63 protein-coding genes, 2 tRNA genes and 2 pseudogenes (1 of these 67 running past the window's edge) are annotated in these 53387 nt (G+C 69.6%); 36 read left to right on the top strand and 31 right to left on the bottom strand.

Features of this window, described 5'->3' with window-relative positions:
• Positions 1-166: 166 nt before the first annotated feature.
• Positions 167-883: a Clp protease N-terminal domain-containing protein gene (locus tag BKA15_RS14385; RefSeq protein ID WP_179751831.1), complete on the bottom strand. Its 717-nt coding sequence runs from the start codon at positions 881-883 to the stop codon at positions 167-169.
• A 145-nt stretch (positions 884-1028) separates the two neighbouring features.
• Between BKA15_RS14385 and BKA15_RS14380 the strand changes: the two genes are divergently transcribed.
• The 3 genes from BKA15_RS14380 to BKA15_RS14370 all read left to right on the top strand — a co-directional run bounded on the left by BKA15_RS14380 (position 1029) and on the right by BKA15_RS14370 (position 3534).
• Entirely contained in the window at positions 1029-2366 is a 1338-nt protein-coding gene (locus BKA15_RS14380; protein ID WP_179751829.1) for an MFS transporter, read from the top strand.
• Positions 2367-2394: 28 nt separating this feature from the next.
• The gene (locus BKA15_RS14375) at positions 2395-2850 is read left to right on the top strand and encodes a pyridoxamine 5'-phosphate oxidase family protein (protein WP_179751827.1); all 456 of its coding nucleotides are present in this window, start codon (positions 2395-2397) and stop codon (positions 2848-2850) included.
• A gap of 141 nt (positions 2851-2991) precedes the next feature.
• Entirely contained in the window at positions 2992-3534 is a 543-nt protein-coding gene (locus BKA15_RS14370; protein ID WP_179751825.1) for a dihydrofolate reductase family protein, read from the top strand.
• Between the two features lie 26 nt (positions 3535-3560).
• Here the strand turns inward: BKA15_RS14370 and BKA15_RS14365 are convergent, their stop codons facing one another.
• Positions 3561-3920, bottom strand: coding sequence for an MmcQ/YjbR family DNA-binding protein (locus BKA15_RS14365; protein ID WP_179751823.1), 360 nt, complete (start codon positions 3918-3920; stop codon positions 3561-3563).
• Positions 3921-4047: 127 nt separating this feature from the next.
• Between BKA15_RS14365 and BKA15_RS14360 the strand changes: the two genes are divergently transcribed.
• Positions 4048-4878: an endonuclease/exonuclease/phosphatase family protein gene (locus BKA15_RS14360; RefSeq protein ID WP_179751821.1), complete on the top strand. Its 831-nt coding sequence runs from the start codon at positions 4048-4050 to the stop codon at positions 4876-4878.
• A 51-nt stretch (positions 4879-4929) separates the two neighbouring features.
• On the opposite strand, the gene BKA15_RS14355 is transcribed toward BKA15_RS14360, so the two are convergent.
• A tRNA-Thr gene (locus BKA15_RS14355) sits at positions 4930-5005 on the bottom strand.
• Positions 5006-5222: 217 nt separating this feature from the next.
• On the opposite strand from BKA15_RS14355, the gene BKA15_RS14350 reads away from it, so the two are divergent.
• Positions 5223-5450 (top strand): hypothetical protein, encoded by a 228-nt coding sequence (locus BKA15_RS14350; RefSeq protein WP_179751820.1) that lies wholly within the window; start codon positions 5223-5225, stop codon positions 5448-5450.
• 10 nt (positions 5451-5460) lie between these two features.
• A complete protein-coding gene (locus BKA15_RS14345) occupies positions 5461-5877 on the top strand; it encodes a VOC family protein (protein ID WP_179758463.1) in 417 nt (138 codons plus the stop codon).
• Here the strand turns inward: BKA15_RS14345 and BKA15_RS34875 are convergent.
• The 5 genes and pseudogenes from BKA15_RS34875 to BKA15_RS14330 form a co-directional block, all read right to left on the bottom strand.
• Complete coding sequence (locus tag BKA15_RS34875; RefSeq protein ID WP_218871319.1) at positions 5868-6083, bottom strand: hypothetical protein; 216 nt, start codon at positions 6081-6083, stop codon at positions 5868-5870. The two genes, BKA15_RS14345 and BKA15_RS34875, sit on opposite strands and share 10 nt — an antisense overlap.
• 70 nt (positions 6084-6153) lie before the next feature.
• A pseudogene (locus BKA15_RS37280) lies at positions 6154-6270 on the bottom strand (hypothetical protein); the annotation flags it as partial.
• Positions 6271-6328: 58 nt separating this feature from the next.
• A pseudogene (locus BKA15_RS37275) lies at positions 6329-6775 on the bottom strand (amino acid permease); the annotation flags it as partial.
• Between the two features lie 81 nt (positions 6776-6856).
• The gene (locus BKA15_RS14335; RefSeq protein WP_179758462.1) at positions 6857-8503 is read right to left on the bottom strand and encodes an alpha-amylase family protein; all 1647 of its coding nucleotides are present in this window, start codon (positions 8501-8503) and stop codon (positions 6857-6859) included.
• Between the two features lie 129 nt (positions 8504-8632).
• Positions 8633-9055 carry a DUF6098 family protein gene (locus tag BKA15_RS14330; protein ID WP_179751818.1) on the bottom strand — a complete coding sequence of 141 codons (423 nt, stop codon included), beginning with the start codon at positions 9053-9055 and terminating at the stop codon, positions 8633-8635.
• A 273-nt stretch (positions 9056-9328) separates the two neighbouring features.
• Here BKA15_RS14330 and BKA15_RS14325 point away from each other — a divergent pair, with 273 nt between their 5' ends.
• The 3 genes from BKA15_RS14325 (at position 9329) to BKA15_RS14315 (ending at position 10979) form a co-directional block, all read left to right on the top strand.
• Complete coding sequence (locus BKA15_RS14325) at positions 9329-9742, top strand: hypothetical protein (protein ID WP_179751816.1); 414 nt, start codon at positions 9329-9331, stop codon at positions 9740-9742.
• A gap of 99 nt (positions 9743-9841) precedes the next feature.
• The gene (locus BKA15_RS14320) at positions 9842-10561 is read left to right on the top strand and encodes a hypothetical protein (RefSeq protein ID WP_179751814.1); all 720 of its coding nucleotides are present in this window, start codon (positions 9842-9844) and stop codon (positions 10559-10561) included.
• A 160-nt stretch (positions 10562-10721) separates the two neighbouring features.
• Positions 10722-10979 carry a DUF2188 domain-containing protein gene (locus BKA15_RS14315; RefSeq protein ID WP_179751812.1) on the top strand — a complete coding sequence of 86 codons (258 nt, stop codon included), beginning with the start codon at positions 10722-10724 and terminating at the stop codon, positions 10977-10979.
• An 18-nt stretch (positions 10980-10997) separates the two neighbouring features.
• Here the strand turns inward: BKA15_RS14315 and BKA15_RS14310 are convergent, their stop codons facing one another.
• Entirely contained in the window at positions 10998-11171 is a 174-nt protein-coding gene (locus BKA15_RS14310; protein ID WP_179751810.1) for a hypothetical protein, read from the bottom strand.
• Positions 11172-11364: 193 nt separating this feature from the next.
• Between BKA15_RS14310 and BKA15_RS14305 the strand changes: the two genes are divergently transcribed.
• Positions 11365-11829, top strand: coding sequence for a DUF5994 family protein (locus BKA15_RS14305; RefSeq protein ID WP_179751808.1), 465 nt, complete (start codon positions 11365-11367; stop codon positions 11827-11829).
• 3 nt (positions 11830-11832) lie between these two features.
• On the opposite strand, the gene purF is transcribed toward BKA15_RS14305, so the two are convergent.
• Positions 11833-13287, bottom strand: a complete 1455-nt coding sequence (purF, locus tag BKA15_RS14300) for an amidophosphoribosyltransferase (protein ID WP_179751806.1) — start codon at positions 13285-13287, stop codon at positions 11833-11835.
• A gap of 24 nt (positions 13288-13311) precedes the next feature.
• Positions 13312-13935 carry a stage II sporulation protein M gene (locus BKA15_RS14295; protein WP_218871309.1) on the bottom strand — a complete coding sequence of 208 codons (624 nt, stop codon included), beginning with the start codon at positions 13933-13935 and terminating at the stop codon, positions 13312-13314.
• Between the two features lie 84 nt (positions 13936-14019).
• Here BKA15_RS14295 and BKA15_RS14290 point away from each other — a divergent pair, with 84 nt between their 5' ends.
• The 3 genes from BKA15_RS14290 (at position 14020) to BKA15_RS14280 (ending at position 16993) form a co-directional block, all read left to right on the top strand.
• Positions 14020-14742 (top strand): helix-turn-helix domain-containing protein, encoded by a 723-nt coding sequence (locus tag BKA15_RS14290; protein WP_179751805.1) that lies wholly within the window; start codon positions 14020-14022, stop codon positions 14740-14742.
• A gap of 257 nt (positions 14743-14999) precedes the next feature.
• Positions 15000-15188, top strand: coding sequence for a hypothetical protein (locus BKA15_RS14285; protein WP_179751803.1), 189 nt, complete (start codon positions 15000-15002; stop codon positions 15186-15188).
• Between the two features lie 122 nt (positions 15189-15310).
• Positions 15311-16993: a hypothetical protein gene (locus BKA15_RS14280; protein WP_179751801.1), complete on the top strand. Its 1683-nt coding sequence runs from the start codon at positions 15311-15313 to the stop codon at positions 16991-16993.
• A gap of 4 nt (positions 16994-16997) precedes the next feature.
• Here the strand turns inward: BKA15_RS14280 and BKA15_RS14275 are convergent, their stop codons facing one another.
• Positions 16998-17510: a mycothiol transferase gene (locus BKA15_RS14275; protein ID WP_179751799.1), complete on the bottom strand. Its 513-nt coding sequence runs from the start codon at positions 17508-17510 to the stop codon at positions 16998-17000.
• A 90-nt stretch (positions 17511-17600) separates the two neighbouring features.
• On the opposite strand from BKA15_RS14275, the gene BKA15_RS14270 reads away from it, so the two are divergent.
• Complete coding sequence (locus BKA15_RS14270; RefSeq protein ID WP_179751797.1) at positions 17601-18431, top strand: phosphotransferase; 831 nt, start codon at positions 17601-17603, stop codon at positions 18429-18431.
• On the opposite strand, the gene BKA15_RS14265 is transcribed toward BKA15_RS14270, so the two are convergent.
• The 3 genes from BKA15_RS14265 to BKA15_RS14255 all read right to left on the bottom strand — a co-directional run bounded on the left by BKA15_RS14265 (position 18428) and on the right by BKA15_RS14255 (position 20949).
• Positions 18428-19660: an RNA polymerase sigma factor gene (locus BKA15_RS14265; RefSeq protein ID WP_179751795.1), complete on the bottom strand. Its 1233-nt coding sequence runs from the start codon at positions 19658-19660 to the stop codon at positions 18428-18430. The genes BKA15_RS14270 and BKA15_RS14265 overlap by 4 nt on opposite strands.
• Entirely contained in the window at positions 19657-19986 is a 330-nt protein-coding gene (locus BKA15_RS14260) for a YciI family protein (RefSeq protein ID WP_179751793.1), read from the bottom strand. Before BKA15_RS14260 ends, BKA15_RS14265 begins: the two co-directional genes overlap by 4 nt.
• Before the next feature lie 99 nt (positions 19987-20085).
• Positions 20086-20949, bottom strand: a complete 864-nt coding sequence (locus BKA15_RS14255; protein ID WP_179751791.1) for a carbon-nitrogen hydrolase family protein — start codon at positions 20947-20949, stop codon at positions 20086-20088.
• 344 nt (positions 20950-21293) lie between these two features.
• Between BKA15_RS14255 and BKA15_RS14250 the strand changes: the two genes are divergently transcribed.
• Positions 21294-22154 (top strand): phosphotransferase, encoded by an 861-nt coding sequence (locus tag BKA15_RS14250; RefSeq protein WP_179751789.1) that lies wholly within the window; start codon positions 21294-21296, stop codon positions 22152-22154.
• Here BKA15_RS14250 and BKA15_RS14245 read toward each other — a convergent pair whose 3' ends face one another.
• On the bottom strand, positions 22155-22598 hold the full coding sequence (locus BKA15_RS14245; protein ID WP_179751787.1) for a VOC family protein: 444 nt from the start codon (positions 22596-22598) through the stop codon (positions 22155-22157).
• A 47-nt stretch (positions 22599-22645) separates the two neighbouring features.
• Here BKA15_RS14245 and BKA15_RS14240 point away from each other — a divergent pair, with 47 nt between their 5' ends.
• Together BKA15_RS14240 and BKA15_RS36865 are read left to right on the top strand one after the other, a co-directional pair.
• On the top strand, positions 22646-23014 hold the full coding sequence (locus BKA15_RS14240) for an ArsR/SmtB family transcription factor (protein ID WP_179751785.1): 369 nt from the start codon (positions 22646-22648) through the stop codon (positions 23012-23014).
• A complete protein-coding gene (locus BKA15_RS36865; protein ID WP_179751784.1) occupies positions 23011-23835 on the top strand; it encodes a VOC family protein in 825 nt (274 codons plus the stop codon). Before BKA15_RS14240 ends, BKA15_RS36865 begins: the two co-directional genes overlap by 4 nt.
• Here the strand turns inward: BKA15_RS36865 and BKA15_RS14230 are convergent, their stop codons facing one another.
• Both BKA15_RS14230 and BKA15_RS14225 read right to left on the bottom strand, forming a co-directional pair.
• On the bottom strand, positions 23836-24288 hold the full coding sequence (locus BKA15_RS14230; RefSeq protein ID WP_179751782.1) for a hypothetical protein: 453 nt from the start codon (positions 24286-24288) through the stop codon (positions 23836-23838).
• A complete protein-coding gene (locus tag BKA15_RS14225) occupies positions 24263-25315 on the bottom strand; it encodes an aminoglycoside phosphotransferase family protein (RefSeq protein ID WP_179751780.1) in 1053 nt (350 codons plus the stop codon). Before BKA15_RS14225 ends, BKA15_RS14230 begins: the two co-directional genes overlap by 26 nt.
• Positions 25316-25421: 106 nt before the next feature.
• Here BKA15_RS14225 and BKA15_RS14220 point away from each other — a divergent pair, with 106 nt between their 5' ends.
• Positions 25422-25988 carry a mycothiol transferase gene (locus BKA15_RS14220; RefSeq protein ID WP_246322342.1) on the top strand — a complete coding sequence of 189 codons (567 nt, stop codon included), beginning with the start codon at positions 25422-25424 and terminating at the stop codon, positions 25986-25988.
• Between the two features lie 79 nt (positions 25989-26067).
• Here the strand turns inward: BKA15_RS14220 and BKA15_RS14215 are convergent, their stop codons facing one another.
• The 3 genes from BKA15_RS14215 to BKA15_RS14205 are packed head-to-tail and all read right to left on the bottom strand — an operon-like array spanning position 26068 to position 28806.
• The gene (locus BKA15_RS14215) at positions 26068-27111 is read right to left on the bottom strand and encodes an alpha/beta fold hydrolase (RefSeq protein ID WP_179751778.1); all 1044 of its coding nucleotides are present in this window, start codon (positions 27109-27111) and stop codon (positions 26068-26070) included.
• 6 nt (positions 27112-27117) lie between these two features.
• A complete protein-coding gene (locus tag BKA15_RS14210) occupies positions 27118-27990 on the bottom strand; it encodes an aminoglycoside phosphotransferase family protein (protein WP_179751775.1) in 873 nt (290 codons plus the stop codon).
• A gap of 51 nt (positions 27991-28041) precedes the next feature.
• Positions 28042-28806 (bottom strand): class I SAM-dependent methyltransferase, encoded by a 765-nt coding sequence (locus tag BKA15_RS14205; protein ID WP_179751774.1) that lies wholly within the window; start codon positions 28804-28806, stop codon positions 28042-28044.
• A gap of 136 nt (positions 28807-28942) precedes the next feature.
• Between BKA15_RS14205 and BKA15_RS14200 the strand changes: the two genes are divergently transcribed.
• From BKA15_RS14200 to BKA15_RS14180, 5 genes are all read left to right on the top strand, one after another.
• Positions 28943-29566 (top strand): pyridoxal 5'-phosphate synthase, encoded by a 624-nt coding sequence (locus BKA15_RS14200; RefSeq protein WP_179751772.1) that lies wholly within the window; start codon positions 28943-28945, stop codon positions 29564-29566.
• 109 nt (positions 29567-29675) lie between these two features.
• Positions 29676-30269 carry a dihydrofolate reductase family protein gene (locus BKA15_RS14195; protein WP_179751770.1) on the top strand — a complete coding sequence of 198 codons (594 nt, stop codon included), beginning with the start codon at positions 29676-29678 and terminating at the stop codon, positions 30267-30269.
• 29 nt (positions 30270-30298) lie between these two features.
• A complete protein-coding gene (locus BKA15_RS14190; RefSeq protein ID WP_179751768.1) occupies positions 30299-31795 on the top strand; it encodes an MmgE/PrpD family protein in 1497 nt (498 codons plus the stop codon).
• Positions 31795-32730, top strand: coding sequence for a methylisocitrate lyase (gene prpB / locus BKA15_RS14185; protein WP_179751766.1), 936 nt, complete (start codon positions 31795-31797; stop codon positions 32728-32730). The genes BKA15_RS14190 and prpB overlap by 1 nt, the downstream gene beginning before the upstream one ends.
• A gap of 3 nt (positions 32731-32733) precedes the next feature.
• A complete protein-coding gene (locus tag BKA15_RS14180) occupies positions 32734-33852 on the top strand; it encodes a bifunctional 2-methylcitrate synthase/citrate synthase (RefSeq protein WP_179751764.1) in 1119 nt (372 codons plus the stop codon).
• 584 nt (positions 33853-34436) lie between these two features.
• Here the strand turns inward: BKA15_RS14180 and BKA15_RS14175 are convergent.
• Together BKA15_RS14175 and BKA15_RS14170 are read right to left on the bottom strand one after the other, a co-directional pair.
• Positions 34437-35228: a hypothetical protein gene (locus BKA15_RS14175; protein WP_179751762.1), complete on the bottom strand. Its 792-nt coding sequence runs from the start codon at positions 35226-35228 to the stop codon at positions 34437-34439.
• Between the two features lie 361 nt (positions 35229-35589).
• The gene (locus BKA15_RS14170; RefSeq protein ID WP_179751760.1) at positions 35590-35766 is read right to left on the bottom strand and encodes a hypothetical protein; all 177 of its coding nucleotides are present in this window, start codon (positions 35764-35766) and stop codon (positions 35590-35592) included.
• A 209-nt stretch (positions 35767-35975) separates the two neighbouring features.
• Between BKA15_RS14170 and BKA15_RS14165 the strand changes: the two genes are divergently transcribed.
• The gene (locus tag BKA15_RS14165; protein WP_179751758.1) at positions 35976-36560 is read left to right on the top strand and encodes a dihydrofolate reductase family protein; all 585 of its coding nucleotides are present in this window, start codon (positions 35976-35978) and stop codon (positions 36558-36560) included.
• 7 nt (positions 36561-36567) lie between these two features.
• On the opposite strand, the gene BKA15_RS14160 is transcribed toward BKA15_RS14165, so the two are convergent.
• On the bottom strand, positions 36568-37536 hold the full coding sequence (locus tag BKA15_RS14160; RefSeq protein WP_179751756.1) for an ABC transporter substrate-binding protein: 969 nt from the start codon (positions 37534-37536) through the stop codon (positions 36568-36570).
• Between the two features lie 75 nt (positions 37537-37611).
• On the opposite strand from BKA15_RS14160, the gene BKA15_RS14155 reads away from it, so the two are divergent.
• The 3 genes from BKA15_RS14155 to BKA15_RS14145 all read left to right on the top strand — a co-directional run bounded on the left by BKA15_RS14155 (position 37612) and on the right by BKA15_RS14145 (position 39740).
• Positions 37612-38346, top strand: a complete 735-nt coding sequence (locus BKA15_RS14155) for a class I SAM-dependent methyltransferase (RefSeq protein WP_179751754.1) — start codon at positions 37612-37614, stop codon at positions 38344-38346.
• 10 nt (positions 38347-38356) lie between these two features.
• Positions 38357-38905: a GrpB family protein gene (locus tag BKA15_RS14150; protein ID WP_179751752.1), complete on the top strand. Its 549-nt coding sequence runs from the start codon at positions 38357-38359 to the stop codon at positions 38903-38905.
• Between the two features lie 109 nt (positions 38906-39014).
• A complete protein-coding gene (locus BKA15_RS14145; RefSeq protein ID WP_179751750.1) occupies positions 39015-39740 on the top strand; it encodes a DUF4440 domain-containing protein in 726 nt (241 codons plus the stop codon).
• A gap of 66 nt (positions 39741-39806) precedes the next feature.
• Here the strand turns inward: BKA15_RS14145 and BKA15_RS14140 are convergent, their stop codons facing one another.
• From BKA15_RS14140 to BKA15_RS14130, 3 genes are all read right to left on the bottom strand, one after another.
• Positions 39807-40682: an alpha/beta fold hydrolase gene (locus tag BKA15_RS14140; RefSeq protein ID WP_179751748.1), complete on the bottom strand. Its 876-nt coding sequence runs from the start codon at positions 40680-40682 to the stop codon at positions 39807-39809.
• Positions 40683-40869: 187 nt separating this feature from the next.
• Positions 40870-41904: a cation diffusion facilitator family transporter gene (locus BKA15_RS14135; RefSeq protein WP_179751746.1), complete on the bottom strand. Its 1035-nt coding sequence runs from the start codon at positions 41902-41904 to the stop codon at positions 40870-40872.
• Positions 41901-42242 (bottom strand): ArsR/SmtB family transcription factor, encoded by a 342-nt coding sequence (locus BKA15_RS14130; RefSeq protein ID WP_179751744.1) that lies wholly within the window; start codon positions 42240-42242, stop codon positions 41901-41903. The genes BKA15_RS14135 and BKA15_RS14130 overlap by 4 nt, the downstream gene beginning before the upstream one ends.
• 112 nt (positions 42243-42354) lie before the next feature.
• Here BKA15_RS14130 and BKA15_RS14125 point away from each other — a divergent pair.
• Both BKA15_RS14125 and BKA15_RS14120 read left to right on the top strand, forming a co-directional pair.
• A tRNA-Gly gene (locus tag BKA15_RS14125) sits at positions 42355-42429 on the top strand.
• Between the two features lie 50 nt (positions 42430-42479).
• On the top strand, positions 42480-42728 hold the full coding sequence (locus BKA15_RS14120) for a hypothetical protein (protein WP_179751742.1): 249 nt from the start codon (positions 42480-42482) through the stop codon (positions 42726-42728).
• A 95-nt stretch (positions 42729-42823) separates the two neighbouring features.
• On the opposite strand, the gene BKA15_RS14115 is transcribed toward BKA15_RS14120, so the two are convergent.
• Entirely contained in the window at positions 42824-43495 is a 672-nt protein-coding gene (locus tag BKA15_RS14115) for a class I SAM-dependent methyltransferase (RefSeq protein ID WP_179751740.1), read from the bottom strand.
• On the opposite strand from BKA15_RS14115, the gene BKA15_RS35525 reads away from it, so the two are divergent.
• Positions 43386-43889: a dihydrofolate reductase family protein gene (locus BKA15_RS35525; protein ID WP_246322341.1), complete on the top strand. Its 504-nt coding sequence runs from the start codon at positions 43386-43388 to the stop codon at positions 43887-43889. The genes BKA15_RS14115 and BKA15_RS35525 overlap by 110 nt on opposite strands.
• A gap of 77 nt (positions 43890-43966) precedes the next feature.
• Here BKA15_RS35525 and BKA15_RS14105 read toward each other — a convergent pair whose 3' ends face one another.
• Together BKA15_RS14105 and BKA15_RS14100 are read right to left on the bottom strand one after the other, a co-directional pair.
• Positions 43967-44353, bottom strand: coding sequence for an NUDIX domain-containing protein (locus tag BKA15_RS14105; protein ID WP_179751738.1), 387 nt, complete (start codon positions 44351-44353; stop codon positions 43967-43969).
• Between the two features lie 195 nt (positions 44354-44548).
• Positions 44549-46084, bottom strand: a complete 1536-nt coding sequence (locus BKA15_RS14100; RefSeq protein WP_179751736.1) for a choice-of-anchor A family protein — start codon at positions 46082-46084, stop codon at positions 44549-44551.
• A 138-nt stretch (positions 46085-46222) separates the two neighbouring features.
• On the opposite strand from BKA15_RS14100, the gene BKA15_RS14095 reads away from it, so the two are divergent.
• Together BKA15_RS14095 and BKA15_RS14090 are read left to right on the top strand one after the other, a co-directional pair.
• Positions 46223-46957, top strand: coding sequence for an ABC transporter ATP-binding protein (locus BKA15_RS14095; RefSeq protein ID WP_179751734.1), 735 nt, complete (start codon positions 46223-46225; stop codon positions 46955-46957).
• A gap of 2 nt (positions 46958-46959) precedes the next feature.
• Positions 46960-49515, top strand: coding sequence for an ABC transporter permease (locus BKA15_RS14090; RefSeq protein ID WP_179751732.1), 2556 nt, complete (start codon positions 46960-46962; stop codon positions 49513-49515).
• Here the strand turns inward: BKA15_RS14090 and BKA15_RS14085 are convergent, their stop codons facing one another.
• A complete protein-coding gene (locus tag BKA15_RS14085) occupies positions 49516-50976 on the bottom strand; it encodes a ketol-acid reductoisomerase (RefSeq protein WP_179751730.1) in 1461 nt (486 codons plus the stop codon).
• A gap of 74 nt (positions 50977-51050) precedes the next feature.
• Here BKA15_RS14085 and ilvY point away from each other — a divergent pair, with 74 nt between their 5' ends.
• The 4 genes from ilvY to BKA15_RS14065 form a co-directional block, all read left to right on the top strand.
• Positions 51051-51908, top strand: a complete 858-nt coding sequence (gene ilvY, locus BKA15_RS14080; RefSeq protein WP_179751729.1) for an HTH-type transcriptional activator IlvY — start codon at positions 51051-51053, stop codon at positions 51906-51908.
• 79 nt (positions 51909-51987) lie between these two features.
• Complete coding sequence (locus BKA15_RS14075; RefSeq protein ID WP_179751727.1) at positions 51988-52518, top strand: 2'-5' RNA ligase family protein; 531 nt, start codon at positions 51988-51990, stop codon at positions 52516-52518.
• A gap of 37 nt (positions 52519-52555) precedes the next feature.
• The gene (locus BKA15_RS14070; RefSeq protein ID WP_179751725.1) at positions 52556-52870 is read left to right on the top strand and encodes a nucleoside triphosphate pyrophosphohydrolase family protein; all 315 of its coding nucleotides are present in this window, start codon (positions 52556-52558) and stop codon (positions 52868-52870) included.
• Positions 52871-52924: 54 nt separating this feature from the next.
• On the top strand, positions 52925-53387 hold the 5' portion of the coding sequence (locus BKA15_RS14065; protein ID WP_179751723.1) for an inositol monophosphatase family protein. Its footprint extends 323 nt past the window's final position; only the first 463 of its 786 coding nucleotides appear in the window; the start codon lies at positions 52925-52927; the stop codon falls past the right edge of the window.

The following is a 53387-nucleotide window of genomic DNA, read 5'->3' as shown; positions in this document are numbered from 1 at the left end:
AGGCTTGACCAGGCGAGGCTGTCCAACGGGATGGTCGGTGACACAGATCTGCCACGCAACCTGCCCCGGTCCTCCGGGCTCCCGCTCCGTCATCTGGCGCGCCCGTTGCAAGGCAGATCTGTGTCACTCGCGATTTGCCAGGCTCGGCGTCCGTTATGGGCCGGCATCAACTCTGATAGCCCTTGATCAACTCGACGACTCGGACGCGCGCAGTGGCTGCGTCGAGGCCCGATTCGGTCAGGAGTTGCGCGGCCAGGGCGTCGGGGTTGCGGTAGAACGCGAGCAGCAGGTGCTCGGTGCCGACGTAGTTGTGTCCCATCTCCTTCGCCTCGACCTCGGCGTCGGTCAGGGATCGCACCGCGCGGCCGGTCCAGGGCGGCTGGCCGCCCGCCGTCGCTGACCCGTCCGGGGTGCGGGCTCGAACCGCGGCCAGCACCTGGTCACGGGTCAGCTCCGCGCCGGCGAGGATCCTGGTCGCGACCGCGGTCGGCTCGGCGTACATCCCGAGCAACAGGTGCTCGGTGCCGACGTAGTCCTGGCCGGTCTCGGCAGCGGCCACGATCGCGGCCTTCACCACGTTTCTGGTCCGGGCCGTGAAGTGCTCGAAGGGCGGCCGGCTGGCAGCGTCGAAGGCGGCGAGCCGGCCGGTCGCCGTGAAGCGTTTGTGGGCGGCCTGTTTCGTGACGCCGAGGACCGAGCTGATCTCGACCCACGAACAGCCTTCGGTACGGGCTCGGTCGACGAAGTGGCCGAGCACGGCGTCGGCGGTGTCGGTCAGGTCGCCGGCCAGCGTCGCCGCGGCCGCGAGGCGCTCCAGCGGACCGCGGTCGGCGTCCGCGGCGACCCGGTCGATGAGGTCCTGAATGGTGGGGCTCTGAGTCATGTCGTCAACCCTAGGTTGACGGGCCTGGATCGTCAACCCGGGGTTGACGAGATATTCCTCCAAGAAAGTTCGGCCGAAGTGTCGATCCGGGCATTCCGTCTTCGACTCAGGAGTAGAAGCAAGCAAATCCCGTGAGGAGAAGGTCATGCAGATTCCGAGGGCACTTCGGCCCCTGAGCACCCCGGCGTACCGCTGGCTCGCGGGTGCGCTCGTCTCGTCCCTGGTCGGCTCCGGCGTCTGGATGGTGGCGCTGGTCTGGCAGATCGTCGCCATCGGCGGCGGTGCCGCCGATCTCTCGCTGGCCGCCGGCGCCTCCGCGGTCGGCCTCCTGGTCACCTCACTGCTCGGCGGCGCGCTGGCCGACCGGATGTCGCAGCGGCGGATCCTGCTCGTGGTCGAGGCGACCCGGGCCTTCACCATCGGCATCGTCGCGCTGCTCTCGTTGAGCGGGTCGCTGCAGCTGTGGCACCTGGCGACGGTCGCGTTCATCGGCGGCGTGGTGGGCGGGCTGTACTACCCGGCCTACTCGGCGCTGCTGCCGACCGTACTGCCGGAGGACCAGCTGCTCGCGGCCAATGGCTTCGAGGGGATGACCCGGCCGGTGTTGATGCAGGCCGGCGGGCCGGCCCTGGCCAGCGCCCTGATCGCGATCACCTCGCCGGGTGCCGCGCTGGTCGTGACGGCCCTGACCGGCGTCGTCGCCGTGCTGTGCATCCTGCGGATGCCGAAGCCGGCCGCTCGCGAATCCGTACCGGAGCAGGAAGAGTCGGCTCCCGTGAACCCGGCACTGTCGCTGCTGGGTGACGTTCAGGAGGGCTTCCGCTACATGGTCCGGACACCGTGGCTGCTCGGCACGCTGGTCTTCGCGTCGCTGTTGATCTTCGTCATGATGGGCCCGTTCGAGGTGCTGGTGCCGTTCGCGATCAAGGACAACGCCGGCGGCGGCCCGCAGCAGCACGCGTTCGTGCTCGCGGCGTTCGGCATCGGCGGTGCGGTCGGTTCGATGGTGGTGGCTTCGCTGAAGCTGCCGAAGCGGTACCTGACCGTGATGAACCTGCTCTGGGCAGGCGGCTGCGTCCCGCTGGTCGTGTTCGGCGTGACCGATCAGGTGTGGCTGATGGTCCTGGCCGCGTTCCTGGTCGGGGCCGCGTTCAACGGCGGCGTGGTGATCTGGGGGACGCTGCTGCAGCGGCGGGTGCCGTCGCACATGCTGGGCCGGGTCTCCAGCCTCGACTTCTTCGTCTCCTGCGCCTTCATGCCGATCTCGATGGCTCTGGCCGGTCCGGCCGGCGAAGCCGTCGGGCTGCCGGTGGTGTTCGCCGTCGCCGGCCTGGCGCCGCTGCTGATCGGGGCCGTCGCGATCATCGCGGCCCGGATGCGGACCGACGAACTGGCCAACCCCCTGGATGCCGAGACCGAGCAGGCCGACGCCGAGCCCGAGTCGGTGCCGCCGGTGCCGGTTCTGGTCGAAACCGCTGCCTGATCACCGCCAACCGGGTTGGATGACGGTCATGACCGAGGAACAGCAGGCCGAGCGAGTGCTGGCCGGGACGCGCTATCTGGTCCTGTCCACTGCCGATGCCGACGGCAACCCGTGGGCGACCCCCGTGTGGTACGCCCGCGACGGGCAGCGGTTCTTCTGGGTGTCGCGTCCCTCGGCCCGGCACTCGGCCAACCTGGAGGTACGGACCGAGGCGGCCCTGGTCGTCTTCGACTCGCAGGTCCCGGTCGGCGGCGCCAGCGCCTACTACGCGAAGGTGACCGCCGGCCAGGTCGCGCCGGACGACCTGGCCGACGGGATCGCGATCTTCAGCCGCGAATCGGAGGCACAGGAGCTCGGCGCCTGGGGTCTCGACCGGGTCACCGGCGAGGCCCCGTTCCGGCTCTACTGCGCAAGGGTGACCGAGAGCTGGGTGCTCGCCGAGGACGGCGGCCCGGACCGGCGCCTGCCGCTCGCGACGCCCTGACCCGCCTCTGCGGCGTCCTTGATCAACGCGACCCGGCTGGAAATCTCCTGACGTCGTTGTCGATCCGGTCGGTCGTCGTTCGACCTACGGATGACAACACACCAAGCCGGGCTCGGCCCGGACGATCAAGGAGAAATGATCATGGGATTCATCAAAGCCAGCCTGTTCATCTCGCTCGACGGCGTCATCGAGGCGCCCGAGGCGTGGCACTTCCCGTACTTCGATGATCAAATGGGCGAGGTCGTCGGCCGGCTGATGGGCGAGGCCGAAGCCACCCTGCTCGGCCGCAAGACGTACGAAGGCTTCGCCGCCTACTGGCCCAACGCCGACCCGAGCGATCCGACCACGGAGTTGATGAACAGCGCCCGCAAGTACGTCGTGTCGAACACCCTCACCGATCCGACCTGGCAGAACACGACCGTGATCAACGGCGACATCGCCGCCGAACTGACCCGGCTCAAGAAGAGCACGAACCTGAGCACCACCGGGAGCGCGAGCCTGGTCCGCTGGCTGGTCGAGCAGGGCATGGTCGACGAGCTGCACCTGCTGGTCCACCCGATCGTCGTCGGTCACGGCGAGAAGCTGTTCACCGACGGCGAGACCGTACCGCTGAAGCTGCTCTCCTCGACCACCTTCGACTCCGGCGTGCTCCACCTCGTCTACACCAACGCCGACCCGGAGTGATCACGGCGCCTTGCGAGGTGCTTCTGTCAGCCCGGGCCGTCGGGATGGATGAGGTCGTAGGCCCGGGCGACCTTCTGCGGGACCACCATCCGCCAGGCGTCCACGACGAGCTCGCGTGCCTCGGTCGGGTCCAGCGCGGCCAGGTCGGCGTGGACCCAGTTGAACTTCAGGTCTCGCTCCAGCGGCATCCGGAACTTCTCCGGCTCCCCGGCCACGAGCGCGGCTCGCTCCTCCTTCGGGTACGCGAACTCCATCACCGTCTCGTCGAGGGAGAACGCGACGTAGACGATCTGCTTGACCCGGAACTTCAGGCGCCCGCGGACGTACACCGGATAGGAGCGCTCCAGCTCCGAGCCCAGCGCGCGAACATCCTCGATCACCGCCATGGCCTACCTCCCAACTCGGTGTCCAGGAGCAGTATAGACCGATCAGTCTATCTAGGACTCGCGCCTGTTCGTGCTTGACTCGAGGGCCGAGCCGGGTTGATCTATCGACCGAGGAAGGGATCGCGACATGACAGACAGCAGACTGCGGGCGATGACCTGGAACCTGTGGTGGCGCTTCGGTCCGCACTGGCGCGACCGTCAGCCGGGGATTCTGGAGACGCTGCGCCGAGTCGATCCGGATGTCATCGCGCTGCAGGAGGTGTGGGCCGACCGTGACTCGAGCCAGGCCGAGGTATTCGCGGCGGCGCTCGGCTTCCACGCCCGCTTCGCCGCGCCGTCCTACCCGCTGCCGCCGCGGCAGCCGGAGGATCCGGACCACGCTGGCGTCGAACTCGGCATCGCCGTCCTCAGTCGGTGGCCGATCCTCGACGCGCAGATCAGCGTCCTGCCGGCCCGACACCGGGCTTGGGACCCGGTATCACTGACCGTACGGGTGGACCACCCCGCCGACCCGCTGCCGATCGTCGCCACCTGCCTGGACTACGGCGTCGCCTACACCGACGACCGGATCGCGCAGGGCCGAGCGGTCGCAGACCTGGCCACCGATCCGCGGTGCGACGGGCCCTGTCCGGTGCTGCTGCTGGGCGACCTCAACGCCGCCGCCGACTCGCCGACCCTGCGTTACGTCGGCGACGTGCTGATCGATGCCTGGGCTGCCGGAGGCGGCGACCCGACCGCGACGACCCTGCCCTCCAGTCATCCGTCTGCGCCGCTCGAAGCGGGCCCGCAACTGGTCGACCAGCGGATCGATCACATCTTCTACCGGCCGGGCCACGAGGACCAGGAGGTGATCGTGGAGGGCGTACGGATCGTCGGCGACCCGGTGGACGGGATCCACCCCTCTGATCACCGCGCCGTGGTCGCGGACCTGCGCTGGAGGAACCGCGGGCCCGTCTGACCGGCGGACCTGTCTGGTGCAGATCACCCTTCAGACAAGGGATCCTGAGCGTGGAGCCGCCTAGGAGAGTCGAACTCCTGACCTATTCATTACGAGTGAATCGCTCTGCCAACTGAGCTAAGGCGGCCTGTGCTGGTCGGCCCGGGGGTCCGGGTCGGTGCACGGTTGGAAACTATATCGAGCCCTGGCCTGCTCGGCGAAATCGTTGTGGTCGGTTCTTGGCCGACCTGCTGTCGGAGAGCCGAATCGCCCCTTGGCGGCCGCTGGGTACGCCAAGCCGGGTTCGCGGCACCCGGCTCTGGGTAAGCGTCAGGACAAGGACCAATCCAGCGGAAGGAACCTTCATGAGTGAGACCGAGACCGGTACGGTGACCGGCACCAAGGACAAGACCTACAACATCATCTGGTTCGTCGAGGCCTGCTTGAGCAACGCGCTGCGGCTCGAGGGCTACATCCAGGACGCCGAACGAGACGGTGATACTGAACTGAGCGAGTTCTTCCGTCGGGCCCAGGGCGAGAGCCGGAAGGGTGCCGAGCAGGGCAAGAAGCTCCTCGCCGCGAGGCTCGGCTGACGCGTTGACGATGGGCGACGGGGACGAGGCCACGACTCCGGTGCCGGTCGCTGGGCTCGACCATGCAGTGATCGGCGTCTCCGACTGGGCTGCGGCCACCGCGTTCTACCGGGACGTGATCGGGGCGGAGGTCATTCCGCTCGAGGGGGATCGGGTGTCGTTCCGGGTCGGGGCCACGCAACTGAACGTGCACGGCCCCGGTGCGGATCTGACCGACAACGTGGCCCGGTTGCCGGTCCGGCCGGGCAACAGCGATCTCTGTTTCCAGTGGGCGGGCACCATCGAGGACGCCGTACGGCACCTGGCCCGGCACGGGGTGACCGTCGAGCTCGGCCCGGTCGAGCGTCCCGGGGCCAGGGGCCGGGGCGTCAGCATCTACTTCCGCGATCCGGACGGAAGTCTGCTGGAATTCATCAGCTACGGCTGAGGACGCCTCGCCGGCCGGTCCGGCTTGGCGAGCCGCATGATCAACAACAGGGCGACGCCGATCGCCATCACGAACGCTGCGAACGACCAGATGGCCGGCTCCTGCTGGGAGAGCAGCATGAGGCAGGACAGGATCCCGAGCACGGGAACCGGAGTCCACACCGTGAAGTGCCGGTGTGGCACCCGATCGCGGCGCAAGATCAACACCTGCCAGATTCGTGCTGAGGAAGACGAACAGGATCAAGAGCACGACGGCCGAGGCCAGGGTCTCCAGGCTGCCGATCAAGGTCAACGCCCCCGCGAAGAGCGTGGTGACCGTGATCGCGACCCACGGCGTCCTCCGGTTCGGTAGCACCCGGCCGAGCACGCCCGGGAGCAGGCGCTGTTCGGCCATCCCGTACGCCATCCGGCTGGCCATGATCATCGTCAGCAGCGCACCGTACGCCGAGATAGACGATGCCCGCCGTGGCGAGCGCGCCGAAGAGCGCTCGCGGATACCGGCGCGACGGATCTCGGATCTCCTCCGCGATGTTGGCCGAGGTTTCGAACCCGAGGAACGAGTAGTACGCGATGATCGCACCGCCCAGCACGACCAAGCCGGGGTCGCCCCCGGCCGGAAGCTGGCCGACCCGGCCGAGGTCACCGTCTCCACCGTCGACGAAGATCGCGGCGACGATGATCACCACCAGCAGGCCGCTGATCTCGATCACCGTCATGATCAGATTGGAACGCAACGACTCGGTGATCCCGCGGGCGTTCACGAGGCCGATCAGGACGAGGAAGATCATCGCGGCCGGAATCCTCGGTACGTCGAGGAACGTGGCCAGGTAGTCGCCGGCGAAGGCCAAGGCGAAACCGGCCGCGCTGACCACACCCGCCGCCACCATCGCGTACCCCACCAGATAGGAGACCACCCGCCCGTCGCAACCGGGTTCGGCCGACCGACTCGACGGCGTCGTCGACGGATGGAGCCGGCGGTGTCATGGACGGTGGGTACCCAGCGATGAACCGTACGGAACGCCGCGGTCCCGGCCGAGCCAGCGGTACCCGTAGCCACCGAGCGTCAGACCCGCCGCGGGCGGCGGGTAGGGCCGGTCAGCGACGATCTCCGCGTAGTGCTCAAGTCCCGGGATCCGAAGGGTGACGTCCACCTCGCCGGGGGAGAGGTTGATCATCGTGATCAGGTCGGCCGACGACTCGGGGAAGCGGAGCGCCAGAACGGAATCCGGGCCCGCCTCCAGCACCTCGCAGGTGCTGACCGCAAGATCGGGATGGGCCGCGCGGGCGTGCACCAGCCGGCGTACCCGCGCCAGCAGACTGTCGTCGGTGTCGCGTTGATCAGCGACGTTCGTTCGCCGGTACCCGAGCGGCCCGTCGGGCACCGCCCGGGCAATGGTGCGGTCCGGCGGCGCCGTCGAGAACCCGGCGTTGGGCTTGCCCGACCACTGCATCGGGATCCGTACCGCCCGCCTTTCGGAGCGAGCAAGATCATCACCCATGCCGATCTCGTCCCCGTACAGCAGGACCGGAGTGCCCGGCAGGCTGAGCAGCAGGGCGTGGGCCATCGCGATCCGGCGGTGATCACCGTCGAGCATCGGCGCGAGTCGCCTGCGGATCCCGCGCCCGTACGACCGCATCCTTTCCTCGGGAGCGAACGCTTCCAGGACCTCCTTGCGCTCGGTCTCGGTCAGCTGTTCGAGATCGAGTTCGTCGTGGTTGCGCAGGAAGTTGGCGAAGCGGGCCGGCGCCGGCGGCACCGGGATCTCGATCAAGGACTCGCGGATCGGCTGCCCGGACTCACGGGTCAGGGCCAGGAAGAGGTGATTGTTCATCCAGAAGTTGAGCAGCATGGAGAGCCGGTCGCCGGCTCCGTAATAGCCCGCGTACTCGTCGACCGGCACATCCACCTCGCCGAGCAGCAACGCGCCGGGCCGCCGATCGGTCACGTAGCGGCGCAGATCATCGAGGAGCCACAGGCCGTCGTCGCGCGGGTCCGCGGCCCGGGCCCGTTCCACCATGTACGGCACGGCGTCGATCCGGAAACCGGCCACGCCCCGAGACAGCCAGTGGTCGATCACCCGATACAAGGCATCCCGGACGGCCGGCTGAGCAAGATCAAGATCCGGTTCGTGCCGGTAGAACATGTGCCGGTAGTACTGACCGGCCTGCTCGTCCCAGGACCAGACCGAGTCCTCGACACCCGGGAACACCGGCTCCAGTTGATCTTGAGGCTCGTCGTCGGACCAGAGATAGTACGAACGGTACGGCGAGTCGCGGTCGCTCCGAGCCTGCTGGAACCACCGATGATCGATCGAGGTGTGCTGGGCCACCAGGTCGATGATCACCCGCAGGCCGAGTTCGTCGGCCCGCTCCAGCAGCCGATCGAAGTCTTCCGGCCTGCCGAACCGCGGATCAACCCCCAGATGATCGACGACGTCGTAGCCGCCGTCGCGGTACGGCGTGGGATAGAAGGGCAGCAGCCAGATCCAGTCGGCACCGAGATCACGAACGTACTCGAGTCGTTCGGTGATACCGGCCAGGTCACCGCAACCGTCGCCGTCGCTGTCGTAGAAGAGGGCCGGATCGATCTGATAGATGATCGCGTCCTCGAAGCCTGGCTCCTGCATCACCGTTCTGCGGCGCTCCGCGTCGTCCGCACTCGTCCCGTGGCCACCCGCCTGCTCCCATCGTCTGCGTCCGAGATCAGGTCTGTACCCACGCGCAGCTGGCCCGAATCGTCGGTGCCGAGAACGCGATCACTTGTCCTTTAGGCCGTCGCCGCGGAAGGCGACCGCGTAGTGCCGGCGCGCCTCGTCCACCGCGGCATCGCTGACCCGGCCGAGGGGCGTCGGGTCGACCACCAGCGGCTCGTGGTCGGGTCCCGTTCCCACCTCGCGACCGACCAGCAGCCAGGGCCGATTTCCGCGTTCCTTTCCGAGATCGAGGTACTTGCACAGGCGACGGGCGACCCAGTCCACCGTCGATCGGGTCCACCACGACGGCGGCGTCAAGGTGCTCACCGACAGGCCGGGCAGGTCGACCTCGGCCTCGAAGTCGCGGCTCACCCGATGGGCGTCGGCCTCCGGTCCGCGCGAGTAACGCACGTAGACCACGTCGTCACAGTCCTCGACCACCTGGACGATCTCGATCAGGCTCCGCAACGTCCGCACCTCGCCCATGGCGACTCCTTCATGGCTGGCTACGGTTTCACCGGGGTTGGCGTTCGTCTCCAGCCTCCCACCAGAAGGCCGTTCAGGACGAGAGGGTAGCGTTCGCCCCAGGCACGTCGTGCGGGGTTCAAGATCAATTTCGTACGGAGGTTCGCCGGCTGAGCGTGTGACACCACGTGGCACACCGCCGCGAGGCCCACCGGAGGAGGAAGCGATGAGGACCTGGGTTGTGACCGAGGGTTCGCCGAGTGCGGCGCCCGCGACCGGATCGGGGGTCGTTCGGTGACCCGGGCCGAGGTCCTGGACCAGGCCCGGCGCTACGCGACTGCCGACTCGTTGCAGTGCAGCATCGACGCGACCGCGCACGGGCCGCGCGCCGAGACCGAACTGATTGCCGACTTCCTGGCCGACGCCAACCCGTACCCCGACGGGACCGTGGTGGAGGTCCTGGACCGGTTGACCGGACGGTGGGAGCCCGCGGTCATCATCGACCGAGCCTGGCCGAACGAGTGGCAGATCGACTTCCACGACACCGCGCTGGGCCGGGAGCGGGCCGATCACACCCAGATCCGGTACCCGACGCATGCTGGTGACGGCAGGCCGAGGTCCGGCTCGGGCAGCGGGGACCAGGAGTCGGCCAGCTACCGGAGAGCGGCCGTCGGTGAAGAACTTCCGCGCGGCCGCCGTTCGCGCTGACCTGTCTGCCTGCCCCGCCGGGCGGCGGCCGGCCCGACTGATCCGGATCAGGCCGGCGAAATCCGGGGTGGCGGCCGGCTGACTGGGTACGGGCAAGCGGTGGACCTGATCGAACCCTTCAGCCCCGACGCCGCGGTCGCCCGCATCGACGGCGCCTTGACCGGGATCGCGTCCCGCCAACTGCGCGCGGGTACGGACAGCGAGGTGCTGGCCTGGCCGGGCGCGGTGATCGTGACGGAGTTGAGGATCCCCGGTGCCGTGACCGCGCGGCATCGGCCCGCCGAACTCGTCAGCCTCTACCAGGTCTGGACGGCAGAGGTGCTGGAGGCGCTGCACGACCGGCGAGCCCGGCACCTCGGCGCGAGCGGTGATCGGGTCACCGCGGTCTACGCGACGCCGGCACAGTCCGATGTTGCCGCGGTGTTCGATCTGGCTGCCCGGGCGAACACGCTGCGCTGGGTGGTCAACCGGGCGTTGCGCCGGCAGACCCGGGAACCGATCGACGCCGGCATCGGAGTCGACGCCGGCCCGGTGCTCACGATCAGTACGTACCAAGATCAGAATCCGGCCGTCGAGACCACGGTCCACTTCGGCGAGCCCATCACCCGGGCCGAGGACCTGGCTCGGATCGCGGGCCAGGGCAATCCCGAGCCGGTCTGGTGCGGTGCCGACTTCGTCGACCAGCTCGACCGGGGACGTCGGCGGCTGCTCGCCGAGGCGGTCGACCTCGGCCAGGAGGCCGACGCCTACTCGGGTCATCCGGTCGACGACGAGTTGTGGTCCTGGGCCGAGACCCGGTCGATCCGACGGGCCGGCTGATCGGCGTTTCCGCCGGCCCGCGGTTGGGTACCAGCGCAGCAGAGGAATGTTCCCCGGCGTTCCTCGATCGGGGCTTCGACGCGTTCCGGCCGGGTTTCCCCGTCCTCGGCCGTCCGAGCGCGTCGGAGCTGCCCGGTCCGTGAAAGCGAGGTGTCGGGTGGTGGCGGAGACCGAATTCCATGTGGTGCCGAGGGCAGCGCACTGGGAGGTCGTCCAGGAGGGTCAGGTCCGGGAGGTCTTCAATTCCAAGGAACTGGCGATCGCGGCGGCGCGGGACCTGGCCGGCGAGGAATCGTCGGCCCGGGTGGTCGTTCACGGCGCGGATGCCCAGGTGATCGAGGACGGGGATCGGTCGTCCGCCGCGGAGGCCCCGGCGGGCGGGGCGACCGCGGCACGAGCGGAACGGGAGCAGCCCTGATCGTCCGACCGGGCCGTGCTACTTCCGGACCCGTACCCTGACCGGTCGAGGAGTTGTTCCGCCGGCGAGGCGGGCGAACTCGCGCAGGATCTCGACGGCGTTGTTGATCGCATCCGCGACGGCGGCGGCAGCGCGGCGGGCGAGTCCTCTTGCGGCGTGGGTGAGGTGCCGAGCGCTCTGGCCTACGGTCATGGCGGACCTTTCTGCTGAATCCACGGTCTCCTCGAACGTACTCCCTGCACCTGAGAGACCGGAGTCTCGCCGCTGCCCCCAGCTCCGGCGGTCGGCCGCGGGGGTAGGCTGACAGCAGTTCCGGGAATCGACGGCGCCTCGGTTTGGGGCGCCAGCCAGGCCGGCCCAGCAGTCAGGGCGGTGAGGAACTTCCATGATTGACGACAGCGACCGCAATGCCATCACGACCTCGCTCTCGGCACCGTCGACGCCGCGGCTGCGGTTGCGGCGCAGCGGAAATGCGACAGGTCTGCTGGACGGCGGCTGGTGGCCGCGCTCGGCGAATCCGGTGGCCGAACTGCCCGGCCTGATCCTCGCTCTTGATCATCTGCATGGTCCGGTGATTCGGATCGTGCTGCACCGCGGGGACTGGGCTCCCGAACCTCGCCGGCTCGGCGTCGAGGGCCGGGTCGTTCCGGTGACCTACTTCACCAGCCACCCCTCCGGGTCGCTGGCCGCCTTCACCGGCGCCGCCGACGTTCACCGCATCGACCTCCTGGTCGTTCCCGCCGAGATCATGTTCGATCGCGCCGACGCCGCGATGAGCCTCGCTGCCGAACGGGGAAACCACCTGCGCGCTCAACAGATCCTCGACCTGTGTGCCGGGTCGGCCGACTGACCGTCAGGAGCGCTGGTTCTGGCCGACCCAGTCCAGATAGTCGGGGGTCACGGTGCCGGTCACGTAGTCGCCGGTGAAACAGCACAGTTCGAGCTCGGTCACCGCGGAGTCTTCGAGGATGGCCGACTCGAGCCCGGCCAGGTCCTGGTAGACCAGGTGATCGGCGCCGAGGTGCTTGGCGATCTCGGCCGGCTCGCGGCCGTGCGCGATCAGTTCGCCGTGGGTCGGCATGTTGATCCCGTACACGTGCGGGAAGCGGACCGGCGGTGCGGCGGAGGCGAAGGACACCTTGTTGGCGCCGCACCGGCGGGCCATGTCGATGATCTCCCGCGAGGTCGTACCGCGGATCACCGAGTCCTCGATGATCAACACGTTCTTCCCGGCGAACTCCGAGCTCATCGCGTTGAGCTTCTGCCGGACGCTCTGCTTGCGCTGCGCCTGGCCGGGCATGATGAAGGTCCGGCCGATGTAGACGTTCTTGTAGAACCCTTCCCGGTAGTCGATCCCGAGCGTCCGCGCCGCCTGCATCGCGGCCGGGCGAGCTGTGTCCGGGACCGGCATCACCACGTCGACGTCGCCGAGCGGCAGCTGTTCCTTGATCGTCTGCGCCAGCCGTTCGCCCATCCGCAGCCGGGCCTCGTAGACCGAGATGCCGTTCATGATCGAATCCGGCCGGGCCAGGTAGATGTATTCGATCGAGCACGGCACCAGTCGCGGCGCGGTGGCACACTGGCGGGCGAAGAACTCGCCGTCGGCCGAGATGAAGACCGCCTCGCCGGGCGCGACGTCGCGGACCAGCTGATAGTCGGAGCCTGCCAGTGCCACCGACTCCGAGGCGACCATCCAGGAGTCCCGGCCGCCCTCGGTGCGCTTGCCGATCACCAGCGGCCGGATGCCGTACGGATCACGGAACGCGAGCAGCCCGTGCCCGGCGATCAGGCAGATCACCGCGTACGACCCCTCGACCCGCTCGTGCACTTGGGCGACGGCCCGGAAGATCTGGTCCGGATCGAGATCGAGGCCCTCGATCTGACCCTGCAGCTCGGTGGCCAGGACGTTCAGCAGCATCTCGGTGTCGCTGGTCGAGTTCATGTGCCGACGGTCAATGTGGAACAGGTCCTCGGCGAGTTCCCGGGTGTTGGTCAGGTTGCCGTTGTGCACCAGCGAGATCCCGTACGGCGCGTTCACGTAGAACGGCTGGACCTCCTGCTCGTTGGCCGCATCGCCCTTCGTCGCGTACCGGACGTGGCCGAGGCCGACGTTGCCGAGCAGCGACCGCATGTCCCTGGTCCGGAACGACTCCCGGACCAGGCCGCGCGCCTTGGACTGGTGGAACGTCGACCCGTCGGCGGTGGTGATGCCGGTCGAGTCCTGGCCCCGGTGCTGCAGCAGCAGGAGCGCGTCGTAGAGCCGCTGGTTGACCGGGCCGCCCGCGACCATTCCGACGATGCCGCACATGGAGCCAACGCTATCGCCCGCTCGTCAGCCCGCGAGCAGCGGCGGTACCAGGTAGATGATCTCGAACGCTTCGTAGATCGCGCCGACGACGAACAGCGCCAGCGCGGGCAGGCACAGCCTGCCGGCCTGCTGCAGTCCGCGGAGGTAGGCCTGGCGGCGGCTGTCCGCCTCGACCGTCGCCGGCCACAGCCAGGCCTTGCCGATCAGATAGGCGGCGAACATCACGAGGGCGTACGCCTGGAACTCGATGATCAGGGTCAACGAGTGCGGGATCAGCGTCTTCGCCACGACCTCGTTGATCGGGGCGAGGGTCACCCCGAAGTTGAAGGCACGGTAGGCGAACACCGCGATGCCCGAGAAGGGGATGATCATGGACGGCAGCAGGATCACCGGTAGTGCGACCGTCCCGACGTTGACGGCGAAGATCGTCAACGCGAACAGCCAGACGTTGGAGAGCAGGGAAGTCACCAGTGCGGTGGTGCCGTTGTCGTTCATGATCGTCTGCTGGGCTGTGTTGAGCTCGGGGAAGATCATCGCGGCGGCCATGCCGATCAGGCAGAGTCCGTACACGATGGCGTTCATCACCAGGTAGGCGCGCAGGTTGCCGCGGATGAGCTGGAGGGACGGGCGCAGGATTCGCATGGGCACCAGTCCAGACCCTGACCTCGGGGCAGGGTCAAGCTTGATGGGCTGGCTTGACTCTGCCCCAGGGGCAGAGTGTGGACTGGGCGGATGGCCTGGAGCACGCAACAGCTCGCCGATCTCGCCGGCACGACCGTGAAGGCGATCCGGTACTACCACCAGCTCGGCCTGCTGGACCTGCCGGAGCGGCGGTCGAACGGCTACAAGCAGTACGAGGTCGGGCACCTGGTCCGGCTGCTCCAGATCAGGCGGCTGAGCGAGCTCGGCGTACCGCTGGCGGACGTCGCGGCGATGGGCCGGGCCGACCAGGATCCGGACGAGGCGCTGCGGGTGCTGGACGCCGAACTGGAGGCGACCGTGAACCGGCTCAACCGGATCAGGGCGGAACTGGCCGTGATCATGAAGCACCGTGCACCGGCCTATGTCCCGCCCGAGTTCGCCCCGATCTCCCGGGAACTGTCCGACCGGCAGCGATCACTGCTGATGGTCTACTCGACCGTGCTCAGCGACGAGTCCAAGGAGAAGCTCCGCGACCTGGTCAGCCAGCCCGACGACGGCACCCAGGCCGACTTCGAAGCGCTGCCCGAGGATGCGGACGACGCCACCATCGAACGGCTGGCGACTCGCCTGCTGCCGATCGTGATCAAGTCCCGGGCCGGGAATCCGTGGGCGAAGGACCCGGTCGCGGACTCGCCCCACGGTGCGCGCCGAGCCGGTGACGCGATGGCGCAGGCCATGATCGACCTGTACCACCCGGCGCAGCTGCGGGTTCTGAAGCGACTGAACGAACTCTTGCAGGAACACGACGCCTGAGCCGCGGAAGCGGTGTGTCGAACCGATCCCTGAGCTTGTCGAAGGGCAGGACCGATCCGGCTCGGCACTTCGACAGGCTCAGTGCACGTTCGGCACCACCGGAATCTCGCTGGCGCCGTCCGCTAGGCCCTGGCATCGTGCCGTCATGACCGACGAAGCGGTGGTCCGGCCAGCGTCGGCCGGGGACCGGGCCGATTTCCGTACCGTCAGCGAGGGGTTCGATCCCGGCATGATCGACCTGCCGGAGCAGGTGTTCGATGATCGCTACGCCCGGCTCGTCGACCGCGAGGACTACTGCCTGCTGCTGGCCGGAACCGATGATCTTGCACTGGCAGGCGAGCCGGGAGGCGGTCGCCTTCTACGAGTCGCTGGGTCTGGAGGCCGATCGGGTCGGCGACTATCCGCGGTATCCGGGCTTCAGCCTCGACCTCCGCGGGGAGGCCTGATCGGAGTGATCATCCGATGAGACGCCGGCGCAGCGCGGCTGCCGGCGGATGATCACCTCGATACAGTCGTCGGGCTGACATCACCCGTCCCGGCGGACCGGGACAGCCGAGGAGCCGTTTCCATGATCGACGGGCAGACCGTCAACACGATCGTCACGAAGCTGTGGCCCGACTTCCTGGCCCAGCTTCCCGAGATCCTCGCGACGCAGGACCGGGCGACCGGGCGCTTCGGCACCGATCCGTTCATCGTCACCGACCAGAACGTCCTCTGGCCGCTCGCCGTCGCCTGGGCCACGCCGCCGACCGCCGAGCGGCCGAATCCGTACCACCATGATCAGGAGTTGCTGGCCGCGATCATCGCCGGCGGCGACGCCCTGATCGACGTCGCGGACGAGCAGGGGCGGTTCGAGTTCCGGAAGAAGGACAACTCGACCTGGGGCTCGATCTACATGCCGTGGACCTACTCACGCTGGATCCGGGCCTGGGGCCTGATCCGGGACGCGATGCCCGCGGATCGCCGTGCTGCTTGGGATTCCGCGCTGACCGTCGCGGTGGACGGGATCGTGGCCACGGCACTCACCGAGCCGATCCGCAACATCCCGGCGCACCATGCGATGGGGGTCTACGCGGCGGCGCGGGTGCTGGGCCGCGACGACTGGGCCGAGGCGGCGACCGACTATCTGCACCGGACCGTCGCCGAGCAGGACCCGGCCGGCTTCTGGTCCGAGCATCACGGTCCCGTGGTGGCGTACAACGTCGTCTACGTCGACGCCCTGGGCTGCTACTTCGGGATGTCCGGCGACCGGACCGTGCTGTCAGCGCTGGAGCGGGCCGCGGCGTTCCACGCCAACCTCACCTATCCCGACGGCACGTTGGTGGAGACCGTCGACGAGCGGAACTACTTCCGGCACAGCCAGGCCGCACCGAGCGTCGGCTTCCTCGCGTCGCCGGTCGGTCGCGGTTATCTGCGCTGGCTTCACGGAGTGCAGTGGTCGGCGGGCGGGCGGGTGGCGGCCGACACCGTCGCCTCGATGATCATGTACGGGCAGGACGGACCGGCCGAGGAGGTCGCGGCCGAACGGACCGAGCACCGGTTCGTGCTCGGCGACGACGACGCGCTGGTGGAACGTCGTGCTCCTTGGTTTGCCTGCGTTTCGGCCTATCACGGCCCGCAGGGTCCGAACCGGTGGATCCAGGACCGGCAGGCGCACCTGTCCGTGTATCACGACGCGGTCGGCTTGATCATCAGCGGCAGCAACACCCGGCTGCAGCCGGCGTGGTCGACCTTCACCGTCGGTGATCCGGCGCTGCTGGCGCATCGGGCGGGCGACGAGGATCCCGACTTCTCGGTACGGCCGGGGCTGGATCATCTGCCGGCCGCGGCGACGCTGCGACCGGACGAGCTGGGGCTCGACCTCGACTACGCGGGCGTCCCGGTCGGCGTCCGGCTCGAGCTCACCGAGGACTCGGCGACGGTGCGCTACCGGGTACGGGGAACGTCGGAGCGGCCGGTCGCCGCCAACGCCGGTCTGGTCGCGAAACCGGGGGAGCGATGGCAGGCCGGTGATCATGGCGGAACGCTCGACGAGACGCCGCTCCGGCTCACCGGAGCCGACTGCGACGGCTGGTTCGCGCACCGTGGCTGGCGGGTGATCATGCCCGCCGAGGCGGTGATCACCTGGCCCGTCCTGCCGCACAACCCGTACACCAAGGACGGCTCTGCCGGGCCGGACGAGGGCCGGATCGTGATCACACTGCCGCTGGCGACGCCGGGTGAGGCGCGGCTCGCGATCATGATCGACTGAGCGATTACGGCGGGTCGTTGCCGATCAGACCGTCCACGGCTTCGCGGACGATCGACGCGTGGCCGGTGTGCAGCAGGTTCTCCTCGAGGATGTCGGTCAGGGCCCGCCGCCGGTTCACCCGATAGCCGTCACCCCAATCGACGACGGTGTCGAGGCCCCCATCGTTGATCATGGTCGCCCAGGACTGCCGGGTGCGTGCGATCGTGTCGTACCAGAGGCCGTAGAGCCGGTCCGGTTGGCGACCGTGGGCGTCCCAATCCATGCCGCCCAAGGATTCCTCGTGGCTCCGGCCCTCGGCCTTGGCGGTCCAGTCCGCTTCGACCCTGGTCAGGTGGATGATCAGCCATGCCAGGGTCATCTTCGACGGCGGGTGCCGCTGCTGCAGCTGATCGACGGTCAGCCCGCCGGTCTTCCAGGCGAACTTCCGGTGCACCCGGTCGAGCGCGAACAGCATTACCTCTCCCTCGGTCCCGGTCGGGCAGTCGGCGAGCGGGATCCGGGTGTAGTCCATGATCATCCTGAGGTCGGCGGGCGGGATTGGAAATCAGGTTAGCTTCGTCCGGCACGGCTGGATACCCTGCGAGTTAGGTCGAGACAGGGAGAGACGATGCAGGCAGCCAACGTGGCACGGGCGGTGGCCGCGGCGCGCCGGATCGCCGCCGGAGCAGGGCTCGAGGTGGACGACGCGGTCGTGCTGCAGAACTCGAACAAGCTCGCGGTACGGCTGCTGCCGTGCGACACCCTGGCCAGGGTGGCTCCGGCGACCGAGCAGTGCGCCGAGTTCGAGGTCGAGCTTGCGCAGGCGCTCGTCCAGGCGGGATGCCCGGTGGCGGCCCTCGATCCGCGGGTCGAGCCGGTGGTTCACGAGCGGGACGGCTTCGTGATCACCCTGTGGACGTACCACGCGACGGTGATCACCGGGGAGCTCCCGCCCGATGTCTACGCGGATGCGTTGCACCGGCTGCATGCCGGCATGCGCACCGTGGCGGTCGCGACACCCCGGTTCACCGATCGGGTCGCTGAGGCCCGGTCGATCCTCAGCGACCGAGCCGGCAGCCCCGAGCTCGCCGATGCGGACCGGGAACTGCTCCTGGACACTCTGGACCGGTTGGGCCGGTCGATCGCCGAGCGCGGCGGTGATCAACTGCTGCACGGCGAACCGCATCCGGGCAACCTGCTGGCGACCGCGGCCGGACCGCTGTTCATCGATCTCGAGACCTGTTGCCGCGGTCCGGTGGAGTTCGATCTGGCCCATGCGCCCGAGGCCATCGGTGATCACTACCCCGGCATCGACCCGGACCTGCTGCACGACTGCCGGCTCCTCGTCCTGGCCATGATCACGAGCTGGCGCTGGGAGCCGAATGATCAACTTCCGGACGGCCGGCGGCTGGCGAACCTGTGGCTCGGTCAGCTCCGGGACGCACTGCCGCACCACTAGGCCAGCTGGTCGCGGCGGCGGGTCAGGTAGGCGGTCTCGGCCGTGTTGCCGGCGAGTTCGATCGCCTTGTCGTACGCCGCACGCGAGTCCTGGCTGCGGCCGAGCCGGCGGAGCAGATCGGCTCGCGCGGCGTGGAACGCGTGGTAGTTGATCAACGAGTCCGCCAGCTGGTCGACGATGGCGAGGGCGACCTCGGGTCCGTCGAGCTCGGCGACCGCGATCGCCCGGTTGAGCGCGACGATCGGAGACGGGTCGATCCGGGCGAACTGGTCGTAGAGGGCGACGATCTGGGACCAGTCGGTGTCCCGCATGTCCCGGACCGAGGTGTGCACGGCGTTGATCGCGGCAAGCAGTTGATAGCGGCCGGGCGCAACGCCGGTGGCGATCCGCTCCCGTACCAACTCGTGTCCTTCGGTGATCAACTCGGCGTCCCAGGACCCGCGGTCCTGCTCGTCCAGCGTGACCAGCTCGCCGGTCGTGGAGACCCGGGCGGCCCGCCGAGCCTCGGTGAGCAGCATCAGCGCCAGCAGCCCGGCCACCTCGCCGTCTCTGGGCAGCAGGGTGCGGATCAGCCGGGTCAGTCGGATCGCCTCGGTGGTCAGGTCGTGCCGGATCGGGTCGGCGTCCGGGCTGGTCGCCAGATAGCCCTCGTTGAAGACCAGGAACAGGACGGCGAGCACGCCCGAGACCCGGGTCGGCAGGTCCTCCGCGTCCGGCACCCGGTACGGGATCTTGGCCGCCCTGATCTTGTCCTTGGCGCGGGTGATCCGCCGGCCCATCGCCGATTCCTGGACCAGGAACGCGCGGGCGATCTCCGGTACGGTCAGCCCGCCGACCATCCGCAGGGTCAACGCGACCCGGGCCTCCATGGCGAGGGCAGGGTGGCAGCAGGTGAAGATCAATCGCAGCCGTTCGTCCTCGATCGCGCCGAGAGGCTCGGGTGGTTCGGTGTCGTACATCTGCTGAGCCTCCTTCTGCTTGTCGTCGCGTTTGCTCTCGCGCCGGATCCGGTCGATGGCCCGGCGATTGGCGGTGGTGGTCAGCCAGGCACCGGGATTCGGCGGTACGCCGTCGACGGGCCACCGCTCCACGGCGGTCGCGAAGGCCTCCGCGGCCGATTCCTCGGCGATATCAAGATCACCGAAACGCTTGGTCAGGGAAGCCACCACCCGAGCCCACTCCTCGCGGTGGGCCCGGGTGATCGCCTCCTCGGCGTCCAGCGCGCTCACAAGGTCTGGAACGGCCGGACTTCGACCACGCCGTTGCAGGCCTTCGATCCCTCGGCGGCGAGCCTCAGCGCGGTCTCCCGATCCGGGGCCTCGATGATCCAGAAGCCGGCCAGGTATTCCTTCGTCTCCAGGAACGGGCCGTCGGTGATCACCGGTGCCTCGCCGCGGGCGTCGACCACCGTCGCGGTGCTGGGCGCCGCGAGCCCGTCGACGAAGACGAACTGCCCCGCCGCCTCGAGCCGCTGGTTGAACTCGGCAGTGGCCGCCAGCTCCTCCGGCGTCGCCGTACCGGTCTCGTCGCCCATCACGGAAATCAAGAACTGCATCGTCTGATCAACTCCTCTGGTCGGGCGGGCCCATCGTAAGGCCGCTCACCAGTGCTACGAACGGACTCGACCGGATCCGACACTCCCGGCAGTGTTCTTTCACTGCGCGAGGATGCGGCTTGCCGACTCACGATGCCAGGCCCGGGAGACCGGGTTGATCGAGTCGGTCAGGTCGGCGACGACCAGGCCGGGCCGGTCGCCGGGCTCGCACCGGCCGACCCAGCGGCCGGACGCGGAGACGATCCCGGAGCCGGCCGTGGCCGGATCGCCGGTGACGGCGAGGCCGAGCCAGAGCAGTTGGCCACGGGCGTGGGCGATCGCCTGTTCGACCAGCCACTGCCCCTGCTTCGCCTCGCCCCGGCCGCCGGTGGCGAACAGGACCGCGTCCGCGCCCTGTGCCGCGTACCGCTCGAAAACCGAAGGAAACAAGGCCTCCAGGCCGGACGCCAACCCAAACCGGACGCCGTCGACGGTGATCATCATCGGCTGCTCGCCCGGCCGGTAGAGGAAGTCGGTCTTGGTCCGGGACATGACCCGCTCGCCGTAGTGCCCGACCGTCGCGCCGGCGTCGTCGATCACCAACAGTCCGGTGTACGGCCGCGTACCGCCCGAGGGCTGGGGCACGCCGAGCACTGCCCAGATCCCCAGGTCGGCAGCGGTTCCGGCGATCGCTTCGAGTTCTTCGCCGAGCGCGGCCCAGTTGAACCGGGACCAGTCCGCCTCGACCATCCGGTCGGGATCGCTGGACAGCCTTCGCTTCGCGGGAAAGCAGAGCGTGCCCTCCTGGAACAGGACCAGCCGGGCTCCTTGCTCCTTGGCTTGGGCCAGCAAGGTACGGACCTCGGCGCCGGCGGCGCGGAAACCGTCCGGATCGAGTGGATCCTCGCGGAAGGTGGTCTGGGCGACGCCGAATCGGAGCAGGATCTCGCCGGCCCCGGTGCGGTTGAGTGATGCAGTGGACATGGGCACTCCTTGATCAGATCGGAAGTGCCGGAGGGCAGCGGTGTAGGACTCACCGGTCCGGGCTGCGCGGGCTCGTACCCGCTGTTTGAAACGCCTGTTGGCTGTCATCCGGCCTCCACGCCTCGCACCGGTCTCCCCAGCCGGCCGAACGAAACGCACGGGTCATCTGACAGCGGCCCGAGACCGAGTCCCTTGGCCTCCGTGAGCGGTCCGTGCTGGGGTCGGAACCAGAGGAGGTGAGGCGCAGGCCACGCCTTTGCGCGACCTACCTTAGCCGCTCGTCGCGACAGTGCGGCGGAAATCCGGATGCCGGGCCGGTCGATTCGCGGAAGACTGAGCCGATCATGGTCGAGCCCGCAGAATCCCCGTCCCTGGTCCGTCGGCTGGCCGACCGGCTCGGGCTCACGGTGGAACGGCGCCTGGCCGGGGGCGAGTGGGGTGCCTATCTGGTCACCGGCGCCGACGGTGATCGCCTGGTGCTCAAGATCATGCCGCGACACGGGACGGGGATCTTCGAGCGCGTCCAGCTGGCTGTGCGGCTCACGGATCGGCTGCGCCGGAACGGCTATCCGATCCCGCGCCTTCGTGATCATGGTCGCTGGCAGGACGAGGTCTACACGGTGCAGGAGTTCGTCGACGGCGAGGTTTGTCCCCGACTCACGGCCGCACACGTACGACAGGTGTATGAGTTGTGGCGCCGCCATCGCGGGGCCGCGGCACCCCACGGCGCGGACTGGCCGGCCGAGTTCGCGGCGCAGCGGGCCACCGGGCGCAGACTCTGCGACCGCTTGGCCGGAACGCGGCAGGAGTCGCTGGCTCGGCGGATCACCGCGATCTTGGACACCGCTGAGACGGCGAACCTTCGCACGTCCGACCTGGAACACCACGACTTCCACTACCGCAACCTGATGGTCGACGGCTCCCGGCTGGTCGCGGTCTTCGACTGGGAGGGCGCCCGGCCGGGCGACTCTCGCCGGGATCTGCTCAGGATGGCTTCGACCGCGATCGGGATCGGGCGCCTCGAACCCGAGGCGCGCGACCTGCTCCGCGACCTGGTGCAGCAGGAGGTTCCGGCTGACGTCCGCACGGCGCTCGGTGCGAGCTTGGCGCTCGGCGATCTCGGCTTCGGCACGTATGCGGGTGCGGAGCCGCCGGAGTGGATCCTCCGCTCCTGTGCGTACCTCCTGGACGATCTGGTGCCTTGATCAACTCGGGGCGGGCGGCTGGTTGAACATCCAGCGCTGCCCTTCGGGATCGGCGGCGCGATAGAGCTTGCCGGGCACACCCTCCTCGATGCCGGAGAGCATGGTCGCGCCAGCCGCCTCGGCCCGCTTGAAGTGGGCCTCGACATCCTCGACGACGACGTAGACCCCGTTGACGACGTACGGGTTGTCCAGCCATTGCCGGGCCGCGGCGCAGGTCTCGGCGTGGTGCCGCGGTCCCTGGTAGCCGCGGTCGAAGTCGACGAGCATGATCTTGCCGTTGCCGTACGAGAGCTCGGCATGCCCGATCCGCCCGTCGTCACCGACCAGGCGCATGGTCTCGGTGAAGCCGAAGGCCTCGGTCAGGAACGCGATCGCGGCGCCGGCATTTTCGTACGCCAGCATCGGGGAGAACGTCGGGACTTGCGTCGTTGCTGTCTCGGTCATGGCGACCATGCTGCCAATCATTCACGTTATGTGCAACTATTGTCCGCGTGGAGACAGATCAGGATGATGTGGACGCGGTGCTGGCCGCGCTCGCCGACCCGACTCGGCGCCGGATCGTGGACCTGTTGGGCAGCCGGGCGCACCGCCCGGGCGAGCTCGCCGACCTGCTCGGGGTGTCCGCCCCGATCATCAGCCGGCACCTGCGCACGCTGTTGCAGGCAGGGCTGGTCGGGGACGAGCGGGTGCCGGACGATGCCCGGATCCGGCTGTTCCGCCTGCGTACGCGCGGCATGGCACCGCTGATCGCCTGGCTCGCCCGGCTGCCGGCCGACTGGGATGATCAACTGGCCGGGTTCAAGGCGTACGCGGAGGTACGGGTGCCGGCGGCGCGGGCAGAGCAGAGGGCGGGGCGGTGACCAGGACGTCGGCCGAGTCGAGCGTGGAGCTCGCGACCGATCCCGAGACGGCGTTCCGGATCTTCACCGAGGAGATCAACCTGTGGTGGGTCCGCGGCCCGATCAACGCCTACGACGCCTCCCGGCTGGCCGAACTGCGGCTGGAACCGGGAGTCGGCGGGCGGATGCTCGAGATCTACGACGAAGCCTCCGGTGATCAACTGGAGACCGCGCGGATCACGGCATGGCAGCCGGGCGCCCTGCTGGTGATGCGGGACAGCCTGCAGGACACCGAGACCGAGGTCCGCTTCGAACCGTCCGGCGACGGCACCCGGGTCAGCGTGTCGCAACGGCTGGTGCCCGGTGGCGACCCGACCGGGCTCGGCTTCGGGTGGGTCGCGATGCTGCCGACCTTCCTCGCCTGGACCCGGCGCCGGGACTCCGCGCCGCGGACACCGCGGGAGGTCGGCCGGCTCGGAATCGCCTTGTACTACAGTGATCCCGCCGCCGCGGCGCGCTGGCTCCGGGGTGTGTTCGGGCTCGGTTCCTGGGATGTCGATCAAGCACCGGAGGGCGACGGCTCGGGCTGGATCGAGTTGCACATCGGCGACTCGTTGTTGATCTTGTTTCCGCTGCGCGGTGAGCGCCCGGCCGAGGGTCCGGTGACGCATGAGGTCTGGGTGCACGTCGACGACCTGGAGGCTCACTTCGCGCGCGCCCGGGAGGCCGGCGCGGTGATCATCTCCGGGATCGCCCTGCACGGCAGCCGAAGCTATGTCGCCGAGGACCTGGAGGGTCACCGCTGGACCTTCGTCCAGGCCCGGCCGACCATGCGACGATGATCAAGGTCGCCAGGCGGTCAGTGACTCGGTGTCCTGCGCGGCTCGCCAGGCCTGGAACTCGTCGAAGGTTCGCACGCCGCCGCTCAGCACGGCCCGGTAGACGTGGATGGAGCCGCAGCGCAACTCAGGCCGGTCGGCCAGCGCCTGCTTGATCGTCAGGATCGCGCGCCGCGACTCGGCGGTGAGCGCGGCCCGCATCGGCTCGACCAGCCAGGAGGACAGCGGACCGGGATGATCCTCGCGGAGCGCCCACATGTCGATCTTCCACTCCTCACCCTGATGCCGGAATCCGAGCTTGAAGTAGAGACCCGGGTCGGGGCCGTCGAGGTGATTCGAGAAGGCGGCCCGGGTGGTCCCGGGATGAGCGGCGCAGGCCGCCAGCACGGCGAAGCCGGCCTCGACCGAGGGGTCGCCGTCGCAGAAGATCTCAAGATCGAGATCGGGTGCCACCATCAGCCCGTACGACGTCGCACCGACCAGCACCGGCCGGCCGACCGCCGACCACCGGCCGATCAGGTCGAGTTCGCCGAGGATCGCCTCGGCCGCGCGTTGCCGCTGCTCGGCGGCGACGATGACATCCACGCATCCCCCTGATGATCAAGCTGCGGCGAGCAGCGTCCGGGCAGCCCGGACATAGTCGGTGAGTGGGCCTGGCTCCCGGCTGTCCATCAGCCAGGAGCACAGCAGGGCCGTCTGCGCAGCGAGCCAGCGCACCGGTCGGTCCCGCGGGAAGCCCGAGGGTATCGGCGAGCCGATGGGCCTGGCCGACCGGGTCCGGCTCGGCCTCGATGCGGTTGACAAACCACGCCGCCAGCTCGTGCGCGGGATCACCGTGACAGGGCCGGGGATCGATCGCCAGCCAACCGCGTTCGCCCCGGATCACGTTGCGTTGATTGAGATCCCCGTGCAGCAGCCGGTCGTCCTCGGTCACGACCGCAAGCTCGGCGTAGAGCGCGGCGCCGTCCCGGAGCAGCTGATCGCCGAGCCGGTCGGCCCGTTCCCGAAGCCTCGCGGCACGGTCCGCCGCCAGGTCCGTCAGCCGGGGAACAGGGATCGCCGGGTCCGGGTCGGAGCGCCACAACCGGGGCAGCACCTCGGCCGCCGCGGCCAGGGCCTCCTCGGGCCGATGCTCGGCCGCCGTGGTGCCCGGTTCGCACCGCTCGATCAGGGACGCCCGCTCGTCCGGGTCGACCTCGTGGACCCGGACCGCACCGTGTCCGTCGTAGTGGCGGAGCACCGCGAACGCGGCGGAGAAGTCCGGATCCGGCAGCGCGATCTTGATCACGACCTGTTCGCCGTCGGCGCGCTCGGCCGGAGCCGCCCAGCTGGCGTCGCCACCCGGCCGGTAGGTGGGACCGATCGTCAGCCGCCATCTCCTCGCGTACTCGGCGACCAGCCCGGGCAGCCGCTCGATCCACTCCTCGGCGCCCGGATGGTAGGTGACGAGCCGTCGATGTTGATCATCGTCGAGGAGGTCCACGAGCCGAGTGTTGCGACTTCCGGTCGCCCGAGGCAACAGATTTGATCTTGCCCGCCCCTTCTCCCACGTTATAGCGGGAACGGGGGCTTGCGGCAAGGCCCCGGTCATGATCGAGGATGTGCGGGCCGAGCCCTTCCGGGAGGAGTTGCCGATGACCTGGGTTGCCCCCGAAGCGGATCGTGGCGATCCGCACGAGCTGCTGATCGCCGACGAACGGACCATGATCGACACCCGCCTGGAGCTGCACCGCAGTACGTTCCTGCAGAGGTGCGCCGGGCTGACCGGCGATCAGCTGGCCGTCCGCGCGGCGCCGCCGTCCGACCTCTCGCTACTCGGGCTCTTGCGGCACCTGACGCAGGTGGAGCGGACCTGGTTCACCCGGTCGATGGCGGGCGCGGAGGACCGGGCCCGGGTCTATCCGACCGGTGGCGCGGATCTCCGTGATCTCGATCCGGGCCGGGCGGCCGAGGACTACGCGCGGTTTCTCGACGAGGTCGCCGCGAGCCGGGAGATCGCGGCCCGGTTCGAGCTCGACGACGTGTTCCACGCCCCGGTGCTCGGCCGGCCGGCGTCGGTGCGCTGGCAGCTGCTGCACATGGTCGAGGAGTACGCCCGGCACAACGGGCATGCGGATCTGCTGCGCCAGGCGGTCGACGGCCGGACCGGCTGGTAGCTGAGTGACCGAAATCCAGCGGACTTCGCACTGATCGGCCCGGTTCAGGCTCGAACAGGCGAAGCGTGCTGGATTTCGGTCAGCCGCGGTCCAGCCAGCGGGTGAGTGCTTCAAGATCGAGTTCGTGGCCGAGGTTCGGCGAGATGATCAAGGTCGGTTCCGGGGCGCCGGCCGCGGCATAGATCGCCCGGAGCTCGTCGAATGCCGGCAGGGCGGAGTCGTTGAGTGCGGCCGACAGGTTCGTCGGGCCCGGCACATCGAGCGCGCCGTAGTGAACCGCGAGCGGCACCGGCGCGTTCAGGCCCGCGATGTCGGACCGGTCGAGCCAGCGCAGGACCCCGGGCAGGCAATGCGCCGGCGCGTTGCCCGCCGTCCGGAAGACCTCGGTGAAGCTACCCAGGGTGCCGCTGGCGAAGATCGACCGGACTCGGTTCGAGAACACCGGGTAGGTGCAGGCAAGATCGCCGCCCCAGGAGATCCCGACGACGTCCAACTCAGTCACCCCGTACGCCTCGGCCAGCCAGCTCTCCCAACGCATCAGGTCTGCCACGGTGTCGCCGAGCATCGAACGGCCGTGGAGGAAGGCATCGGTCTGCACGGTGTACGCCATCGGAGTGCCCCACCGCCAATACCGCAGGGTGGTCCCCGGCTCGTCGGCCGCGAGGTCGTAGAGGGCCCCGAAGCCGCGCAGCTCCGGCACGAAGACGGTGTGCCCGGCCAGTGCCAGCCGGTGGGCGAACCGGTGGTGATAGTCCTCCGCGACCCCGTCCACGCCGAGCAGGGACTCGACCTCGCCGTGTCCATGCAGCGCCAGCACGATCCGGCCCGACGGATCCAGCCGGTCCTCCGGGGTCAGCAGATAACCCGGCAGGCTCAGCCCCGGCTCGGGCTCGAGGCGCAGGACATCGGTCCGGATCCCGTCCCGCCGGACGGTGCGGACCAGCGCGCCGTCACGGTGTTCGACCCGATCGGGCAGCGCCAGCAGCTCGGTCAGCCGTTCCCGGGCGGCCGGAACCCAGTCGGAGTGGGGGAGCCCGGCCTCGGCGAACCCGAGCCGTCGCTCCGGGAGCCGGCGCAACCGGAGCCCGAGCTCGGCGGTCGTGAGCAGTTCGTCGGCGCGCATCCTTCGTCAGCCCATCAGCGCCTGGCCGATCTGGCGGGTGGTCAGAGCTCGGATGTGTGGCTGGGTGTCGGCATAGGCGGCATGGGCGATCACGCCGCCGGCGATGGCATCGCCGCGGGCCCGGATCCAGGCCGCGTCGTCCAGGCCGACCGCCTCGCGGAACCGCAGTCGGACCGAGGGCGTGAAGAGCGAGTAGGCGACGCCGAGATCGGCGGCCGGATCGCCGTACCCGAAGCTGCCGAAGTCCAGCACGGTGCTGATCCGGCCGTCCCGGGCGAGCAGGTTGCCGCTGTGGAAGTCGCCGTGCACCCAGCTCTGCGGACCCGGTTCGGCGGCCACGGCCTCCTCCCACACGGCGAGCAGGGCGTCCTGGTCGAAGTCCGCGCCCACCTTTGCGATGGCGTTCCGCGTCTCGGCGTCCCTACCGCTGATCGGTCCCCGGACGATCCGGTCCCGCCACGCGTCAGGGACCTCCAGCTCGATCCCGCGCAGGGCGACCAGGAAATCGGCGAGCTGGAGGGCGACGTCCACGGAGTCGGCGAACTCGGCGGCCGTTGCCACTGCGCCGTCCTGCCAGCGGCAGACCAGCCAGGACCACGGGTAGCCGAGACCAGGCCGGCCGACCGCCACCGGCTCCGGGATCTGCAGCGGCAGCCGCGCTGCCAGCAACGGCAGCCAGTGCGCGACCTTGGCGGCGTCGTTGATCGCGCCGGAGTGGCGCGGCACCCGGACCGACAGGTCGGCGCCGAGCCGGTAGATCGCGTGGTCGGAGCCGCCGGGCAGCACCCGGTCGAGCGTGAGCCCGGCCCAGTCCGGGAACTGGTCGTCGACCAACTGCCGGACCAGCGCGTCGTCGAACTGCGGTCGGTGCACACCCATGGTCCGGATCAGACCAGACCGCGTCCCGCCCGGTCCAGTGGATATCCGCCGTCAGGGGTGCGACGTGATCAACACGAGCGAGCCCTCGAAGTGGGGCTGGGTCCGAAGCGACCCGTGCGCCGCGTCCCAGCTGCCGTCGTCGAGCGCCGCGCGGAGCCGTTCGACCGAGGCCTCGGCGACCTCGGGATCGACGAAGCTCCAGGCCGAGTTGGCCCGCCGCGCGCCGGGATCGAGCAGCATCTCCGGCCGCCCGAAGTAGGCCTCGCCGAACCCGTCCACGCAGTTCAGCGGGATCGGCACCGGGACCACGGCGGTCGTCCCGCCCAGCGCGGCAGCGATCCGCTCCGGCGTGGGGTAGCGCCGGGCCTCGGCGGCGATCACCTCGGGCGCGTAGTCGACCAGCCAGAACCGGTCCAGTAACGCAGGATCGCAGGTCATGATCACCACCGGTCCGCGGGTCACCCGGCGCGCCTCGGCCAGGCCGCGTTCAAGATCACTCCACTGGTGCACCGAGAACGTGCTGATCGCGGCGTCGAAACTGTCGTCGTCGAACGGCAGGTTCTCCGCGGTCGCGTCGACCGCCTCGGCGAGCCAGTCCGGCCGCTGGGCACGCATCGAGGCCGACGGCTCGACGGCGGTCACGATCCGGTCGCGCGGTTCGTAGGAACCGGCGCCGGCGCCGATGTTGATCAAGGTCCGAGTGTCGCCGAGCTGGGCGGCGATGGCCGCCTCGAGTTCGGGTTCGGGTTGGCGGTAGTTGCGGTAGCCGGTGCCGATCGTCCCGTAGTCGGCGTCACCGGCGGATCCGTCTGTCATCCGGGTGCTCACATGCAGCGAGCCTAAGCACGGAACGGGGTTCGTGTCTCGGTCCAGAACGCCGGTGGTCTCCTGCCCGGTCCAGCGGCTTCGCTGGTCCTCCTCCGGTCGGTGCTGCCCTGCCACACTGGCTTGCATGGAAACACTTTCCGGGGATTCCGCGTTGCTGCTACCGGAGTTCGACAGCCCGCCGGCCGATCCGCTGGCGTTGGCCGCCGAGTGGCTGGCCGCCGCCGAGGCTTCCGGGGTACGGGAACCACGCGCCGCCACCCTGGCCACCGCGACGGCGACCGGCCGGGTCTCGGCGCGGACGTTGTTGATCAAGGACATCGGTCCGAGCGGAGTGATCATGGGCTTCTCCGAGATCAGCCGCAAGGGCCGCGAGCTCGCCGAGAACCCGCGCGCGGTGATCAACATGTATTGGCGCGAGCGGCTCCAGCAGCTCACCATCGCCGGCACGCTGAGCCCGGCCGAGGAAGCCGAGTCCGACCGGCTGTTCGCCGGCCGGGTCCGCGGCGCCCAGGCCGTGGCCGCGACGGCGCACCAGTCCGGCGTGTTGACCGATGTCGCCGAGTTGCGCGAGACCGTGGACCGCCTCGCCGCGTCGTCCGAGCCGATTGCCCGCCCGGCCACCTGGCACGCCTGGCTCCTCGTACCGGATGAGTTGGAGTTCTGGCACGGGAGCCCGGACCGATTCCACCGCCGGCTCCGCTATTCCCGCGACGGCGACGGCTTCCGGTCCGAGCGGCTGCAGCCGTAGCCCGAGCCCGAATCCTGATCTCTCGCTCGGCATGTCCGGTCCGCCTGACCTGCTCCGACCAAGGGGTGACTGTGGCGCGACGGGCGCCACCGGGTGGAAGGTGAGGATCATGGGAATCGTCTTCTCCAGCTTCACGATGTCGCTGGACGGCTTCGTCGCCTACCCCGACGACTCGGTCGGCGAGCTGTTCGAGTGGTTCAACAACGGCGACGTCGAGGTGCGCCCGGCCGGCTATCCGATCACGTTCAGGATGTCGGCTGCCAGCGCGGAATACTGGCACCAGAACGAGACCGAGGGCGTGTTCGTCTGCGGGCGCGGGATCTTCGATCACGCGAACGGCTGGGGCGGTAGGCCGCCGAACGACTCGCCGACGTTCGTGATCACGCACCGGCCGCCGCCCGCCGACTGGCCGCCGGTCCCGGATGCTCCGTTCACGTTCGTGGACAGCGTCGAGCGTGCGCTGGACCAGGCCCGTGAGGTCGCCGCCGGACGCGACATCAACGTCGCCGGGCCGCGCATCGCCCAGCAGTGCATCAACCTCGGCGTGCTGGACGAGATCCGGGTTGACCTGGTGCCGATCCTGATGCGGAGCGGGGTGCGCTACTTCGACAAGATCGAGAACGAGCACACGCACCTGGAGCTGCTGCAGCTGGTCGAGGGCAACCGGGTCACCCACCTGCGCTGCGGGGTGACCTACTCCTGACCCGAGCCGGTCTTCGTAGACTCGGCCGGGTGAGGACACTTCGAGTCGGTGTGGCGGCGTCCGCGGACGCGTTGCCACGGGAGCAGCAGTTGGCGTGGCGGCTGGCGGAGACCGCGGTCGATCCGGTCGAGGTGCTGCCGGAAGTCGTGGAGATGATCGGCAACCGGATCATCGACAACGCCGCCGTCGCCGTGGCGTCGCTGCGGCGCGGCCCTGTGGTGCACGCCCGGCATCAGGCCGAGGCGCATCCCTACCGGCCGGGCTCGGCGGTGTTCGGAATCGGCGGCGGCTTCTCGCCGGAGTGGGCGGCCTGGGCCAACGGCGTCGCGGTACGGGAGCTGGACTTCCACGACACGTTCCTGGCGGCCGATTACGCGCATCCGGGCGACAACGTCCCGCCGATCCTCGCCGTGGCGCAGCACACCGGCAAGGCCGGTGGTGATCTTGTCCGCGGCATCGCCACCGGCTACGAGCTCCAGGTCGCGTTGGTCCGGGCGATCTGTCTGCACGCGCACAAGATTGATCATGTGGCGCACCTCGGCCCGTCGGCGGCGGCCGGGATCGGCACCCTGCTGGGCCTTCCGGCCGAGGTGATCTATCAGGCGATCGGCCAAGCACTGCACACGACGACCGCGACCCGGCAGAGCCGGAAGGGCGAGATCTCCTCCTGGAAGGCCTACGCTCCCGCGTTCGCCGGCAAGATCGCGATCGAGGCGGTGGACCGGGCGATGCGCGGCGAGGGCGCGCCGGCGCCGATCTACGAGGGTGAGGACGGCGTGATCGCCTGGCTGCTGGACGGTTCGGGCGCCGACTATCAGGTGTCCCTGCCGGAGCCGGGCGAGCCGAAGCGGGGCATCCTGGACACGTTCACCAAGGCGCATTCGGCCGAATACCAGGCCCAGGCGTTGATCGACCTGGCCATCCGGGTCCGGTCCAAGATCACCGACTCGACCAAGATCAACGAGATCGTCGTGACCACCAGCCACCACACGCACAACGTGATCGGCTCCGGCGCGAACGATCCGCAGAAGTACGACCCGGACGCGAGCCGGGAGACGCTTGATCATTCCCTGATGTACATCCTGGCCGTCGCGCTCGAGGACGGCAGTTGGCACCACGAGCGGTCCTACGCGCCGGAGCGGGCGCACCGTCCCTCGACGATCGAGTTGTGGCGGCGGATCCGTACCGTCGAAGATCCGGAGTGGACCCGCCGCTACCACGCCCCGGACCCCGACGAACGCGCGTTCGGTGGCAGGATCGACATCGTGCTGGCCGACGGGACCACGATCACCGACGAACTGGCCGTCGCGGACGCCCACCCGCGCGGTGCGAAGCCCTACGCCCGGCCGGATTACGTCGCGAAGTTCCGGACCCTGGCCGAGGGCATCGTCCCGGCCGCCGAGCAAGATCGTTTTCTGGACCTGGCCGGCCGGGTCGAGGACCTCACCGCCGACGAGGTACGCCAGCTCACTGTCACACTGCCGGACGGCGCGTTGGCCGACACGAAGTCGCAGGGGATCTTCTGATGCCGCCCGGGCTGGCCCGCACCACTCCTGCCGAGCGGCGGCAAGCGTTGCGGGAGGGGCTGGCCTCGGGCCGGCTGCTCCGTTTCCCGGGCGCCTTCTCGCCGCTGGTGGCCCGCACGATCACCGAGTACGGCTTCGACGGCGTCTACGTCTCCGGCGCGGTCGTCGCCGCCGACCTCGCGCTGCCCGATATCGGGTTGACCACGCTGACCGAGGTCGCCGGCCGCGGCCAGCAGATCGCCCGGGTGACCGACCTGCCGGTGTTGATCGACGCCGACACCGGCTTCGGCGAGCCGGCCAACGTGTCCCGGTCGATCACGATCTTCGAGGAGGCCGGGCTGGCCGGCTGCCATCTGGAAGATCAGGTGAACCCGAAGCGCTGCGGCCATCTTGATCACAAGCAGGTCGTGCCCTCGGCGGACATGCTGCAACGGATCCGGGCCGCCGTGCTGGCCCGGCGCGATCCCGGCTTCGTGATCTGCGCCCGTACCGACGCCCGCGCGGTGGAGGGTCTGGACGCGGCGATCGAACGGGCCCGCGCCTACGTCGACGCCGGTGCCGACCTGATCTTCCCGGAGGCACTGCAGGACGAGCGGGAGTTCGCCGCGTTCCGGGAAGCCGTGGACGTCCCGCTGCTGGCCAACATGACCGAGTTCGGCCGCAGCCCGCTGCTCGACGTCGCCACCCTGACCGACCTCGGCTACAACGCCGTGATCTGGCCCGTGACCACGCTGCGGGCCGCGATGGGCACCGTCGAGGAGACCCTCGAAACCCTTCGTGACCAGGGAACCCAGCGGGAGCTGGTCGACCGGATGCAGACCCGGGCCCGGCTCTACGAGTTGATCGACTACGACGCGTACCGTGCGGTCGACCAGGACCTGGTCGACTTCGAGATCCCCGTCCGGCCCACGGGTCCGGAGACGACAGGAGAATGATCAATGAGCAGCAGTGACACCGAAGTCCACCGCGGTCTGGCCGGCGTCGTCGCCGACACGACGTCGATCTCCAAGGTCGTGCCCGAGACGAACTCGCTCACCTACTCCGGCTATCCGGTGCAGGAGTTGTGCGCCAAGTGTTCCTTCGAGCAGGTCGCGTACCTGATCTGGCACGGCGAGCTGCCGACCGAAGATCAACTTCGCGGGTTCGTCGAGACCGAGCGGTCGCAGCGCGAACTGGGCTCGGCAACGCTGGAGATCCTTGATCGACTGCCGACCACCTGCCACCCGATGGACGCCCTGCGGACCGCCGTCAGCGTGCTCGGTGCGGAGGACGAGACCGAGGACGAGCCCGGCCGGGAGGCCAACCTGGCCAAGGCGCAGGCGTTGTACGCCAAGCTGCCGACGATCATGGCCGCCTTCTACCGGCGCCGGCAGGGCCTGGACCGGATCGCGCCGGATCCGTCGCTCGGCTTCAGCGAGAACGTCTTCCAGATGTGCTTCGGCAAGGTCCCGGCACCGGAGATCGTGGCCGCGTTCGACACCTCGATGATCTTGTACGCCGAACACAGCTTCAACGCCTCGACGTTCGCGGCCCGGGTCGTCACCTCGACCCTCTCGGACCTCTACTCCGCTGTCACGGCAGCGATCGGGGCCCTGAAGGGGCCGCTGCACGGCGGCGCCAACGAGGCCGTGATGCGGATGATGCTCGACGTCGGCGACGCGGACCGGGCGGTCGCCTGGTTGGACGAGCAGTTGGCGGCGAAGCAGAAGGTGATGGGCTTCGGGCACCGGGTCTACCGCAACGGTGACTCGCGGGTGCCGACCATGAAGGAGGCGTTGATCAAGGTCGCCGGGCTGACCGACGGACAGCAGTGGCTCGACGTGTATCAGGCCCTGGAGCAGGCGATGCTGGACCGGAAGAACATCCACCCGAACCTGGACTTCCCGTCCGGCCCGGCGTACTACCTGATGGGCTTCGACATCGACATGTTCACGCCGCTGTTCGTGCTGTCCCGGATCACCGGCTGGACCGCGCACATCCTGGAGCAGCAGGCCGCGAACTCGCTGATCCGGCCGCTCAGCGCCTACACCGGACCGGAACAGCGCCCCGTTCCGTAACAGGTCACAGAACCCGCACCGAGCAAGGCCTTTCGCGCCCTGAGCTTGTCGAAGGGCCAAGGCGGCAGTTCGTGCACTGAGCCTGTCGAAGGGCCAAGTCCGATGTGGTCTGCCCTTCGACAAGCTCAGGGAGCGTAGTGGCCTTGTGGTCTGCACTTCCGCCTTGCTCTGCCCTGATCCGCCAACCCCGTTCGCGCCCTCGATCCCGCGCGGGTGAGATGTCGTGATTTCTCTTGGCATCGACCGCAACCGCTCGGTACAACGTTGCACCCTTCGATGCGAAGAGAAATCGCGACACTCCGGCCCGGCCGTGCGCGCACCACGACCCCTCACAGCCCGACCGCGCGCCCGTTGCGTCACGCTCGGAGGCCTGCATCACCGAGCGGACTGCTTGACCGGGAAACTTCGCCGGAATCGAGGTCAGATCGTCCGCTCGGCGAGCTGCGCGCCCGCACCTTGCCGCGACAGCCGCGACTTCGGCCCAGCCGCTTCGGTTGGGGCTCGGCGGATTCGGGCTCAGGGAGCGTTGTGGCCTTGTGGTCTGCCCTTCGACAAGCTCGGGGGGAACATCGCCACCAGGGTGATCAGTCGGCGAAGCCGGTTCCCAGCTCCGCCAATGCGGTGGCGAGCCGATCAAGAGCCAGCGGTCCCACCCCGTGCAGGGCGGCCAGGTCGCTGCGGCGCCACCCGGCGACCGCCTCCAGCGTGTGCAGGTCCGCGGCGCGCAGGGCCCGGGTCGCCGCGGCGCCGATGGTGCGCGGCAGCGGTGTGCCCGCTCGGCGCGGAGCCCGTTCGCGAGGCCCGTCGAGATGATCAAGAACGGCCTCGCCGCGCGGCGACAGGAGATAGCCGATGGCCAGCGATTCGGTCAGGCCGCGGTCCTTGAGCTTGCGTACGTCCGTCTTGAACTCGGCCGCCGGGCGGCCGACCCGCTCGGCCAACTCGGGCGCCCGGACCTCGGGGTTGGCGTCGATCAGCCGCAGCGTCTCCCTGGTCCAGGGCCCGATCGGCGACGCCGCGTCGAGCCGGTCGAGCCCGGCGACGATGGTGGCGAGCTCCTCCGCGTCCGGCACCGACTCGCGCAGCGCGACCCGCGGGTCCTCTCCGGCATGCCGCACCTGGACCCGGAAGATCGGCCGGTCCGCCCGGGCCGCCAGGCCTTCCCGCAGTGAGCCGAGTGACGGATGGCCGGCCCGGCGGGCGTCGTCCGCCCGCAGACTCGTCGCCGTGACCTGCTCGACGGCGACCACCTCGATCAGGCCGACCGCGGTTTTCAGCTTGGTGCCGACCTTGACCCGGGCCCGATCCCAGCGGCGGAAGGCCAGGTCGATCTCGCCGCGACGAATGGCCTCCAGTTCGGCCGGTCGGATCATCATGGCCTGAGTATGCCCGCGCTCAGCGCCTGGTCTCGTACCTGGTCAGGAGCACGCCGTCGGAAACGTCCGTCGCCGGGCGCCGCGACGTAGCCGTCCAGGCTCACGGTCATGGCGAAGGTCAGCTTCCGCATCGCTGCAGCCTTTCACGGGTGAAGATTTCACCGCGGGTCGGCGGCGGGGGTTGGGACCTTCGTCCCTGGCAGCGGGTCGGGCCGATGCGTGATGCTTCAAGGGAAAACGCACCGTGGGGGGCGTGCGCCGGGCGTCTGCGGGGGAGCAGGATGTGGGGGATCGTACTCCGCCCAGCGGCACGCACCACCAGGGTCGTGATCATGGTCGGCAGTCCGGTCAGGCAGTCCGGTCAGGCGGGGCGGACCACGGGGCGGATCGCGACGGCCTGCCGGTCCCGGCGTCGGGCGGCGCGGCGGGTGGCCCGCTGCTCCCGGACGATCTGGCGGGCCAGCCGGTCGTTGTCGGCGGCGCGGAGCAGTTCGCGGTACTGCTGGTTCGGCTGGTCGGTGCTGGTGTAGCTATACATGATGATCTCCTCGGGTCGGTGGGACGGTGTCCTGATTTCCTTCTCACCCCACCGTCGAACGGAGACCGCCGAATCCGACAACCGAGCCCAGAAATCTTCGAATCATGCTCGAAATCTCGTGTCGATGATGTGTCGGATCGGGGCGACCGGCTCCGTACGGAGGAATGAAGCGCGGCAACCGGCCGCCGATCCGGAAGGAGATCCCGATCATGGCACGAGTTCTCACCCACATGACGATGTCGCTCGACGGTTTCATCGCGAACCCCGACGACGGCATCGACGAACTCTTCGAGTGGTACGAAGGCGGCCCGGTCGAGGTCCCGAGCGCCAACCCCGACGTCAAGTTCGCGGTGGACCCGGCCAGCGCCGACGTGCTGCGCGAGCTGACCGACGTGGGCGCGCTGATCTCGGGGCGGCGGCTGTTCGACATCACCGACGGCTGGGGTGATCGCCATCCGGTCGGGGCGCCGGTGGTCGTGGTCAGCCACACCGTGCCGGAGAGCGCCGCGGAACGGTGGCCGCGGACCACGTTCGTCGGCGATGCCGCGACGGCCGTCGAGCGGGCCAAGGAGATCGCCGGTGGCGGCGACGTGGCGATCGCCAGCGCCAAGATCACGCAGCAGGCGCTGGACCTCGGCCTGGTCGACGAGGTCTGCGTCAGCCTGGTGCCGGTGCTGTTCGGCGAGGGCATTCCGTACTTCGCGAAGCTCGACCGCGGGCACGTGCTGCTGGAGGATCCGGTCGTGGTCCAGGGCCGCCGGGCCCTGCACCTGCGCTACCCGGTCCGCCGCTGAACGCGGGCTAGGCGTCGGCCAGGTCGGCGACCGGCCGCCCGTTCAGTGCGTTGGCCAGCTCCGGAACGAGCTCGTCCAGGGCGTAGCCGAGGGCGCTCGGTCCCGAGTACGACAGCGCGGCGGCGAGGTTGGATGCGAAGGTGGTGTAGAGCGTCCGGTCCTCCTTGACCACTGCGAGAGCGGCGAACAGCGGCGACGTGATCATCTGTTCCTTGGTCGCGCCGACGGCGAACAACACGTCGCGGTCGAGCAGGTGCAGGTTCTCCTCGCTGAGATCGCCCTTCTCCTGCTGGGCGTCGAATCCCAGGGCGTCCAGCAGGGCGCGGCGCGGATCTCCCTTGCCGATCAGGTAGTGCCCGCCGTTCTCCGGGCCGAAGTCCTCGACCAGGACCTTGCCGGCGAATTCGGGGTGCTCGGCCTTGGCCCGCTCGATCGCGTCGGTGAGCTTGATCTTGGTCGCCTCGGCCTGGTCGGCCAGTCCGAGCGCCTGGCCGGTGGTGATCAACTGGACGTCCCAGGGCGTCTCCCCGTCCGGATGATCGGCCGACTGGACGACGGTCGGGGCGATCTGCGACAGCTTGCCGTACATCGTCTCGTCGATCGACTCATAGATCGCCAAGATCACCTGAGGCTGTGCCGCCGCCACCGCCTCAAGATCGATCTCGTCGGCGGCGACCGTGGGCAGCTTCGCCCCGCCGGTCACCGCGGTGACCCAGGGCAGCGTGTCGTAGTTGTCGAACCAGGCCCGGATACCGACCGGCACGACGCCGAGGCCGAGCACGAAGTCATGATCATTCCAGCCGACCGTGATCACCCGCTCGGGCTTGCCCTCGATGACGGTCTCGCCGAACTTGTGCTTGATCGTTCTGCGGTCGGCCGCGGCCGACGGCGCCGCGGTCGGGTCGTCGGTGGTCCGTGCGCAACCGGCCGCGAGCAGTACGGCTCCGGCCAGCAGGGCCCGTCGTGTGGTCGCCATGCGATCCCCCTAAAGTTAGGCTTCCCTAACTGTAAACCCATGGTGGCGGCGGTCGACGCTCGGCATACTGGCCGGATGTCCGGTCGCTATTACGAGGCGGAGCATCTCGACGCGTACCGGCGGCTCCGTCGAGAGGGCCTGAACCACTGGAACGATCTCCATCCCGGCGAACGCAGCGTCGGCTACGGCGACTTCCAGGCGCGTGCCTTCCTGGACCGCGTGCTGCCGTCCGCCGGCGAGGGGCGTCGGGTGCTCGAATACGGATGCGGTACGGGAGCGGCCGCTTGTCACCTGGCCGCGCGGGGCTATCGCGTGGACGCCGTCGACCTGGTGCCGGACGCGATCGCGATGGCGCGGCAGTTCGCCGCCGGGCGTGATCTCGACGTGCGCTTCGCCGTCCAGGACATCTGCCGCTGGCCGGAATCCGATGATCATTTCGACTACGTGGTCGACTGCTTCTGCCTGCAGTCGATCGTGACTGACGAGGACCGGAGTGCCGTGCTGGCCGGGGTACGCGATCGGCTGCGGATCGACGGGCGCTATCTGATCATGACCGCCATGTACGACCCCGACCGCGACTACGGGACCGACGAGTACGACCCGGGGACGGGCATGGTCTGGGTCCCGGCCGAGCCGTCGGCTCCGGACGCCGTCGAGCGCGCCGGGGGCTGGTGGACCCCGCACCGCCGGCACCTGGCGCCCGATGATCTTCGGCGCGAGTTGGAACGGTACGGCTTCACGGTGCTGGAGCAGGCCGGGCACTTGGGCGGTGAACTCGTCTGCGAGCTCGCCGCCCAAGGGGACCGTTAGGGTCCGGGCCATGGTGATCACGAAGCCTCTGGCAGACCGATTCCGGGGCTCGCTGGGACTGCGGCGCGGTGTCGTCGAACTCGCGCCGTACGACCCGGAGTGGCCGGTCATCTTCCACCAGCTGGCCGCCGAACTGTTGCCGTGGTTGCCCGAGGTCGTGGTCGCGGTGGAGCACGTCGGATCGACCGCGGTGCCGGGCCTGCCGGCGAAGCCGATCCTGGATGTGGCGATCGGTGCGCGGAGCGATGCGGACGCACCGGTGGTGACGGAGGCCCTTGTGCGGTTCGGGTTCCTGCCTCGAGCCGAGTCCGGTGAACCGGAGCTGCACCGCAACTTCGGCCTGGAGCTGGAGGAGCGGGTCCGGCTCGTCAACGCGCACCTGGTTCGCTACGGCGGGCTGCCCTGGCTGGCGTACCTGCGCTTCCGGGATCGGCTCCGCGCCGACGACGCGGTCCGGGACCGCTACGCCAAGATCAAGTTCGACCTGGCGCAGCAGTTCGGCGGAGATCGCCAGGGCTACGTCGACGCGAAGACGTCGTTCGTCCGTTCCCTCGATTAGTTGATGTAACTCTAAAATTAGAGCTACTCTATCCATGCAACCTTGGCGAACCGGGTCAGCCTGCTGGTCGACGGTTCGCCGGAATCGTGACTGCAAAGGGGATAGCGAGATGCGAACCATCAACCGTGAAGAGCTCGCCGCTGCGATGAAGGCCGGTGCGGTCACGGTCGTCGACGCGCTGCCGCCGAAGCCGTACGCCGAGCGACACCTGCCCGGCGCGATGAATCTCGTGATCGAGGAACTCGAACGAGCCGCGACCGTACTGCGCCACGATGCTGCGATCGTCGTCTACTCGACCGACTCGGCGTGCGGCCGGGCGCCGGAGCTCGCCGAGGCCTTGGTGTCGGCCGGCTACCGGGACGTACGCACCTATCCGGAGGGGATCGCGGACTGGGCGGCCGCCGGGCTGCCGCTGGAGTCCGGGACCGGGACCGCCGGCGACGATGATCAACTTCGGGCGTTGGTCGAGCGGTGGGCGGAGCTCGAGCGGACCCAGGACGCGGACGGTTTCGCCGACCTGCTGACCGAACAGTTCACCGGGATCGGGCCGGTCGGCTTCGTCCTGAACGCGACCCAGTGGGCGGATCGGCACCGCGACGGCCGCCTGGTCAATCACGCCTTCGAGGTGACCGACCTGGACATCGCTCGCTATGGCGACCTTGCGGTGATGCACGCCGTGGAGACCCAACGGACGACGGCCCGGGGCCACGAGAACAACGGCTCGTTCCGGGTCGGCCTCACGGCGATCAAGGACGGCGATGTCTGGCGGATCGCCCGGATCCAGCTGTCCGGCCCGATGATCGAACCCGGCCAGCGGCCGCCGTTCGCCCGTTGATCACCGGGGGTTCGTGATCTCAGCAACCACCTGCTGGCTCGGGGGCGGGTCGGCTGACCGCCACGGTCAGCCTTGCGCGCGGTCATGCAGCCAGGGCAGGACGGCGGCGAGGAACTGAGCGGGCTGCTCGACCTGGACCCAGTGGCCGCAATCGTCGATCATGATCAACTGCGCCGCGGGCATGAGTTCGGCCGCGCTGATCGAACCGCGCGGATCGACGATCGGGTCGTCGCAGCCGTGCACGATCAGCGTCGGCGCGGCGATCGTCGAGACCACCGGGAGCAGGTTGTTGATCATGCCGGTCCGGCCGATCGTGGCCTGGTTGTAGCGCCCGTACGCGATGCCGCCGCCGGGCCGCCTCGCTTCCCGTACGAACTCATCGACCAGGTCCCGCGGCAACCGGTCCGGGTGCCGGACGATCGCACGCAGAGCGGATTCGGTGAACCGGCCGGCGAGCCGGGCCAGGGGTAGCAGCAGCGCATCCGGGAGGCTCGCGCCGAGCCAGGCGGCGGTGTGGACGAACCGGCTGCCGATCCTCGCCGTCAAGCCGCCGGGCGCGATCAGGACCAGCCCGGTGACGCGGTCCGGTGCGAGCAGGGCGAGGTTCAGGGCGACGTCGCCGCCCATCGAGACGCCGAAGCCGATCACCTGGTCGATCCCGAGCCGGTCCAGCACCATGATCAGGAACCGGGCGAGTTCCTGCGGGCCGCCGACCGGCTCGATCCCTGACGACCCGCCGAAGCCGGGCAGATCGATCGCGATCGGCTGCCAGCGCTCGGCCAGGGCCGGGAAGACGGTGGCCCAGGAGATCGCCGAGTTGTCCGTACCGCCGCCGTGGATCAGCAGCAGGACCGGCCGGTCCGGCTGACCGCCGCGGAGCAGTCGCACCCGGCCGCCGTCGACGTGGAGGTGTTCTTCGGTCGCGCCCTCCGGTATGCCCATCGATGCATCCTGCCACGGTCATGATCAGGCACGTTGTGAGTCGTTTCCCATCAAGTGAGCGATAACGACCCCTCACCTGCTCCGCTGAACGAGCGTTGTCACTCACCTGAGGGATAACGCCCACTTCAGCCAATCCCAGGTGTTCGTCATCGCTCAGTTGATGGGAAACGCACACCTGGCACCGGGCTCAGGACGTGCCGGCCGCTCCTTCCGGTTCGGCGTCGGCGATCGTCCGGATCGAGAGGGAATCCAGGTTCCTGACGTGCTTCCGTACCGCATGGTCGGCGGCCGCGGCGATCCGGTTGGCCTCCGACAAGGTGACCGGCGGGACCACGACGAGCACGTCGCCGTGCAGCCGGTGGCCGACCCAGCGGAGCCGGATGTCGGCGATCCGGCTGATCTCCGGGATGTGCCGCAGTGCGTGCTCAGTCCGATCGACCAGCTCCGGCTCCACCCCGTCGAGGAGGCGCCGGCCGACGTTGCGAGCCGTACCGACGAGAAGGACCATGATCGCCACCGAGATGATCAGGCCGATGATCGGATCGGCCAGCGGAAACCCTGCCAGCACACCGATTCCGCCCAGCACGACGGCGAGCGACGTGAACCCGTCGGCGCGAGCATGAACCCCGTCCGCGACCAATGCCGCCGAGCCGATCCGGCGCCCGGTGCGGATCCGGTAGATCGCGACGAGCTCGTTGCCGGCGAACCCGATCACGCCGGCCGCGATCACCCAACCCAGGTGATCCAGCGGACGCGGGTCGAGCAGCCGGTCGATCGCCTGCCAGGCCGCGATGACTGCCGACAGGGCGACGACGAGGACGATGAACAGCCCGGCCAGGTCCTCGGCCCGACCGAGCCCGAACGTGTACCGCCGGGACGCGGCCCGCCGGCCCAGCGCGAACGCCACCCACAACGGCACAGCCGTCAGCGCGTCCGACACGTTGTGGACGGTGTCGGCGAGCAGCGCCACCGAACCGCTCGCCGCCACGATCACGCCCTGCACGATCGCCGTCCCGAGCAGGATGAGCAGACTCAGCTTGAGGGTACGGATTCCCTCCGCACTGGCCTCCAGCGCGTTGTCCACCGAGTCGGCCGCGTCATGCGTGTGCGGTACGAAGATCTCCCGGAGCAGGCCGCGGATGCCGTGGCCATGATGATGGTCATGGCCGTGGTCGTGATCATGAAGGTGATCGTGATCATGATCGTGCGGGCGGCCGCTCATGACCCGTCGCCCGCCTCGCCGTGGTGGTGCCGCGGCGTACCGCCCAGCGAGTGCTCGGCCTGGAAGATCGCATCCGAGACGAGTTGTGCCGCATGCTCGTTCTCGAGCCGATAGAAAATCTTCTGCGCCTGCTGCCGGGTCGCGACCACCCGAGCCAGCCGGAGCTTGGCCAGATGCTGCGACACCGCCGCCGGCGACTTGCCGACCAGTTCGGCCAGATGGTTGACCGACAGTTCCCCGTGGTTGCGCAGCGCCAGGATGATCCGGACCCGGGTCGCGTCCGCGAGCATCGCGAACACCTCCACGGCCAGCTCCACGAACTGACTGTCCGGATCCATCCCGCATATCTTCTTATCTGCATCCACACGCAGATTCTTACATGCGACGGCACGCGAGGGGAATGTCAGCCCCGCCCGCCGGACCGGTTATGATCGTCTCCGCGTCAAGCGCGCGGGTGTAGCTCAATGGCTAGAGCCCCAGCCTTCCAAGCTGGTTATGCGAGTTCGATTCTCGTCACCCGCTCCACTTCTCAATCCCGTTGCGGCCGGGTCGGACGCCCGACCAGACTCTCTCGCATGGGTAGCCGGCTTCGGATCGAGCACACGTTCGGTCAACCGGACCTGATTGCATCGCTGGCAGACCTCCGCTGGTACGAGATGGGCCCCGAACCGGGGCTCGAACGGCGGGCGGACTGGGTCGCGGCGACCGTCCGCGAGTCCGGGCGCCGGCTGCCGGCGACGTTCGCCGCGGTCAACGGCACCGGCGATGTCGTGGGCGGTGCGGGCTGGCCGAACACGACCTCGCGGAACGATGCTGTCCCGTGAGCGTGTGGCACAGATTTGCACTTTGCGGCCGCTCGACCCGCCGGGAAACCGATTCCCGGTGAAGCAAAGTGCAAAATCGTGTCACTCGACTCGCGCTACCTCTTCCTCGCCCAGACCTGGCAGCCGCGTTTCGTCAAGGTGAGCGGGGTCTTCACACGATCGGCAAGGTCGCGCGGCAGGCGATGGTGCCGGGTATAGGTCGCGACGGCCTCCCGATCGGGAAGGACCAGGAACGGTCCGTCCCACGGCTCGACCTCCACCGACTCCGACCCGAAGACCGCCGCGGCGAGCCGCGGGGCGTCCTCGGCGTCGAACGTGCTCGCCGGATAACCGCCGGGCACCAGTTCGGGGTCCTGGGACCGCGACCGCGTGACCGCGAGGAACAGTCCGCCGGGCCGCAGCACCCGATGCGCCTCGGTGATCACCACGCTCGGATCGCCGAGGTGGTAGAGCATGTACTTGCACACCACGGCGCCCAGGCTGCCGTCCTGGAAGGGCAACCGGCGTGCATCGGCTCGGACGGCGGGCCGGGCCGTGGTCCTGGCCAGCATCTCCGGCGAGGAGTCGAGGCCGATCCAGCGGGACCGCGAGGGCAGCCGCCGGGCGAAGGCCCCGTCACCACAGCCGACATCGAGCACCGGTGCCAGGGCCTCGTCGATGAGGCGGCCGGCGCCTTCGTCCCAGTCGGGAGCGGCGACCACCCAGGAGGGATCCCAGGCCGCGGCGCGCTCCGGGTCCGAGTCGAAGTCCGGCTCGATCGCAGTCACGGTTCCCCATCGTTCCCGCGATCGGGATCCCGGGCCACCGGGTTTCCGGCGCGGTCCGATCGAGGCGTCGCCGTTCGTAGGAGGGGTGAGCGGCGGCCCGGCTGGGGCGGCCCACAGTGAGCGAGGAGATCAGGATGACTGCGACGTACACCTTCGACGTGCTGGCGACGCTGGACGGCTCCGATCGCACGGGAGCCTGTCGCTGAATCGCGCGCTGCTGGCGGCCGGACTCGTCGATCGGGTGCAGTTGACGATCTTCCCGGTGATCAGCGGCAGGACCGGTACGGACCCGATCTTCCGCGGCGCCGCCGATTTCGATCTTGAACTGATCGAGAGCCGTACCCTGGACGGCCACACCCAGGAGCTCAGCTACCGGCCGATCCGGCACGGGTGACGCCGTTCTCCAGGTACGCGGTGGCTCCATGCACCTTGGCCGCGAGCGCGGCGGCGACGCGAGCGTACTGTTCGGCGTCAAGGAGGCGGGCCGGCCTCGTCCGGGCTGACGAACCGGAAGGTGGTCACCTCGGCGGGCTGGACGACTAGGCGTTCGATCGCTTCGGGCATGATCATTCCGCCGTCGAAGAGGAACGCGATCACTTCGGTGAAGTCGCCGGACCGAGCGATCCAGTCGACGGCGAGGAGGCGGCCGGGGTCGACGGCGAGGCCGATCTCCTCCCTTACCTCGCGGCGAGCCGCCGCCCAGGGCGACTCGTCCTCCTCGATCACCCCACCGGGCAGATCCCAGGTCCCTTTGTAGGGCGGCTTCAGCACGAGCAGTCGACCGGACTGGTCCATGATCAAACAGTCGGCCGCCATCCGCTTGCGGGGAAGGGATTCCGTGAAGTGGGTCTTGGTCACGGCAGGACCTCTTGCTCAGTCGTACGTCCTCCTCCAGGAAGCCCAGCGAACGGTAGCAGCCCCGGGCTCGATCGTTCGCGGCGCCGGTGTCGAACGACACGACGCACCTTCAATTCCCCGGCAGCGGTCATGGTGATCACCCTGACACGCGACCTGCCTTGCAGAAAAGGGAGAAACGAGCTCCTGGCGGTACGGTCAGCGACGGCGTCGGCCGATGATCACCAGGGCTGCACCGGCTGCCAAGGCTGCGAGCACGCCGATGATCAAGGCCGGGGCCACGGCGGCACCGGTGGACGGCAGCCCACCGTCGGGCGGGGTGGAGCCGTCTCCGCCTGGGGCCGAGGGCGGAGGAGTATCCGAAGGCGGCACGTCAGGGGTGGGTGACTCGGCCGGGCTCGGTGGTGGTGCGGTGCTGGTCGATCCACTCGGGCTCGGCGACGCGCTCGGGCTGGTCGTCGGCTCGCTCGGCGTCGGCGACCCGCTCGGCGCCGGAGAGCCGCTCGGTGTGGGCGAGGTGGACGGGCTCGGTGACGGTGACGGGCTCGGTGTGGGCGAGGGGCTCGGTGAAGGCGAGGGCGACGGACTGGGGGACGGCGACGGACTCGGGCTCGGTGAGGGTGAGGGGCTTGGGCTCGGCGACGGGCTCGGGGCGCAGAACGGGAACCGACCGTTGAACGGGTAGTTGTGCAGTTCGGCACCGGAGCCGCGATGGGTCAGCGAACCGGCCAGGGCGATCCGGCCGTTCGTGCCGGGCGCCTCGATCACGGTCTCGCCGTCGGGGTTCCCGCCGAGGATCGCACCCTGGAACTGCGACGGGCCGGTGACGGTGAGGGAGGTGGCCTGCGGCACGTTCCAGATCAGCCGGGACCGGAGCCGGTTGATCGGATCGGAGCCGCCGCCGCTGTAGGTGTTGATCTTGCGCTCGGCCCCGAGCACGTTGACGATCACCGTGGCATCGGCGGGGATCTCCTGGAATTCCAGGCCCACCGACCCGCCGTCCGCGCTGGCCAGATCCTCGTCCACGGTGAAGACCTGGATCGAGCTCATCCCGTCCCCGATGAAGATCACCTGTGATCCGGTGTTGGTCACCGTGCCGTGGGCGGCCTGGCCAGCCAGGCACTGCGACAGTTGCGGGATCGAGGTGGCGATGTTGGCGTAGCGGTCGGCGATCCCGGAGTCCTGCCGGGCCGATCCGGGAGACAGCACGTCCAGCCGGTCGGTCGCGGCCGACTGTCCGTACACGAAATCGCCGTAGACCCGTTCGTCGCCGGCGACGGTGCCGATGCCGACCGTGTTGCGCTCCGAGATCGCGGCGGTCCCGGCGACGCTGACGAAATCACTGCCGTCCGGCGGTAGGACGCCGGTGCCGACTCCGACCGCGCCCATGTCGTAGCGCGGGCTGGACGGGTCCTTGTCGACCTCAAGATCGCCGAGCACCACGACGCGGCCCTCGACCTCGGCCGCGTTGCCCCGGACCCGGTAGTCCCGGCCGACGAACACGTTGACCGCACCGTCGCGCCCGGTCACCACGCCCGGCGCCGGCTCCGGGAACTCGTCCGGACAGTCCGGGCCGAGGCACGGCGGCAGCACCTCGTCGCCGTCCGCGGCCGACGCCGTCGAATCGATCAAGAACCAGCCCGTCAGAGCGATCACCAGTCCGGCCAGGGCACAACAACCCAACCAGGACAGGTCTCGGCGCCGCCCGGTCATGGCCGTGGATTCGCGTCGCACCCGCTCCAGCCTGGCACACAACGGCTTGGGGTGCACGCCCGCGGAACCGCGTCGACCCGGGCGCTGGGGTTATCCCGAGTGTCGAGCCGGGGGATCACCGGTCTGCGCCGGCGCTCCACGCTTCCTAGGGTCGTGATCATGGACACTGCGGAAGACGTACGACTGCAATCCGTGACCAAGGTGTACGGCACCGGGCCGGGCGCGGTCCGGGCGCTGCGCGGAGTTGATCTTGAACTGCCCGCGGCGACGTTCACCGCCGTGATGGGACCGTCCGGCTCCGGCAAGAGCACCCTGCTGCATTGCGCGGCCGGCCTGGACCGGCCGACCGCAGGCTCGGTCTGGCTCGGCCCGGTCGACCTGGCCGGGCTCACCGAGATCGAGTTGACCGAGCTGCGCCGATCCAAGATCGGCTTCATCTTCCAGGCTTACAACTTGATCAACGCGCTCACCGTCGAGGAGAACATCACCCTTCCGCTCCGCTTGGCCGGAACGAAGCCGGATCGGGCCTGGCAGGCCGAGATCGTCCGACAGGTGGGTCTGGCCGAGCGAGTACGCCATCGACCGAGCGAGTTGTCCGGCGGTCAGCAACAGCGGGTGGCCATCGCCCGCGCCCTGATCACCAAGCCGGCGGTGATCTTCGCCGACGAGCCGACCGGCGCCCTGGACACCCGGACGGCCGCGGTGGTGCTGGACCTGCTGGCTCGGCTGGTCCGGACCCTCGGGCAGCGGGTGCTGATGGTGACGCACGACCCGGTGGCCGCCGCCCGCGCCGACCGGGTCGTCTTCCTGGCCGACGGCCGGCGGGCGGGCGATCTCGTCCGGCCGACCCCGGACGAGGTCGCCGAACGGATGACCAAGCTCGGTAAGTGGTGATCATGATCAAGCTGGTGTGGCGCACGCTCCGCGGCCGGGCCGGCGGCTTCGTCGGAGCCTTCGTCGCCCTCGTCGCCGCCTCGGCCCTGCTCACCGCGTGCGGCACTCTGCTCCAGTCGGGGCTGACCTCCGGTGCGCCTCCGCAGCGGTACGCCGGCGCACCCTTGGTGGTCGGTGCGGAGCAGACCCTCGCCGACCCGAACGTCCCGAGCCGGGCGTACGGCGGCCGGGTCCGCGTCCCGGCCGGACTCATCCAGACGGTGGCGGCGGTGCCGGGCGTGCAGGCGGCGATCGGCGATGTCGCCTTCCCGGTGCTGCCCGCCCGGGACGGCAAGATCATCGATCTTGGTCGACCAGCGATCGTCGGGCACGGTTGGGCGGCGACGGAACTCGGGCCATACCCCTTGCGCGAGGGCCGCGCGCCGAACGCCGCTGACGAACTCGTCCTTGATCAGGGAGCCGCCGAGGCGCTCGGGCTCGCGGTCGGCGAGCGGCTGACGGCCGGCCTCGGCGGCATTGGCCGCGACTACCGGCTGGTCGGCATCGTCGCACCGGGCCCGGCTCAGCCACGTGAACTGGGCGCCTACTTCACCGAGGACGAGGCCCGACGGCTGAGCGGTCATCCCGACCAGATGGACGCGATCGGCATCATCCCGGCACCGGGCGCCGATCTTGCGGTGCTCGAGGCAGCGCTGGCGGCGACGGTGACGAGGGACGGGGCCAGGGTGTATGCGGGCGACGAGCGCGGCATGATCGAGTTCCTCGATCTCGCGCTCGCTCGCGGCAACCTGGTCGGGATCGCCGGCTCGTTCGGCGGCGTCGCGCTGATGGTCGCGTTGTTCATCGTGGCTGGGACGCTGGGGCTGCAGGTGCAGCAGCGGCGGCGCGAGCTCGCGCTGCTCCGGGCGATCGCCGCGACCCCGCGGCAGGTGCGCCGGCTGATCGCGCTGGAGAGTGTGATCATCGCGGTCCTCGCGTCGCTGCTCGGGCTGCTTCCTGGTCTGCTGTTCAGTTCCGTGCTCCGGGACGCGTTCGCCACGATCGGGGTGGTCCCGGCCGATTTTATGATCACGGTCGGACCGGTGCCGCTGCTCGTCGCGGTCGTCCTCTGTCTCGGGGCGGCGTTGGTCGCCGGCCTGGCCTCGGCCCGGCGGGCGGCCCGGATCCGGCCGGTCGAGGCGCTGGGCGAGGCCGCCGTGCAGAGCCCACGGCTCGGCGTTCCGCGGGCCCTGATCGGCTGCCTGCTGCTGGCCGGCGGGCTCGGTTTGTCGCTGCTCCCGTTGATCATCGGCGGGGACGCGGCGACGGGATCCGCGGCGATGTCGGTCATCGTGCTGGTGATCGCGGTGGCCCTGTTGGGGCCGCGGCTGGTCGCCGTCGCCATCCGGCTGTCCGGCCGGTTGATCCGGCGAGGCGCCCCGGTCAGCGGCTACCTCGCCGCGGCGAACACGGCGGCGAACTCGCGCCGGCTGACCTCCGCAATCACGCCGCTCGTGCTCGCCATCGCGATTGCCTCCGTCCAGCTCTTCACCGGCAGCACGAGGATGGCCGTCGCCGCAGAGCAGGCCTGGGCCGGGCTGGTCGCCGACATCGTGGTGAGCGGCCAGGCCGGATTGTCGCCCCAGCTGGCCGAGCGAATCGCCACCGAGCCCGGCGTCGCGGCCGTGACGCCGGTGATCCGAACCCAGGTGATCGGGGAGTACGTGCTGCCCGGAGCGCGCGACGCGACCCGGCGAGCGTTCGGGGCTCAGGGCGTCGCGCCGGCTGGGTTGTCCCGGACCGTCGACCTGGACGTACGCGCGGGCAGCACGGCCGCGCTGGTGGGCGACACGGTTGCGCTCAGCCAGACCGCGGCCGAGGTCTTCGGTGCTGGCCTCGGCGACCGGGTCCGCCTCCACCTCGCCGACGGCACGCCCGCAAACCCTGCCGTGGTGGCGATCTACGGCAACGGCCTCGGCTTCGGCGACCTCACGCTGCCTCGGGACCGGCTGCTCGCCCACAGCCCGTACGGGCTCGACGACCTGATCTTGATCACCGCCGCACCGGGCGCCCTGCCGGGCCTCCGGGCGACGCTGGACCAATGGGCGGCCGCTTCGCTCGGCGTCGCCGTGTTCGACCGGACCGCCTTCACGGTCGCCCGGCAGGGCGAGTTCGAGCAGCAGAACCTGGCGACGATGATCTTGCTGGTCGCGGTGTTCGGCTACATCGCCATCGGCGTCGCGAACACGCTGGTGATGGCCACCGCGACACGGCGCCGTGAGTTCGCACTGCTCCGGCTGGTCGGCGCCCAGCACCGCCAGGTGATCGGGATGGTGTGGGTCGAGGCGCTCGTCGTGATCGTGATCGCGGTCCTACTGGGCACCGCTGTCGCCATGCCGCCGCTGGTCGGCGTCAGCCTCGGCCTGTCCGAGCGCGCCGACCCGATCCCCGCCATCGATCCCTTGACCTATCTCGCGATCATCGGCGCGACCGCGGCGATCGCCGTACTCTCCATGATCATTCCCACCCTGCGGGTGCTGCGAGACCACCCGGTCGAGGCGATCGGCAGTCGGGAATGATCAAGAAACGGAGATGTCCACCGAGGGCCGGAGCTTCGCCGCCACCGCGAGCGCCTCGTGCACCGGGTTGTCCAGGAACCCCTTGATCAACGCCGGATCGGCGGGCCGGTCCAGGCCAGGCAGCGCCAGCTGCTCGTACGCGGCCTGGAAGCGTGGTCCCCAGCGGCGGGTGCCCAGCCGGGCGGTTCGGGAGCAGTTGTCCACCATGAAGGCGACATCCCGCGCGTGCATGTACGGCAGCAGGGAGTCGACCGCCTCGATGATCGACTCGTTGACGATCTCCGACCACGCGTGGCCGCGCTCGGCGAACTCGTCGACCTGGGCGATCATGGTCGCCACAAACAGTCCGGCCGTGACCGGGTCGACCGGGGCCGGCTCACTGTCCCGCAACGCGTGCGCCGCGTCGCTGTGCGACCACATCGGGCTGCCGCCGATCTTCGACATCGGCCGCGTCGCCAGCCGCCCGTCGGCCAGGATCACGCTGCGCAACTCGGTGCCGTCGGCCACCTCGTCGTAGATCTCCGCGATGATCTCCCGGGCTGGCCCGTAACCGGCCGCATAGGCCCGGTCGAACAGGTCTTGATCAACTTCGGACAGCCCGGCCCGGACGGCGGGCAGGCCGGACTCGGAAATGGTCCGCGCGATCGGGCCGGTGACGGACTCGGTCGAGCGGCGGTAGGCGGTCACCGGGTCGGCACCGTTGATCAAGAACTGCCGATAGAGCGCCTCGACCAGGCCGTGTACGGCGCCGAGCAGGATCCCTCGCTCGCCGACGATGTCGGACCGGTACTCGTCGGCGAGCGTGGTCGCGAACGTGTACGGCGAACCGAGCCCGACTGACCAGGCCAGTGCGCGGTCGGTCGCGTGCCCGTCCGGGTCCGCGTGCACGGCGATGCTCGCGTTGATCCCGGCGCCGTTGATCGTCGCGCCCTGCTCGTACAGCCGGCGGACCGAATCGCCCATCCCCTTCGGGCAGACCGCGATCACCGGGTGACCGACCGGGAAGTCGCTGCCGCTGGCCCGCAGATGACCCAGCAGGAAGCCGTGCGAGAGCCCGATCGTGGCGCCCGGCTTGAGCACGTCGAAGATCTCCCGGTGGTGCTCGGCCAACGCGGCATCGGCGATGAGCAAGATCACCAGGTCAGAGTCGGCGGCGACCGCGAGCCAGTCGCCGAGGGTCCCGTTCTCCTCGGTGAAGCCGTGGCTGCGGGCGTCCTCGACGGAGGCCGAGCCCTGTCGGAGCCCGACCGTGACGCTGATCTCGGTGCCGGCGAGCGAATCGCGCAGGTTCTTGGCCTGGGCGCGTCCCTGCGGCCCCCAGCCGATCACGCCGATCCGCCGGACGCCGTGCAGCGCCTCGGGAAGCAGCGGGAACAGATCCCGGCCGCCGCGCAGGATCGTCTCGGTGCCGCCGGGAACGATCATGGTCTCGGTGCTGAAGATCGACGAGGTGAAGTTCATGCCCCCAGTCAACGACTGATGCCATCATTGCGACAAGCGCAAGAATCGCATCGCACCGTTGCGGAGAGTGAAAGATGGAACATCGTGAACTGGAGCTGTTCCTGCACCTGGCCGGCACGCTGAACTTCGGCCGGACCAGCCTCGAGTGCCACGTCAGCGCGGCGACGCTGACCCGGACGATCCAACGGCTGGAGCGGCAGGCCGGTGCGCGGCTGTTCGATCGCGGGCCGCGCGGGGTCGCGCTGACCGCCGACGGGCAACGCTTCCAGACGTACGCGGAGCAGACCCTCACGCTCTGGGCCGACTTCCGGGCCGGTGGCGGCGAACCGGCCGACCTGGCCGGCGAACTCCGGCTGTTCGCCACGGTGACGGCCTGCCAGGCCTTGCTGCCCGAACTGCTGGCGCCGGTTCGCGCAGCCCATCCGCAACTCCGGCTGGACCTGCGGACCGGGGACGCGGCGACCGCGCTGGCCCGGCTGGACGAGGGCGAGGTCGACGCGGCGGTGGCCGGCATCCCGGCCCGGCTGCCCCAGACCATGATCACCAGGACCGTCGCGGTGACGGATCTTGTGCTGGTGACGGCCCGGGGTTCGAAGCGACGCCTCGATCCGGACGACCCTCCGGCGTTCGTCGTACCGGCGCGCGGGCTGGTCCGCGAAGCCGCCTTCCGCTGGTTCCGTCGGGCCGGGATCAGGCCGGTGATCGCCGCCGAACCGGACGGGCACGAGGGCCTGCTCGCCCTGGTCGCGCTCGGCTACGGGACCGGGGTGGTGCCGCGACTGGTGCTGGAGCGGTCGACGTCGGCCGACAAGCTGACCGAGGTCGCGGCGAAGCCGGCGCTGGAATCGCACACCATCGGCCTCTGCGTCCGCCGGGCCGACCTGCGCCGTCCCCTGATCGGTGCGCTCTGGAGCCTGACCCGGACCGCCTGATCTGCCGCTGACTGGGGACGATCCCGCCGGACCCCGCGGAACGGCGGGGGCCCGCCGGCGGATGTGGTTCAGTGTGCTCGTGGCGAGTACCTGGGAGACGGCGCTGTTGCTGGCTTGTCCGGAGGCGGAACCGGTGATCTCCGGGGCCGTGGACGGTGTCGTCGAGGGCCTGCTCGCGCACGTCACGGTGCTCTATCCGTTCAAGCCGCCGGACGAGATCGACGACCATGATCACCGGACGCTGAGCCGGATCTTCGGCACGGCCGAGCCCTTCCTGCTGCGCGGCAGCCGGACCGGCTGGTTCGGTGAGCGGGTGCTGTACGTCGCCCCGGACGACCCGGCGCCGGTCCTGGAGTTGATCAAGCGCGTGACCGCAGCCTACTCGGACCTGCTGCCGTACGGCGGTGAGTTCGCCGAGGTCGTACCGCATCTGACTGTCGGCATGGAACACCCGATCGAGGAGCTGCGTGCCGCCGAGCAGCGGGTCCTGACCAGGCTGCCGTTCGAGCAGCAGCTTGATCATGTCGAACTCTGGTCCGGACCGGCGATCGACAGCACGGAAGGTGCGACCGGCTGGCACCGGATTCGCTCCTACGCCTTCCGTACCTGATCACCGCGGAAGGCGTCCGATTGCTTACGGTGGTCCGATGAGTGATCTCCGGCATGATCGATTCGCCCAGGTGTACGCCATCGCAGACCGTTACGCGGCTCGCTTCCCGGAGGGCAACACGCCGCTCGGCTACCTGGCCCGGCTCACCGAGGAACTCGGCGAGATCGCGGTCGAGGTGCAACGGCTGGAGGGCGCCCCGGCGAAGATCGCCAAGCACGGCGACGGCGAGGTGGCCGCCCTGGCCGACGAGGTCGAGGATCTCCTGCACACCGCGTTCGGCCTGCTCCGGCTCTACGGTGCGGAATCGATCTTCGAACGAGTCGTCGACCGCGAGTTCGCCAAGACGATCTGAGGCGTTGCGCACCCGGTCGCCGGCCGACGGGTCGCGGCCGGGAGGATGGGGGCCATGACGAAGCTGGCTCGGCTGCATGCGATCGCGGAGGAAGCGGCGACGATCGGCGGGCGGCTGCTGCGGGACCGGCAGGTGGGCCGGGTCACGGCGAAGAAGGATCGTGACTACGCGTCCGAGCTGGACGTCGCGATCGAGCGGGCGGTCCGGGAGCACCTGGCGGTGGCGACCCCGGAGTTCGGGTTCCTCGGCGAGGAGGAGGGCAACCACGGGGCGGCGGACGGGCCGACCTGGGTGCTCGATCCCGTTGACGGCACGTCGAATCAGGTGCACGGCCTGCCGCTCTGCGGGGTCTCGCTGGCCCTGCTGGACGAAGGCCGTCCGGTGATCGGGGTGATCGACCTCCCGTTCCTGGGCGAGCGGTTCACGGCGCGCGCGGGCGACGGTGCCCGGCTCAATGATCAGCCGATCAAGGTCTCGCCCGCCCTCGATCTGGCCGAGATCATGATCAGCATCGGCG

The sequence above is a fragment of the Microlunatus parietis genome (assembly GCF_013407955.1).
GTDB classification, from domain to species: Bacteria; Actinomycetota; Actinomycetes; order Propionibacteriales; family Propionibacteriaceae; genus Microlunatus; species Microlunatus parietis.
This window is presented reverse-complemented; position numbering and strand designations above follow the sequence as displayed.

Excerpts from the sequence above, each read along its gene's own strand:
- BKA15_RS14385 (WP_179751831.1), bottom strand. The coding sequence starts at position 883 with ATGACTCAGAGCCCCACCATTCAGGACCTCATCGACCGGGTCGCCGCG.
- BKA15_RS14380 (WP_179751829.1), top strand. The coding sequence starts at position 1,029 with ATGCAGATTCCGAGGGCACTTCGGCCCCTGAGCACCCCGGCGTACCGC.
- BKA15_RS14375 (WP_179751827.1), top strand. The coding sequence starts at position 2,395 with ATGACCGAGGAACAGCAGGCCGAGCGAGTGCTGGCCGGGACGCGCTAT.
- BKA15_RS14370 (WP_179751825.1), top strand. The coding sequence starts at position 2,992 with ATGGGATTCATCAAAGCCAGCCTGTTCATCTCGCTCGACGGCGTCATC.
- BKA15_RS14365 (WP_179751823.1), bottom strand. The coding sequence starts at position 3,920 with ATGGCGGTGATCGAGGATGTTCGCGCGCTGGGCTCGGAGCTGGAGCGC.
- BKA15_RS14360 (WP_179751821.1), top strand. The coding sequence starts at position 4,048 with ATGACAGACAGCAGACTGCGGGCGATGACCTGGAACCTGTGGTGGCGC.
- BKA15_RS14350 (WP_179751820.1), top strand. The coding sequence starts at position 5,223 with ATGAGTGAGACCGAGACCGGTACGGTGACCGGCACCAAGGACAAGACC.
- BKA15_RS14345 (WP_179758463.1), top strand. The coding sequence starts at position 5,461 with ATGGGCGACGGGGACGAGGCCACGACTCCGGTGCCGGTCGCTGGGCTC.
- BKA15_RS14335 (WP_179758462.1), bottom strand. The coding sequence starts at position 8,503 with ATGCAGGAGCCAGGCTTCGAGGACGCGATCATCTATCAGATCGATCCG.
- BKA15_RS14330 (WP_179751818.1), bottom strand. The coding sequence starts at position 9,055 with ATGGGCGAGGTGCGGACGTTGCGGAGCCTGATCGAGATCGTCCAGGTG.
- BKA15_RS14310 (WP_179751810.1), bottom strand. The coding sequence starts at position 11,171 with ATGACCGTAGGCCAGAGCGCTCGGCACCTCACCCACGCCGCAAGAGGA.
- BKA15_RS14305 (WP_179751808.1), top strand. The coding sequence starts at position 11,365 with ATGATTGACGACAGCGACCGCAATGCCATCACGACCTCGCTCTCGGCA.
- purF (WP_179751806.1), bottom strand. The coding sequence starts at position 13,287 with ATGTGCGGCATCGTCGGAATGGTCGCGGGCGGCCCGGTCAACCAGCGG.
- BKA15_RS14290 (WP_179751805.1), top strand. The coding sequence starts at position 14,020 with ATGGCCTGGAGCACGCAACAGCTCGCCGATCTCGCCGGCACGACCGTG.
- BKA15_RS14285 (WP_179751803.1), top strand. The coding sequence starts at position 15,000 with ATGATCGCTACGCCCGGCTCGTCGACCGCGAGGACTACTGCCTGCTGC.
- BKA15_RS14280 (WP_179751801.1), top strand. The coding sequence starts at position 15,311 with ATGATCGACGGGCAGACCGTCAACACGATCGTCACGAAGCTGTGGCCC.
- BKA15_RS14275 (WP_179751799.1), bottom strand. The coding sequence starts at position 17,510 with ATGATCATGGACTACACCCGGATCCCGCTCGCCGACTGCCCGACCGGG.
- BKA15_RS14270 (WP_179751797.1), top strand. The coding sequence starts at position 17,601 with ATGCAGGCAGCCAACGTGGCACGGGCGGTGGCCGCGGCGCGCCGGATC.
- BKA15_RS14260 (WP_179751793.1), bottom strand. The coding sequence starts at position 19,986 with ATGCAGTTCTTGATTTCCGTGATGGGCGACGAGACCGGTACGGCGACG.
- BKA15_RS14255 (WP_179751791.1), bottom strand. The coding sequence starts at position 20,949 with ATGTCCACTGCATCACTCAACCGCACCGGGGCCGGCGAGATCCTGCTC.
- BKA15_RS14250 (WP_179751789.1), top strand. The coding sequence starts at position 21,294 with ATGGTCGAGCCCGCAGAATCCCCGTCCCTGGTCCGTCGGCTGGCCGAC.
- BKA15_RS14245 (WP_179751787.1), bottom strand. The coding sequence starts at position 22,598 with ATGACCGAGACAGCAACGACGCAAGTCCCGACGTTCTCCCCGATGCTG.
- BKA15_RS14230 (WP_179751782.1), bottom strand. The coding sequence starts at position 24,288 with ATGGTGGCACCCGATCTCGATCTTGAGATCTTCTGCGACGGCGACCCC.
- BKA15_RS14220 (WP_246322342.1), top strand. The coding sequence starts at position 25,422 with ATGATCGAGGATGTGCGGGCCGAGCCCTTCCGGGAGGAGTTGCCGATG.
- BKA15_RS14215 (WP_179751778.1), bottom strand. The coding sequence starts at position 27,111 with ATGCGCGCCGACGAACTGCTCACGACCGCCGAGCTCGGGCTCCGGTTG.
- BKA15_RS14210 (WP_179751775.1), bottom strand. The coding sequence starts at position 27,990 with ATGGGTGTGCACCGACCGCAGTTCGACGACGCGCTGGTCCGGCAGTTG.
- BKA15_RS14205 (WP_179751774.1), bottom strand. The coding sequence starts at position 28,806 with ATGACAGACGGATCCGCCGGTGACGCCGACTACGGGACGATCGGCACC.
- BKA15_RS14200 (WP_179751772.1), top strand. The coding sequence starts at position 28,943 with ATGGAAACACTTTCCGGGGATTCCGCGTTGCTGCTACCGGAGTTCGAC.
- BKA15_RS14195 (WP_179751770.1), top strand. The coding sequence starts at position 29,676 with ATGGGAATCGTCTTCTCCAGCTTCACGATGTCGCTGGACGGCTTCGTC.
- prpB (WP_179751766.1), top strand. The coding sequence starts at position 31,795 with ATGCCGCCCGGGCTGGCCCGCACCACTCCTGCCGAGCGGCGGCAAGCG.
- BKA15_RS14180 (WP_179751764.1), top strand. The coding sequence starts at position 32,734 with ATGAGCAGCAGTGACACCGAAGTCCACCGCGGTCTGGCCGGCGTCGTC.
- BKA15_RS14175 (WP_179751762.1), bottom strand. The coding sequence starts at position 35,228 with ATGATGATCCGACCGGCCGAACTGGAGGCCATTCGTCGCGGCGAGATC.
- BKA15_RS14170 (WP_179751760.1), bottom strand. The coding sequence starts at position 35,766 with ATGTATAGCTACACCAGCACCGACCAGCCGAACCAGCAGTACCGCGAA.
- BKA15_RS14165 (WP_179751758.1), top strand. The coding sequence starts at position 35,976 with ATGGCACGAGTTCTCACCCACATGACGATGTCGCTCGACGGTTTCATC.
- BKA15_RS14160 (WP_179751756.1), bottom strand. The coding sequence starts at position 37,536 with ATGGCGACCACACGACGGGCCCTGCTGGCCGGAGCCGTACTGCTCGCG.
- BKA15_RS14155 (WP_179751754.1), top strand. The coding sequence starts at position 37,612 with ATGTCCGGTCGCTATTACGAGGCGGAGCATCTCGACGCGTACCGGCGG.
- BKA15_RS14150 (WP_179751752.1), top strand. The coding sequence starts at position 38,357 with ATGGTGATCACGAAGCCTCTGGCAGACCGATTCCGGGGCTCGCTGGGA.
- BKA15_RS14145 (WP_179751750.1), top strand. The coding sequence starts at position 39,015 with ATGCGAACCATCAACCGTGAAGAGCTCGCCGCTGCGATGAAGGCCGGT.
- BKA15_RS14140 (WP_179751748.1), bottom strand. The coding sequence starts at position 40,682 with ATGGGCATACCGGAGGGCGCGACCGAAGAACACCTCCACGTCGACGGC.
- BKA15_RS14135 (WP_179751746.1), bottom strand. The coding sequence starts at position 41,904 with ATGAGCGGCCGCCCGCACGATCATGATCACGATCACCTTCATGATCAC.
- BKA15_RS14130 (WP_179751744.1), bottom strand. The coding sequence starts at position 42,242 with ATGGATCCGGACAGTCAGTTCGTGGAGCTGGCCGTGGAGGTGTTCGCG.
- BKA15_RS14120 (WP_179751742.1), top strand. The coding sequence starts at position 42,480 with ATGGGTAGCCGGCTTCGGATCGAGCACACGTTCGGTCAACCGGACCTG.
- BKA15_RS35525 (WP_246322341.1), top strand. The coding sequence starts at position 43,386 with ATGAGGCGGCCGGCGCCTTCGTCCCAGTCGGGAGCGGCGACCACCCAG.
- BKA15_RS14095 (WP_179751734.1), top strand. The coding sequence starts at position 46,223 with ATGGACACTGCGGAAGACGTACGACTGCAATCCGTGACCAAGGTGTAC.
- BKA15_RS14090 (WP_179751732.1), top strand. The coding sequence starts at position 46,960 with ATGATCAAGCTGGTGTGGCGCACGCTCCGCGGCCGGGCCGGCGGCTTC.
- BKA15_RS14085 (WP_179751730.1), bottom strand. The coding sequence starts at position 50,976 with ATGAACTTCACCTCGTCGATCTTCAGCACCGAGACCATGATCGTTCCC.
- ilvY (WP_179751729.1), top strand. The coding sequence starts at position 51,051 with ATGGAACATCGTGAACTGGAGCTGTTCCTGCACCTGGCCGGCACGCTG.
- BKA15_RS14070 (WP_179751725.1), top strand. The coding sequence starts at position 52,556 with ATGAGTGATCTCCGGCATGATCGATTCGCCCAGGTGTACGCCATCGCA.